48 protein-coding genes, 1 tRNA gene and 1 other RNA gene (1 of these 50 cut by a window edge) are annotated in these 56,350 nt (G+C 63.5%); 25 read left to right on the top strand and 25 right to left on the bottom strand.

Annotated features, from left to right (window positions below):
* Window positions 1–44 precede the first annotated feature (44 nt).
* Together I6A82_RS06745 and I6A82_RS06750 are read right to left on the bottom strand one after the other, a co-directional pair.
* Window positions 45–1,352 (bottom strand): acyl-CoA dehydrogenase family protein, encoded by a 1,308-nt coding sequence (locus I6A82_RS06745; protein WP_198094235.1) that lies wholly within the window; start codon window positions 1,350–1,352, stop codon window positions 45–47.
* 97 nt (window positions 1,353–1,449) lie between these two features.
* A complete protein-coding gene (locus I6A82_RS06750) occupies window positions 1,450–2,883 on the bottom strand; it encodes an MFS transporter (protein WP_232343333.1) in 1,434 nt (477 codons plus the stop codon).
* A gap of 196 nt (window positions 2,884–3,079) precedes the next feature.
* Here I6A82_RS06750 and I6A82_RS06755 point away from each other — a divergent pair, with 196 nt between their 5' ends.
* From I6A82_RS06755 to I6A82_RS06780, 6 genes are all read left to right on the top strand, one after another.
* A complete protein-coding gene (locus I6A82_RS06755; protein ID WP_198094236.1) occupies window positions 3,080–4,261 on the top strand; it encodes an acyl-CoA dehydrogenase family protein in 1,182 nt (393 codons plus the stop codon).
* A 168-nt stretch (window positions 4,262–4,429) separates the two neighbouring features.
* Window positions 4,430–5,566: an acyl-CoA dehydrogenase family protein gene (locus tag I6A82_RS06760; RefSeq protein WP_187335683.1), complete on the top strand. Its 1,137-nt coding sequence runs from the start codon at window positions 4,430–4,432 to the stop codon at window positions 5,564–5,566.
* 98 nt (window positions 5,567–5,664) lie between these two features.
* A complete protein-coding gene (locus tag I6A82_RS06765; RefSeq protein ID WP_198094237.1) occupies window positions 5,665–6,813 on the top strand; it encodes an acyl-CoA dehydrogenase family protein in 1,149 nt (382 codons plus the stop codon).
* A gap of 145 nt (window positions 6,814–6,958) precedes the next feature.
* Window positions 6,959–7,756, top strand: a complete 798-nt coding sequence (locus I6A82_RS06770) for an SDR family oxidoreductase (protein WP_198094238.1) — start codon at window positions 6,959–6,961, stop codon at window positions 7,754–7,756.
* A gap of 73 nt (window positions 7,757–7,829) precedes the next feature.
* The gene (locus tag I6A82_RS06775; RefSeq protein ID WP_187335686.1) at window positions 7,830–8,081 is read left to right on the top strand and encodes a hypothetical protein; all 252 of its coding nucleotides are present in this window, start codon (window positions 7,830–7,832) and stop codon (window positions 8,079–8,081) included.
* Window positions 8,078–8,281 carry a hypothetical protein gene (locus I6A82_RS06780; RefSeq protein WP_198094239.1) on the top strand — a complete coding sequence of 68 codons (204 nt, stop codon included), beginning with the start codon at window positions 8,078–8,080 and terminating at the stop codon, window positions 8,279–8,281. Before I6A82_RS06775 ends, I6A82_RS06780 begins: the two co-directional genes overlap by 4 nt.
* 324 nt (window positions 8,282–8,605) lie before the next feature.
* Here I6A82_RS06780 and I6A82_RS06785 read toward each other — a convergent pair whose 3' ends face one another.
* From I6A82_RS06785 to rpiB, 5 genes are all read right to left on the bottom strand, one after another.
* Window positions 8,606–9,052: an OsmC family protein gene (locus I6A82_RS06785; protein ID WP_198094240.1), complete on the bottom strand. Its 447-nt coding sequence runs from the start codon at window positions 9,050–9,052 to the stop codon at window positions 8,606–8,608.
* 256 nt (window positions 9,053–9,308) lie between these two features.
* Entirely contained in the window at window positions 9,309–9,947 is a 639-nt protein-coding gene (locus I6A82_RS06790) for a hypothetical protein (RefSeq protein ID WP_198094241.1), read from the bottom strand.
* A 70-nt stretch (window positions 9,948–10,017) separates the two neighbouring features.
* Entirely contained in the window at window positions 10,018–10,479 is a 462-nt protein-coding gene (gene nrdR / locus I6A82_RS06795) for a transcriptional regulator NrdR (protein WP_198094242.1), read from the bottom strand.
* A 42-nt stretch (window positions 10,480–10,521) separates the two neighbouring features.
* Window positions 10,522–11,829, bottom strand: coding sequence for a serine hydroxymethyltransferase (gene glyA, locus I6A82_RS06800; RefSeq protein WP_232343334.1), 1,308 nt, complete (start codon window positions 11,827–11,829; stop codon window positions 10,522–10,524).
* Window positions 11,826–12,278 (bottom strand): ribose 5-phosphate isomerase B, encoded by a 453-nt coding sequence (gene rpiB / locus I6A82_RS06805; protein ID WP_198094243.1) that lies wholly within the window; start codon window positions 12,276–12,278, stop codon window positions 11,826–11,828. Before rpiB ends, glyA begins: the two co-directional genes overlap by 4 nt.
* Window positions 12,279–12,381: 103 nt before the next feature.
* Here rpiB and I6A82_RS06810 point away from each other — a divergent pair, with 103 nt between their 5' ends.
* Window positions 12,382–12,603 carry a hypothetical protein gene (locus I6A82_RS06810; protein ID WP_198094244.1) on the top strand — a complete coding sequence of 74 codons (222 nt, stop codon included), beginning with the start codon at window positions 12,382–12,384 and terminating at the stop codon, window positions 12,601–12,603.
* A 99-nt stretch (window positions 12,604–12,702) separates the two neighbouring features.
* Here the strand turns inward: I6A82_RS06810 and I6A82_RS06815 are convergent, their stop codons facing one another.
* Window positions 12,703–13,359: an alpha/beta hydrolase gene (locus I6A82_RS06815; RefSeq protein ID WP_198094245.1), complete on the bottom strand. Its 657-nt coding sequence runs from the start codon at window positions 13,357–13,359 to the stop codon at window positions 12,703–12,705.
* 109 nt (window positions 13,360–13,468) lie between these two features.
* Between I6A82_RS06815 and I6A82_RS06820 the strand changes: the two genes are divergently transcribed.
* From I6A82_RS06820 to I6A82_RS06855, 8 genes are all read left to right on the top strand, one after another.
* Window positions 13,469–14,521, top strand: coding sequence for an aminotransferase class V-fold PLP-dependent enzyme (locus tag I6A82_RS06820; RefSeq protein WP_198095528.1), 1,053 nt, complete (start codon window positions 13,469–13,471; stop codon window positions 14,519–14,521).
* Between the two features lie 130 nt (window positions 14,522–14,651).
* Window positions 14,652–15,758, top strand: coding sequence for a cysteine desulfurase family protein (locus I6A82_RS06825; protein ID WP_198094246.1), 1,107 nt, complete (start codon window positions 14,652–14,654; stop codon window positions 15,756–15,758).
* A 7-nt stretch (window positions 15,759–15,765) separates the two neighbouring features.
* Window positions 15,766–16,101, top strand: coding sequence for a 2Fe-2S iron-sulfur cluster-binding protein (locus I6A82_RS06830; RefSeq protein WP_198094247.1), 336 nt, complete (start codon window positions 15,766–15,768; stop codon window positions 16,099–16,101).
* 144 nt (window positions 16,102–16,245) lie between these two features.
* Window positions 16,246–16,341: signal recognition particle sRNA small type (ffs, locus tag I6A82_RS06835), an RNA gene on the top strand.
* A gap of 97 nt (window positions 16,342–16,438) precedes the next feature.
* Window positions 16,439–18,181 (top strand): DNA polymerase III subunit gamma/tau, encoded by a 1,743-nt coding sequence (locus I6A82_RS06840; RefSeq protein WP_198094248.1) that lies wholly within the window; start codon window positions 16,439–16,441, stop codon window positions 18,179–18,181.
* Complete coding sequence (locus I6A82_RS06845; RefSeq protein ID WP_187335698.1) at window positions 18,178–18,513, top strand: YbaB/EbfC family nucleoid-associated protein; 336 nt, start codon at window positions 18,178–18,180, stop codon at window positions 18,511–18,513. The genes I6A82_RS06840 and I6A82_RS06845 overlap by 4 nt, the downstream gene beginning before the upstream one ends.
* An 81-nt stretch (window positions 18,514–18,594) precedes the next feature.
* A complete protein-coding gene (lon, locus tag I6A82_RS06850; protein ID WP_198094249.1) occupies window positions 18,595–20,991 on the top strand; it encodes an endopeptidase La in 2,397 nt (798 codons plus the stop codon).
* Between the two features lie 203 nt (window positions 20,992–21,194).
* A complete protein-coding gene (locus I6A82_RS06855; RefSeq protein WP_187335700.1) occupies window positions 21,195–21,467 on the top strand; it encodes an HU family DNA-binding protein in 273 nt (90 codons plus the stop codon).
* 229 nt (window positions 21,468–21,696) lie between these two features.
* Here I6A82_RS06855 and I6A82_RS06860 read toward each other — a convergent pair whose 3' ends face one another.
* The 4 genes from I6A82_RS06860 to I6A82_RS06875 all read right to left on the bottom strand — a co-directional run bounded on the left by I6A82_RS06860 (window position 21,697) and on the right by I6A82_RS06875 (window position 27,919).
* Window positions 21,697–23,868, bottom strand: a complete 2,172-nt coding sequence (locus I6A82_RS06860; RefSeq protein ID WP_198094250.1) for a S46 family peptidase — start codon at window positions 23,866–23,868, stop codon at window positions 21,697–21,699.
* Between the two features lie 189 nt (window positions 23,869–24,057).
* Window positions 24,058–24,975 carry an oxidoreductase gene (locus tag I6A82_RS06865; RefSeq protein ID WP_198094251.1) on the bottom strand — a complete coding sequence of 306 codons (918 nt, stop codon included), beginning with the start codon at window positions 24,973–24,975 and terminating at the stop codon, window positions 24,058–24,060.
* A 56-nt stretch (window positions 24,976–25,031) separates the two neighbouring features.
* Window positions 25,032–26,195, bottom strand: coding sequence for an alpha-hydroxy-acid oxidizing protein (locus tag I6A82_RS06870; protein ID WP_198094252.1), 1,164 nt, complete (start codon window positions 26,193–26,195; stop codon window positions 25,032–25,034).
* A gap of 56 nt (window positions 26,196–26,251) precedes the next feature.
* Window positions 26,252–27,919 carry a M28 family metallopeptidase gene (locus I6A82_RS06875; protein ID WP_198094253.1) on the bottom strand — a complete coding sequence of 556 codons (1,668 nt, stop codon included), beginning with the start codon at window positions 27,917–27,919 and terminating at the stop codon, window positions 26,252–26,254.
* Between the two features lie 189 nt (window positions 27,920–28,108).
* On the opposite strand from I6A82_RS06875, the gene I6A82_RS06880 reads away from it, so the two are divergent.
* Both I6A82_RS06880 and I6A82_RS06885 read left to right on the top strand, forming a co-directional pair.
* Window positions 28,109–28,834: an AcvB/VirJ family lysyl-phosphatidylglycerol hydrolase gene (locus tag I6A82_RS06880; protein WP_198094254.1), complete on the top strand. Its 726-nt coding sequence runs from the start codon at window positions 28,109–28,111 to the stop codon at window positions 28,832–28,834.
* Window positions 28,831–29,469 (top strand): DUF1345 domain-containing protein, encoded by a 639-nt coding sequence (locus I6A82_RS06885; RefSeq protein ID WP_198094255.1) that lies wholly within the window; start codon window positions 28,831–28,833, stop codon window positions 29,467–29,469. Before I6A82_RS06880 ends, I6A82_RS06885 begins: the two co-directional genes overlap by 4 nt.
* 3 nt (window positions 29,470–29,472) lie before the next feature.
* Here the strand turns inward: I6A82_RS06885 and mprF are convergent, their stop codons facing one another.
* The 3 genes from mprF to I6A82_RS06900 form a co-directional block, all read right to left on the bottom strand.
* Window positions 29,473–32,061, bottom strand: a complete 2,589-nt coding sequence (gene mprF / locus I6A82_RS06890; protein ID WP_198094256.1) for a bifunctional lysylphosphatidylglycerol flippase/synthetase MprF — start codon at window positions 32,059–32,061, stop codon at window positions 29,473–29,475.
* A gap of 90 nt (window positions 32,062–32,151) precedes the next feature.
* Window positions 32,152–32,931 carry a transglutaminase-like domain-containing protein gene (locus tag I6A82_RS06895; RefSeq protein ID WP_198094257.1) on the bottom strand — a complete coding sequence of 260 codons (780 nt, stop codon included), beginning with the start codon at window positions 32,929–32,931 and terminating at the stop codon, window positions 32,152–32,154.
* 46 nt (window positions 32,932–32,977) lie between these two features.
* Window positions 32,978–33,703, bottom strand: coding sequence for an alpha/beta fold hydrolase (locus I6A82_RS06900; RefSeq protein ID WP_198094258.1), 726 nt, complete (start codon window positions 33,701–33,703; stop codon window positions 32,978–32,980).
* A gap of 150 nt (window positions 33,704–33,853) precedes the next feature.
* Here I6A82_RS06900 and I6A82_RS06905 point away from each other — a divergent pair, with 150 nt between their 5' ends.
* Entirely contained in the window at window positions 33,854–37,399 is a 3,546-nt protein-coding gene (locus tag I6A82_RS06905) for a PAS domain S-box protein (protein WP_198094259.1), read from the top strand.
* Window positions 37,400–37,566: 167 nt separating this feature from the next.
* A complete protein-coding gene (locus I6A82_RS06910) occupies window positions 37,567–38,502 on the top strand; it encodes a GGDEF domain-containing protein (protein ID WP_198094260.1) in 936 nt (311 codons plus the stop codon).
* Window positions 38,503–38,521: 19 nt separating this feature from the next.
* On the opposite strand, the gene I6A82_RS06915 is transcribed toward I6A82_RS06910, so the two are convergent.
* Window positions 38,522–39,145: a retropepsin-like aspartic protease family protein gene (locus I6A82_RS06915; protein WP_198094261.1), complete on the bottom strand. Its 624-nt coding sequence runs from the start codon at window positions 39,143–39,145 to the stop codon at window positions 38,522–38,524.
* A 205-nt stretch (window positions 39,146–39,350) separates the two neighbouring features.
* Between I6A82_RS06915 and I6A82_RS06920 the strand changes: the two genes are divergently transcribed.
* From I6A82_RS06920 to I6A82_RS06935, 3 genes are all read left to right on the top strand, one after another.
* Entirely contained in the window at window positions 39,351–40,190 is an 840-nt protein-coding gene (locus I6A82_RS06920) for a fumarylacetoacetate hydrolase family protein (protein ID WP_198094262.1), read from the top strand.
* A 466-nt stretch (window positions 40,191–40,656) separates the two neighbouring features.
* Complete coding sequence (locus I6A82_RS06925) at window positions 40,657–42,984, top strand: transketolase (RefSeq protein ID WP_198094263.1); 2,328 nt, start codon at window positions 40,657–40,659, stop codon at window positions 42,982–42,984.
* 142 nt (window positions 42,985–43,126) lie between these two features.
* On the top strand, window positions 43,127–43,444 hold the full coding sequence (locus tag I6A82_RS06935) for a hypothetical protein (protein WP_198095657.1): 318 nt from the start codon (window positions 43,127–43,129) through the stop codon (window positions 43,442–43,444).
* A 2-nt stretch (window positions 43,445–43,446) separates the two neighbouring features.
* On the opposite strand, the gene I6A82_RS06940 is transcribed toward I6A82_RS06935, so the two are convergent.
* Window positions 43,447–43,523 (bottom strand) — tRNA-Arg (locus tag I6A82_RS06940).
* 59 nt (window positions 43,524–43,582) lie between these two features.
* Between I6A82_RS06940 and I6A82_RS06945 the strand changes: the two genes are divergently transcribed.
* Both I6A82_RS06945 and I6A82_RS06950 read left to right on the top strand, forming a co-directional pair.
* Complete coding sequence (locus I6A82_RS06945; RefSeq protein ID WP_198094265.1) at window positions 43,583–44,338, top strand: queuosine precursor transporter; 756 nt, start codon at window positions 43,583–43,585, stop codon at window positions 44,336–44,338.
* A 93-nt stretch (window positions 44,339–44,431) separates the two neighbouring features.
* Complete coding sequence (locus I6A82_RS06950) at window positions 44,432–44,872, top strand: hypothetical protein (RefSeq protein WP_198094266.1); 441 nt, start codon at window positions 44,432–44,434, stop codon at window positions 44,870–44,872.
* A 25-nt stretch (window positions 44,873–44,897) separates the two neighbouring features.
* Here the strand turns inward: I6A82_RS06950 and I6A82_RS06955 are convergent, their stop codons facing one another.
* From I6A82_RS06955 to purC, 5 genes are all read right to left on the bottom strand, one after another.
* Window positions 44,898–45,614 carry a Crp/Fnr family transcriptional regulator gene (locus tag I6A82_RS06955; protein WP_198094267.1) on the bottom strand — a complete coding sequence of 239 codons (717 nt, stop codon included), beginning with the start codon at window positions 45,612–45,614 and terminating at the stop codon, window positions 44,898–44,900.
* A complete protein-coding gene (gene purQ, locus I6A82_RS06960) occupies window positions 45,590–46,255 on the bottom strand; it encodes a phosphoribosylformylglycinamidine synthase subunit PurQ (RefSeq protein WP_198094268.1) in 666 nt (221 codons plus the stop codon). Before purQ ends, I6A82_RS06955 begins: the two co-directional genes overlap by 25 nt.
* Window positions 46,252–46,497 carry a phosphoribosylformylglycinamidine synthase subunit PurS gene (gene purS / locus I6A82_RS06965; RefSeq protein WP_198094269.1) on the bottom strand — a complete coding sequence of 82 codons (246 nt, stop codon included), beginning with the start codon at window positions 46,495–46,497 and terminating at the stop codon, window positions 46,252–46,254. Before purS ends, purQ begins: the two co-directional genes overlap by 4 nt.
* A 262-nt stretch (window positions 46,498–46,759) precedes the next feature.
* Window positions 46,760–49,696, bottom strand: coding sequence for a M16 family metallopeptidase (locus I6A82_RS06970; protein ID WP_198094270.1), 2,937 nt, complete (start codon window positions 49,694–49,696; stop codon window positions 46,760–46,762).
* Window positions 49,697–49,838: 142 nt separating this feature from the next.
* Window positions 49,839–50,618, bottom strand: a complete 780-nt coding sequence (gene purC / locus I6A82_RS06975; RefSeq protein ID WP_187335719.1) for a phosphoribosylaminoimidazolesuccinocarboxamide synthase — start codon at window positions 50,616–50,618, stop codon at window positions 49,839–49,841.
* 256 nt (window positions 50,619–50,874) lie between these two features.
* Here purC and I6A82_RS06980 point away from each other — a divergent pair, with 256 nt between their 5' ends.
* Entirely contained in the window at window positions 50,875–52,650 is a 1,776-nt protein-coding gene (locus I6A82_RS06980) for an autotransporter outer membrane beta-barrel domain-containing protein (RefSeq protein WP_198094271.1), read from the top strand.
* 19 nt (window positions 52,651–52,669) lie between these two features.
* Here the strand turns inward: I6A82_RS06980 and kynU are convergent, their stop codons facing one another.
* From kynU to otsA, 3 genes are all read right to left on the bottom strand, one after another.
* Entirely contained in the window at window positions 52,670–53,899 is a 1,230-nt protein-coding gene (kynU, locus tag I6A82_RS06985; RefSeq protein WP_198094272.1) for a kynureninase, read from the bottom strand.
* Entirely contained in the window at window positions 53,896–54,813 is a 918-nt protein-coding gene (locus I6A82_RS06990; protein WP_232343336.1) for an alpha/beta hydrolase family protein, read from the bottom strand. The genes kynU and I6A82_RS06990 overlap by 4 nt, the downstream gene beginning before the upstream one ends.
* A 161-nt stretch (window positions 54,814–54,974) precedes the next feature.
* Window positions 54,975–56,350, bottom strand: partial view of an alpha,alpha-trehalose-phosphate synthase (UDP-forming) gene (otsA, locus tag I6A82_RS06995; protein ID WP_198094273.1) — the 3' portion only. The gene runs 43 nt beyond the window's last position; 1,376 of the gene's 1,419 nt are visible here — the last part of the coding sequence; its start codon lies off the right edge, out of view; it ends in the stop codon at window positions 54,975–54,977.

Genomic DNA, 56,350 nt, shown 5'->3' on the forward strand with positions numbered 1-56,350 from the left:
AGCCTTCGGCTCCTCACAATGACGATGGTGCTAGTTCGCGCGGATCAGCTCGAATGGCCCATCAGGCCGGCGGCGGGCTGGGCGCGGGCAGCCTTGGCGGCCTGAACCGCTTCCTTGCCGCCATATTTGCCGAGCTCGATACGGGCGATCGCGCGGTTGTGGACCTCGTCCGGACCATCGGCGAGGCGCAGGGTGCGCTGGCCGGCATAGGCTTTGGCGAGACCGAAGTCGTCGGACACGCCTGCACCGCCGTGCGCCTGGATTGCGTCGTCGATGATGCGCAGCGCCATGTTCGGCCCCTGCACCTTGATCATCGCGATCTCGGCCTGAGCGGCCTTGTTGCCGGCCTTGTCCATCATGTCCGCGGCCTTCAGGCAGAGCAGGCGACTCATGTCGATATCGATCCGCGCGCGGGCCACGCGCTCTTCCCACACGCTATGTTCGGCGATCAGCTTGCCGAAAGCCGTGCGGTTCAGCAGGCGCTTGCACATCTTTTCCAGCGCTTCCTCGGCAACGCCGATGGTGCGCATGCAGTGGTGGATACGGCCCGGCCCAAGACGGCCTTGCGCGATTTCGAACCCGCGGCCTTCGCCCAGGATGATGTTGGAGGCGGGCACGCGCACATCCTTGAGCGCGATTTCCATATGGCCATGCGGCGCATCGTCATAACCGAAGACCGGCAGGAAGCGCTCGATCGTGACGCCGTCCGCATCGAGCGGCACCAGAATCTGCGACTGCTGCGAATGGCGGCTGGCGTCGGGATCGGTCTTGCCCATCAGGATCGCGATCTTGCAGCGCGGATCGCCCGCGCCAGAGCTCCACCATTTGCGGCCGTTGATGACATAATCGTCGCCGTCGCGTTCGATCCGGCATTCGATATTGGTGGCATCCGAACTGGCCGCGCCCGGTTCGGTCATCAGAAAGGCCGAGCGGATCTCGCCGCTCATCAGCGGGGTGAGCCAGCGATCCTTCTGCTCGCGCGTGCCGTAGCGGTGGAACACTTCCATATTGCCGGTGTCTGGCGCGGAGCAGTTGAATACCTCGGACGCAAAGCCGATGCGGCCCATCTCCTCGGCGCACAGCGCATATTCCAGATTGCTAAGGCCGGGGCCGTCGAATTCGAAGCTGTCGTCCACATGCTGCTGGCCCGAATTGGGCGGCATGAAGAGGTTCCAGAGGCCTTGGCCCTTGGCCTTTTCTTTCAGCTTCTCGATGGTCTGGATCACCTTCCACCGGTCGCCGTCCGCCATCTCCGCTTCCACATCAGGAATTGCGGGACGCACATTGTCCTCGATGAAGTTGCGGATGCGGTCGCGCCAGTGGCTCTGGCGTTCGGTCAGGTCAAAATCCATGGAAGATCATCCTCTCGTGATTCGGGGAATGTGTGATGTTTGCGGGCAAATTGGCAGATGGCGCGGTGCTTTTCCAGCATTGAGTATGGCGATGCGATCATTGTACCGCGTCCGCCACGGCGGCCAGCCCGTCCTCGTCCGGCTCTTCACGACCCGATAGCGGATAGCGCAAATAGGCAAGGGCCGAGAGCGCCCCCAGAACAGCGACCGACAGGCCGTAAACCAGAATCAGCCGCCCCAGCACATCGTCCGGCACGGTGCCGGGCGCTGCTTTTTCCGGAAAGCCGACGGCGCCCAGGATCATGCCGGACAGAAAGATGCCAAGGCCGGTCACCGATTTCTGCACGAAGAAGAAGCCGGCATAGAACAGCCCCTCGGTCTGCCTGCCGGTGCTGCGCGCGGCATGATCGGTGACGTCGGCCACCATCGATGCCGTCAGGATCAGCGAGGAGATGAAGGCCGCATTGCCGATACCAATTATGCTGAGGATGACCGGCAGCAGCAGCGGGGAATCATTCGCTGGTGCGATCCCGAAATAGCGCAGCCAATAGGCGCCGCTGCCGAAAATGACCGCCACGATGGCGCAGGCGGCGGCACCGCGTTGCTTGGATGTGCGCTTGGCGATCGGCGCGATCACGGCGAAGGCCACGCAGGCGCTGGCGAACAGCACCAGCGCGTAGAAAAGAAACTGGGGGGCGGAGAAATTCCAGATGAACTTGAGCAGATAATTGCTCAGCGCGAAGGTGATCCCCTGCGCGGCATATCCGAACAGAGCGGCGACCATCACCACCATGAACGGCTTGTAGCGCAGGGTCGCGAGAATATCGCGCACGCTTTCCGCGGTGTCGGGGCGACCGGGCACGGGGCGGGCGAGGCGCTTGTGCGTGCCGATCGCCGAGACGAGGACCGATACGAACATGATCAATGCGCCCACCAAGGCGTAGCGCGGATAACCGGCCGGGTTCAGCAATCCGTCAGGATATCCGGGAGTAGGGACCAGGATCACCCCATAAGCCAGCGCCAGCATCAGGAGACCACCGACCCACCCGAACAGGAAGCGGTACCGCACCACCAGCGTACGCTCGGTATAGTCGCTCGTCAGTTCCGGCGTCAGCGCTAGTGAAGGCACCTCGTTTGCCGAGAGCGAGGCGCGTACCAGAAGCCCGAAGGCGAACAGATAGCCGAGCGTCGCACCGGTGCTCGCTTCGGGCGGATTCCACAGCAAAAGCCAGGTTATCGCGATCGGCAAGGCGGAGCCGTAAAGCCATGGGTGGCGCCGGCCCCATTTGGTGCGCGTGCGGTCCGAAAGATTGCCGATCACCGGATCGATGAACGCATCCACGATCAGCGCCAGGCCAATTACCAGCCCCACCGCCTCCGCAGGCAATCCCACGATCTGATTGTAGAACAGCAGCAGGAAGACGGAGAAGCCGTTGTCCTTGATGCCGTAGGCGACCGCGCCGAATCCGTAGGCCAGCTTGGTGCCCATCGGCACCTTTGTCTTGGGCGCGATATGAACTGCCTGCGCCATGATACCCTCTCCCGTTCGCGGCTTTACGCCTCGTCGCCGCACCTTAGGGCCCGTCCGCCGCGCGTCAACGGCGTTCGGCCATACCCTTTTTTCGAAAAGACGAAACGAGTCCTTGCGCAGACGGCCCGAATTTGGTGCAATTGCGGCCAAGCCGCCCGCGGCGCATGGGATGCCGCATGCAGGAGAAAGAGAAACGATGAGCGATCTGGAAACATTCCGCGCCGAAACGCGCGCCTGGCTGGAAGAAAACTGCCCGCCGGAAATGCGCCAGCCGATGAAGGATGAAAAAGACGCCTGCTGGGGCGGGCGCAACTGGACCTTCAAGAACGAAGCGCAGAAGCAATGGCTGGAAGCGATGGCGGGCCGCGGCTGGACCGTGCCGGACTGGCCGAAGGAATATGGCGGCGGCGGGCTTTCCGCAGCTGAGACCAAGATCCTGCGGCAGGAAATGGCGCGGATCAATGCGCGCAACCCGCTGAACAGCTTTGGCATCTCCATGCTCGGGCCCGCCATGCTGCATTTCGGCACCGAAGAGCAGAAGCGCCATTATCTGCCCCCGATCGCGCGCGGCGAGATTCGCTGGTGTCAGGGCTATTCGGAGCCGGGCAGCGGATCGGATCTCGTGTCTCTCCAGACCTATGGTGAGGATAAGGGCGATCACTGGGTGGTGAACGGCCAGAAGATCTGGACCAGCTATGCCGATCAGGCGGACTGGATTTTCTGCCTGGTGCGCACCGACAAGGAGAACAAATACCAAGGCATCAGCTTCCTGCTGTTCGACATGGAATCGGACGGCGTCTCGACCAAGCCGATCAAGCTGATCAGCGGAAACAGCCCGTTCTGCGAGACCTTCTTCGACGATGTGAAGGTGCCCAAGGATCAGATCGTCGGCGAGGTGAACCGCGGCTGGGATGTCGCCAAATATCTGCTGGGCCATGAGCGCGAGATGATCTCCGGCACCGGCGGCGGAGACCGGGCCGGCTCGCTCGGCGCGGCGCTGGTGGACACCGTCGGCAAGGACGATGGCGGCCGGCTCGACGATCCGATGCTGCGCGCAGAACTGGCGCGCTTCGATGTCGACGCGCTGGCCTTCACCGCGATGTCCGAGCGCTTCGTCGATGAGATGAAGGCAGGCAAGGGCCATCCCGCGCAGCCGAACATGCTGAAATATGCGGGCACCGAACTGAACAAGCGCCGCCATGCACTGATCATGGAAGCGGGCGGATCGGACGCACTGGAATGGGAAAGCGAGCGTTCCAGCGAAGGCGTGCGCCCGCGGGCCTGGCTGCGCACCAAGGCCAACAGCATCGAAGGCGGCACGAGCGAGATCATGCTGAACGTGGTCGCCAAGCGCATTCTGGAGCTGCCGGGAGCATAGGCGCTTTCCCTTCGGCTCCACGTCATCGCGAGGAGCCGAAGGCGAGTAACCCGCTCCTGAGCGACTTCTGCAAGCAGTCAGCCGGGCAATTCAGAGCGAGCGCAGCACGGCAACTGCCCTGGATTGCTTCGCTTCGCTCGCAATGACGACATTTTATGAGGACACCCAATGCCACTTTATCTCAATGAAGATCAGGCGATGCTGCAGGACAGCGCGCGCCCGTTCATGGCCGAGCAGGCCCCCGTCGCCCATCTGCGCAAGTTCCGCGACATGGATTGCAAGGACGGTTTCAGCCACGATCTGTGGAAGCAGTTCGGTGAAATGGGTTTCACCGGCATTCTGGCGAGCGAAGACGATGGCGGGCTCGGCATGGGCCATGTCGAGGCAGGTGTCGTGCTGGAGGAGATCGGCCGCAATCTGACGCCGTCGCCCTTCCTCACCACATCGGTTGCGGGCGTGACCGCACTGAACGAGGCCGCCGCGTCGCTGCGCGAGAAATATCTGCCCGGCATCATCGGCGGCGAAACGGTGCTGGCGCTGGCGATCGATGAAAGCGCCAAGCATAGGCCCGAGCGGATCGCGATGAAGGCGGAGCGGTCCGGCAACGGCTTCAAGCTCTCGGGCAAGAAGCAGTTCGTGGTGCAGGGCGGCAGCGCCGATGCCCTGATCGTCGCTGCGCGCACCGGCGGATCGGCGGGCGAAACCGACGGGCTGACACTGTTCGCGGTCGACAAGAATGCGGCGAACATGAGCATGGAAAGTGCGCGCCTGCTCGACAGCGCGATGGCCGCGCATATCGAGTTCGACGGCGTCGAGGTGACCGCCGATGCGGTGGTCGGCGAGGTCGATCAGGGCTGGAGCGTGCTGAAGAAAGTGCTCGCCGCCACCCGCGTCGGTTCGGCGTCGGAGATGATCGGCGTTGGTTCGGGCGCGATGGACATGACAGTCGACTATCTGAAGGAGCGCAAGCAGTTCGGCCGCCTGATCGGCGAATTCCAGGCGCTCCAGCACCGTGCGGCGCATCTCTATAGCGAGATGGAAATCGCGCGTGCTGCGGTGCTCAAAGCGCAGCAATTGCTGGACGAAGGATCGGACGATGCCGAACTCTGGGTCTCCATCGCCAAGGCCAAAGCGGGCGCCACCAGCGACCTTGCGGTGCGCGAGGGCGTGCAGATGCATGGCGGCATGGGCATGACCGACGAATATGACATCGGCCTCTACATGAAACGCGACCGCGCGCTCGCCGAATTCCTGGGCGATGCGAACTACCACGCCAATCGCGTGGCGGAGATGAGCGGCTATTGAGACACCGCCGCGACCACTTCCGCAGCCCTGAGTTTTTCGAAGGGCATTACTCGATCAGGAGCCGTTCTTCGGCAGGCTCAGGACTTACGGATTAAGATATGGCATTGGACCAAGACACTTACGACCAGCTGATTGATACGATCACCCGCTTCGTGACCGAGCGACTGCGCCCGCTCGAGGGGCAGGTAGCCGAAACGGACGAGATTCCGGACGATCTGATCGAAGAGATGAAGGAGCTCGGCCTGTTCGGGCTTTCGATTCCCGAAGAGTTTAGCGGCCTGGGCCTCAACATGACCGAAGAGATCGGCATTGCCATCGCGATGGGGCACACCTCGCCCGCCATGCGTTCGACCTTCGGCACCAATATCGGCATCGGCAGCCAGGGCCTTGTCATGGCGGGTACGGACGAGCAGAAAGCGAAGTGGCTGCCGAAGATCGCGAGCGGTGAGATCATCACCAGTTTCGCGCTCACCGAGCCCAGCGCCGGATCGGACGCCGCTTCGGTCAAGACCAAGGCGGATTATGACGAGGCGAAGGGCGTCTATCGCCTGAACGGATCGAAGCGCTACATCACCAATGCCGACAAGGCGGATCTGTTCACGGTCATGGCCCGCACGGGCGGGGAGGGCGCGCGGGGCGTCACCGCTTTCCTGGTGCCCCGCGATCTGCCGGGTCTCAGCGTCGGGCAGCCCGAGCGCAAGATGGGCCAGCAGGGCGCGCATGTCTGCGACGTCAATTTCGACGATGTCGAAGTGCCCGCCGAAAATCGCCTCGGCGCGGAAGGTGAAGGCTTCAAGGTGGCGATGCGGGTGCTCGATCGCGGACGCCTCCATATCAGCGGCGTCTGCGTCGGCGCGGCCGAGCGGCTGATCGAAGACATGGTCGGCTATGCCGGCGAGCGCGAACAGTTCGGCAAGCCGCTCAGCGACTTCCAGATGATCCAGGCGCAGATTGCCGACAGCAAGGCCGAATGCATGGCGGCGCGCGCGCTGGTCGAGCAGACGGCGAAGAAGCGCGATGCGGGCGAGAACATCACGATGGACTGCGCGGCGACCAAATTGATCGCCAGCGAAATGGTGGGCCGCGTCGCGGACCGGGCGGTGCAGGTCTATGGCGGCGCGGGCTATATCGCCGATTACGGCGTGGAACGCTTCTACCGCGACGTGCGCCTGTTCCGCATCTACGAAGGCACCAGCGAAATCCAGCGCAGCATCATCGCACGCGAGGTGATGAAGGCGGGGGGCTAGGCCTGTCGCCGCATAAAAGTCATCGTCATTGCGAGGAGCGCAGCGACGAAGCAATCCAGAGCGGTTGCAGCGCTGCGATTGCTCTGGATCGCTGCGTCGCCCTTCGGGCTCCTCGCGAAGACATAAGCCAATAGGAGAGACCCAGATGGATACACCGAAACTATTTTCGCTCGAGGGCCGTACGGCGCTCGTCACCGGCGGATCGCGCGGCATCGGTCGCATGATCGTGGAAGGCCTGCTCGGCGCGGGCTGCGCAAAGGTTTATATCAGCGCGCGCAAGGCCGATCAGCTCGCCGAGGCGTCGGAAGCGCTGGGCGACAAGGTGGTCGCCATTCAGGGTGATGTCAGCACCGTCGACGGCTGCCGCGCCCTCGCCAAAGAGTTGTCGGAGCGTGAGGACAAGCTCGACATTCTGGTGAACAATGCCGGGGCCGCCTGGGGTGCGCCGTTCGAGGAGTTCCCGGAAGAAGGCTGGGACAAGGCGATGGACGTGAACGTGAAGGGCCCGTTCTACCTCACACAGGCGCTTTACGGGCTACTGAAAGCAGCAGGATCCGCGGACCAACCGGCCAAAGTGATCAACATCGGATCGATCGATGGGCGCAAGCTGAACCCGTGGGAAACCTACAGCTATCATGCTTCCAAGGCGGCGATCCTGCATCTGACCAAGCGCATGGCCGCGCGTCTGATCCGCGACAATATTGTGGTGACGGCGATCGCCCCCGGCGCCTTCCAATCGGACATGAACAAGGCCGCGCGCGATCATGGCGATGCGGTAGCCAAGAACATCCCGTCCAAGCGCATCGGATCGGCTGAGGATATGGCGGGCGCCGCGGTGTTCCTGGCGAGCCGGGCAGGCGATTATGTGGTCGGGTCCACCCTGACCGTGGACGGCGGCATCGTTGACGCGGGGCTTCCGGGTAACAGCATCGACGCGGGTTGAACGACAAAGCGGGGCGGGCACGGAACGGCTTCGCCCCGCCTTCCGTTGTCGGGTGGAAGAAAGGAATTCCATCATGGCAGACGAAGATCCGAACATGACCGAGGAGCTGGAAGGCTTCGACGAGACACAGCGCGCCGAAATCCTTGAGACCGAGGGGCGCAATCCCAAGCGCGGCGCGATCGTCGATGATCTCACGCCCGATCGGGGGCAGTCGATCACAGAGGGTGAAGCGCGCGAAGAGGAGCTTCACGCAATTGCCGACACGCCCGACCAGCGTATTGTGGATGCGCTCGACGACGAGAACGCTGGGGAGGGCCGGTCATGAGCGGCGGCGGTTACGGCAATCACGATAAGGACGGCAAGCCGTCTGCACCCGAAGGCCCGGTTCACGGCAACAAGCCCAACAAGCCACAGGGCAATGACGGAGCGAGCGACACACAGTCGCAAACCAGCCCGGATGCCTACCCCGACAGCGACGGTGGAAAGCCCGATTACGGGAGTCCGAAGCGTAAGAAGGACGATTGATTGCATCGGCAGCTTGCAGTTTTGGCAAGCAATGATCGCATGACTGCAATTGTATTTGTTGCGCGACGGCGTAATTAAGCTTCAACGCCGGCCACGGTGCTGGCGATCCTTCGTGCGGGGGCTTTCCTCTCCTCCTCCCCCCGTTCCCGCCGAAGTGATTAGGAGACGGTCCCTGAGCTTGCCGCTCGGGGGCCGTTTCTTTTTGAGGCCGCTGCCGATGGACTGCTGCCATCCAGGTGGGATGCGGAGCACTGCAGCGTCTGATCTCGACGCAAAAAAGGCGCGCCGTTACAGCGCGCCTTTGTTTTTCACGATCTGCTGGGTTCAGCCGACGGCGAATTCGCTGTTCAGCGTATGCTCCAGCGTGATTTCGCAATCGAGCAGCTTGGACAGCGGGCAATTTTCCTTTGCGCCTTTCGCGATTTTCGCGAATTCCTCTTCCTCGATATCGGCGATCTGAGCCGTCAGCGTCAGTTCGGACTTGGAGACCTTGAAGCCATCGCCATCTTTTTCCAACGTAACGACCGATTTGGTATCAAGCACGCCGTCCTCATAGCCCGCATCGTTGAGCGCGAAAGAAAGGGCCATGGTGAAGCAGCTGGCATGCGCACCGGCAATCAGCTCTTCGGGATTGGTGCCCGGAGCATCTTCGAAACGGGTGTTGAAACCATAGGGTTGATTTTCGAGCGCGCCGGACTGGGTGGACACGTGGCCCTTGCCGTCTTTGCCGAGACCTTCGTAACGGGCGGTACCCCAATTGGTGGTTGCCATGATGAATGTTCCTTTTTGCAAAATTGCGGAAATGTAGCAGTTCGCAAAAGGGCCAGTTCAGCCGTAGCTGAACCAGGCAATGAGCAGAGCCAAAGCCGAAGGTGGAGCGCTCAGCGTCAGAAAGCGGGTGGTCATCCGGCCTATCGTCATCGCGCCCATCCTGTCCTAGCGAAATGCAGGGTTCGGATGGCCAACCGATGATGGGGCGAAGCGGTTCCGCGCGTTTATCGAACCGTCGTCGATCGTGGCGGGCGCGCTACAGTCCGTCGGAGGGGCGGGCGCTTTCGCGATTCGGCGCAGCGGATGCGGTATTGCTCGACGGCGAATTCTTGCGCGCTGCGATATCCATGATGCGCCGCTCGGTCTCGGCAACGGGGTCTGGTTGCGTTCTCACCGGTTCAGGCTCCGACGGCGCCTCAGCATAGCGAGGCCGCTCGGTACGGATATAGCCGGGCAGCAGGTTCTTCGGGCCGTCGGCATTCTCGCCAGTTGTCGCAGGCTTGGGTTTTGGTTTCGCTTTCGCCCGTGCGGGTGGATCGATGAAGGCGTAATCATCCAGATTCGCACCGGCGGACTCGCCGTAATAATCGTCGATCGATTCAAACCGGATGCGATGATCCGGCCGGGCGGCTTCATAGGGTTCGATCTTGCGCGCGCCGCTCACCGTAGGGTTGGCGATACGCTTTTCGCCGGGTTGATAGGGGGCATAGCGCGTGTCGACCGCGTAATCTTCCTGCCGATAGACATCACGGCCCAGGGCATAGCGTTCGGTCGCCGTCCGATCATCTCGGTAGCTGCGCGAGGCGAATGGACCTCCCAGAAGCTCGGCACCGAGCAGCCCTGCCAACATGGCGAAGACCAGAAGGCCGCTGATAATGGCGATACGCTTGGCCATGACGCCCTAAGTCTATCCGTTATAGCTTAACGGATAAAGACCTGCGCGACCGAAGGGTTTCCAGCGCCGATCAAGCCTTGCCGATATCCTTCACAGTGCCGGCAAATTCCTCGAAATCGCGCGCTTCGGTGAAATCCTTGTAGACCGAGGCGAAGCGAATATAGGCCACACTGTCGAGCTGGCGCAGCCCGTCCATCACCATCTGGCCGATCTTCTGCGAGGCGACTTCGCTATCCCCGCTGGTTTCGAGCTGGCGCTGAATACCGGAGACGAGCTGATCGATCCGCTCCTGCGCCACGCTGCGTTTGCGGCAGGCGAGGGCGATCGATTTTTCCAGCTTGGACCTGTCGAAGCTTTCGCGCCGCCCTTCGCTCTTCACGATGGTGACTTCGCGCAGGTGAATGCGTTCGAACGTGGTGAAGCGCGCGCCGCAGCTCTCGCACTGCCGCCGCCGCCGGATCGCCGCCCCATCCTCGCTGGGGCGGCTGTCCTTCACTTGGCTGTTGTCATGGGCGCAGAACGGGCAGCGCATATTCGGAAAGCTTTCTTCTCAGCCCGAACGGTGTTTTGGAAATTACTGTTCGCCGTAGATCGGGAAGCGATCGCAAAGCGCCTCGACGCGGCGCTTCACGTCTGCTTCCACCGCGGGATCGCCTTCCTCGCCCTTGGCTTTCAGGCCATCGAGCACATCCGCGACCATTTCGCCGATCTCCTGGAACTCGGCCTTGCCGAAGCCGCGGGTCGTGCCGGCGGGCGAGCCCACGCGGATGCCGCTGGTCTTGGTCGGCGGCAGCGGATCGAAGGGGATGCCATTCTTGTTGCAGGTGATGGAGGCGCGCTCCAGCGCCTCGTCCGCATCCTTGCCGGTCACGCCGAGCGGGCGCAGGTCGATGAGCGCGAGATGCGTGTCGGTACCGCCCGAGACGATGTCAGCTCCCCGATCCTTCAGGCGCTGGGCGAGGGCCTGCGCATTCTCGATTACCGCGGCGGAATAGCTGCGGAATTCGGGCTGCAGCGCTTCGCCGAACGCCACCGCCTTGGCTGCGATCACATGCATCAGCGGGCCGCCCTGCAGGCCGGGGAACACCGCGCTGTTGAACTTTTTGCCCAGCGCCTCGTCGTTCGAAAGGATCATGCCGCCGCGGGGGCCACGCAGCGTCTTATGCGTGGTGGTGGTGACCACATGCGCGTGCGGCAGCGGGGAGGGGTGCAGGCCGGTGGCGACCAGCCCGGCAAAATGCGCCATATCCACTTGGAAATAAGCGCCCACTTCGTCCGCGATCTGACGGAAGCGCTTGAAATCTATATGGCGCGGATAGGCCGAGCCGCCCGCGATGATGAGCTTCGGCTTATGCTCCTTGGCCAGCCGCTCGACCTCATCATAATCGATCAGGTGATCGTCCTCGCGCACGCCATATTGCACGGCGTTGAACCATTTGCCCGACATGGCAGGCGCGGCGCCGTGGGTAAGGTGGCCGCCGGCATCCAGGCTCATGCCAAGGATGGTATCGCCCGGCTGCACGAGCGCGAGCAGCACTGCGCCGTTCGCCTGCGCGCCTGAATGGGGCTGCACGTTCACATAGGCGCAGTCGAACAGCATCTTTGCGCGGTCCATCGCCAGCTTTTCAACCGAATCGGACGGCGCACAGCCCTGGTAATAGCGCTTGCCGGGATAGCCTTCGGCATATTTGTTGGTGAAGACGGACCCTTGCGCTTCCAGCACCGCCTCGCTGACGATGTTTTCGGACGCGATCAGTTCGATCTGCTTCTTCTGACGGCGCAATTCGGCGGAAACCGCCTCGGCCACCGCATGATCGGCGCGCACGAGCGGGGTCGAGAAAAAGCCGGTGCGGCGGACGTCGCGTTCGATGACAGTGCTCATGATGCGGTCTCCAGATGCGGGGGATTGGTCAGCTTGTCGACGCGGCGCTGATGCCGATCGCCAAGGAAATCGGTGGTGAGAAAAGCTTCGAGACAAGCCTTGGCCTGTTCGATGCCGATCAGGCGCGCGCCCATGGCGATGACGTTCGCGTCATTGTGCGAGCGCGACAGTTCCGCCGAGAGCGGCTCGGAAACGAGCGCGCTGCGGCAGCCAGGGTTGCGGTTGACCGCGATCGAGATGCCGATACCCGATCCGCACAGGGCAACGCCGCGTTCCGCCGCGCCGGACGCCACCGCCTCGGCCAGCTTGTAGCCGTAATCGGGGTAGTCGACGCTGCTTGCGTCCATCGGCCCGAGATCGTCCACGTCATGCCCGGCTTCGCGCATCATATCGGCGAGCGCGGCCTTCATCTCGATGGCGGCATGGTCGGACGCGATGGCGATACGCATGGGCGGCTCCTGCTGTGGGGACTCGCCCGCTCCTCTAGCGATGGGGGCGGCCCGCGCCAACCCGGATGTGGCGTGCGCGTGCCAGACGCGCTAGAGCAAGGCCATGGGGAATATTGTTTTATCGCTTCTGATGATCGCCGGAATCGCGCTGCTGGCCGGTGCCTGGATGCTGCACAAGCGCGGCGGCGAGCGGCGCCGCATCATCTTGATGGTGATCGCCGCGCTCGTGATGTTCGGCAATGTGGCGATCTGGGCGATCCCCACCGGCAGCGGAGAATCGCTGGCGGGCGAGGCGGATACCGTGGATCGCAGTCCACAGCCCTGAGCTTGTCGAAGGGCGTCTATCCTGCAAACCCTGAGCTTGATCGAAAAACGTCCTTCGACAGGCTCAGGACTTACGGCATTAGTCGGACCGGTCAGTCCCTCACTTGATCGGCGAGTTCGGGTCCAGACGCATGTCGAGATAATTGTCGACCGACGCCATCAGCGCTTCCTGTTCGCCGTCATAAAGGAAGTTGGCGCGCGGAATTTCGTCGTGATGGATCGTGATGTGCTTTTGCGTGCGCAGCTTGTCGACCAGCTTCTGCACGCCGCTGGGGGTCACGATATCGTCTTCCTTGCCCTGAATGATGATGCCCGAGCTGGGGCAGGGGGCCAGGAAGCTGAAATCATACATATTGGCGGGCGGGCTGATCGAGATGAAACCGCGGATTTCCGGGCGGCGCATCAAGAGCTGCATGCCGATCCAGGCCCCGAAGCTGTGGCCCGCGATCCAGGTGGTCTGCGCTTCTTCATGGAAGCTCTGCACCCAGTCCAGCGCGGCGGCGGCGTCGGACAGTTCGCCGATGCCGTTGTCGAATTCGCCCTGGCTGCGCCCGACGCCGCGGAAGTTGAAGCGCAGGGTGAGGAACCCGCGCTGCTTGAACGTCTTGAACAGGTTCTGGGTGATACGCTCGTTCATCGTCCCGCCCGCTTTGGGGTGGGAATGAAGGATCATGGCGACGGGCGCGCGCGGGCGCGGGGCGGGGGAAAGACGACCCTCGAGCCGACCTTCAGGTCCGGGAATAATAACTTCGGGCATGGGAGAAACAGTCCGCTAACATGAGGGCGGCACGTCCGGACGGACGGCGCGGCAATTGACTGGCTATATAGAAAAAGCCACGCGAACTGCAATAATGATGGACATCGAGATGACCGAGGCGCCGCTTTATCTGGATCATGCCGCGACCACGCCGGTGCTGCCGGCGGTGCGCGCGGCGATGGCGGAGGCGATGGAGCAGTGGGCGAATCCCAGCTCGCCCCATGCGCCGGGCCGCGCTGCCGGGCGCATGCTGGAAGATGCGCGCGCACGCATCGCCGCCGCGCTCGGCTGGGACGGCGAAGTGATCCTGACCAGCGGGGCCAGCGAAGCGATCGGTATCGCGCTTGGTCGCGCGGCGCGTTCGGTACACGCAATCGGCGCGACCGAACATGACGCGGTGCTGCGCGCCGCCCCTCAGGCAGACATGCTGCCGGTGGGCGCAGACGGGATCGTCGATTTCGACCATTTAAGCGAATATCTGGCGCATCGGCCCAATGGCATCATTGCGTTGCAGCAGGCAAACAACGAAACCGGCGTCATCCAGCCGCTGGACGATGTGGCGCAGATCGCGCGCCTCAACGAATGCCGCCTGTTTGCGGATTGCTCGCAGAGCGCAGGAAAGATGCCGCTGCCTGACGCCGACTTGATCGCGGTGTCGGCGCACAAGCTGGGCGGACCGCCGGGCATCGGCGCGTTGCTGCTGCGCGATCTTTCGCTGCTCACGCCCAGCGGCGGGCAGGAAAAGGGCTATCGCGGTGGGACGCAAAATCTGCCCGCTGCGGTTGGGTTCGCGGTGGCGCTGGAGCAGGAGTTCGGCTGGTTGGAAGAGGCGGTCCGGCTGCGCGCGATGCTCGACAACGAAATTGCCGGGGCGGGCGGCGAGGTGGTTGCGGCGGATAGCCACCGGCTGCCGACCATCGCAAGCTATCGCATGCCCGGCAAATCCAGCCAGGCGCAGCTGGTGCGCTTCGACATGGCGGGCATCGCGGTTTCGGCAGGCAGCGCCTGTTCGTCCGGCACAATCAAGCCGAGCCATGTGCTTACGGCGATGGGCTGGGATGCGCAGGCCGCGGGCGAGGTGGTGCGCGTCAGCTTCGGCCCGCAGACGAGCGAGGCTGATGTCGAGCGCTTCGTGAGAGCGTGGAGGGTGATGACGGGATGACGCGAAACCCTTCCTCAAAAACCGTAAGTCCTGAGCTTGTCGAAGGACGTTTCTCGCAGGCAGGGCGGGGCGAATTCGAGAGGCGCCCTTCGACAGGCTCAGGGCTACGGACTGTGTCTGGGGTCCGATTATGACCCATCCGATTTATCTCGATTATCAGGCGACGACACCGATGGCGCCGGAAGCGGCGGAAGCCATGCGCCGCTGGATCGAAGCGGGCTTCTGGAACCCGCACAGCGCGCATCGCGGCGGACGGCAGGCGGCGGCGGCGGTGGAGGTCGCGCGCGGCCAGGTCGCGGCGCTGATGCCGGACGGCGGGCGCACCGTCTTCACCAGCGGGGCGACTGAGGCGATCAACATGGCGCTGATCGGCGCGATGCGCGCTGCGCCGCCTGGACGCCGCAAGCTGGTGACCATCGCGACCGAACATGCCGCGGTGCGCGACACCGCTTTCTGGCTGGAGCGCGAAGGATTCGACCTCGTCCTCTTGCCGGTGGACGCCGAAGGGATCGTGGACCGCAAGGCTGCGCGCGCCGCGATCGACGACAGCAGCGCGATCGTCGCCGTGATGGCGGTGAATAATGAGATCGGCGTGATCCAGCCACTCGATGAACTGGCGGCCCTGGCGCATGATGCGGGCGCGCTGTTCTTTTGCGATGCGGTGCAGGCGTATGGGCGCGTATCGTTGCCGGGTGGCGCGGACATGATCGCGGTCAGCGCGCACAAGGTGCATGGGCCGAAGGGTATCGGCGCACTTTGGCTGCGCGAGGGAGTGGAGATTCCGCCGCTTTTGCACGGCGGCGGTCAGGAGCAGGGGCTGCGCTCCGGTACGCTCTCACCAGCCTTATGCGCGGGCTTCGGCGCCGCGGCGCAACTGATGGCGGAGCGGGCTGACGAGGACGCGGACCATGTCCAAGCGCTCTGGAAAACGGCGCGAGAAGCCTTTTCGGGGTGGACGCTCAACGGGTCGGCGGCGCGACGCTATCACGGAAATCTCAACATCCGGCGCGAGGGGCTGGATGTCGCGCGGCTGATGTCGGATGTGCGCGGCGTGCTCTTTTCCGCCGGATCGGCCTGCGCCAGTGGTTCGGGCCGTCCGAGCCATGTGCTGGCGGCTTTGGGCCTTGCCGATCCGCAAATCAAAAGCTCCATCCGCCTCGGTTTCGGTCGGTACAGCACTGCAAAAGAACTGAAAGCCGCAGCGGACTTGATCAACCGCGCCGCCGAGGCGCAATAGGGGCCCCATGGTGAAAGTGACTTTTCTTTCGAGCGACGGCGAAACCCAGAATGACGTTGAGGGCGCTCCCGGTGACAATCTGCTACGACTGGCGCAAGCGAATGGCCAGCCGCTGGAAGGAACCTGCGAGGGGCAGATGGCCTGTTCGACCTGCCACGTCATCGTCGACGCGGACTGGTTCGATCGCCTGCCGCCCGCCAGCGATGAGGAAGAGGACATGCTCGATCTCGCCGCCGGAGCCCGCCGCACCAGTCGCCTCAGTTGCCAGATCGATCTGACGGAAGATCTGGACGGCCTCATCGTCCGCATCCCCGCCGAAAGCCGCAATATGCAGGGCGTCTGACGGAGCTTCTGATGCCGCCACGCGGTAGGCCCCGCCCCCGATGGAGCGCCGGACGTCGACGAACTTCACATTCTAAGAGTTGCCCGAAATAACTGCCGTTATCGCGAAGCTTGATATCATGGCTATGTTTCGCCATATGCCCGCACGGGAGTCGGGCGGACGTGGCATTCGCCAACCCGGTCAGGTCCTGACGGAAGCAGCCGTAACGATATTCGCTGCGGGTCGTCCGGCTCCTACTTTCCACATTTTTCTGATCGATGGCTGCGGCATTCTGCTGCGAGCGCAATAGCGCACTCGCCATTCGACAGCGCTGGCGCACCTCCCTACATTGGCCCCGATGCCTGATTCCGAAGACCTCGACCTGACGCCGCGCGAACCCGACATGCCGGAGGATGCCCTCGGGCTGGGTCTGGCCGAGCCGGACTTGCCGGCCCCCGCGGCGCCCGCACCGGTGGAGGCGGACCCCGCCTATCGCGTCCTCGCGCGCAAATATCGTCCGCAAAGCTTCGATGCGCTCATCGGTCAGGACGCGATGGTCCAGACGTTGGCGAACGCGATCAAACGCGACCGACTGGCCCACGCCTTCCTGATGACCGGCGTGCGCGGGGTGGGCAAGACCTCCACCGCGCGGTTGATCGCCAAGGCGCTGAATTGCATCGGCCCGGATGGGGAGGGCGGCCCGACGATCCACCCCTGCGGGGTCTGCGAGCCGTGCCGCGCCATCGCCGAGGGGCGCCATATCGACGTGATCGAGATGGACGCCGCCAGCCATACCGGCGTCGACGACGTGCGCGAGATCATCGAGGCGGTGCGCTACGCCGCGGTTTCCGCGCGCTACAAGATCTACATCATCGACGAAGTTCACATGCTGTCCAAGAACGCGTTCAACGCGCTTCTGAAGACGCTTGAGGAGCCGCCGGCGCATGTGAAATTCCTGTTCGCGACCACCGAGGTGCAGAAGGTGCCGGTGACGGTGCTTTCGCGTTGTCAGCGTTTCGATCTGAAGCGCATTCCAGCGGATCTTCTGGCGCGTCATTTTGCGCGAATCGCGACCATGGAAGGCGCGCAGGCTGAGCCGGAGGCGATCACGCTGGTCGCCCACGCCGCCGAAGGATCGGTTCGCGACGGCCTCTCCATTCTCGATCAGGCCATCGCCCATGCCGACATGGAAGGTGACGGCACGGTTACCGCGGCACAGGTGCGCGATATGCTGGGCCTCAGCGATCGCGGCGCAATCCGGCGGCTGCTCGGGCTGCTTCTGGGCGGTGACGTTCCCGCCATGCTGGCTGCCGTGAAGGAACAGCACAGTCTGGGCGTCGAGCCGCTGGCGATCCTGTCCGGACTGCTTTCGGAGATTCACAGCGTCACGCTGACCAAGGCGGGCGGCGCGCCCGATCCGGCTCTGTCGGATGAGGCGCGCGCGGCGCTGTCCGGTTGGGCGGAAAAACTCTCTTTTCCCGTTCTGCACCGCCTGTGGCAGCTTTTGCTGAAAGGCCATGACGAGGTGCGCGGCGCTGCTATGCCCATGCAAGCGTGCGAAATGGCGCTGCTGCGCATCATGCACGCCGCGACGCTGCCCGATCCGGGCGATCTCGCGCGGATGATCGCGCAGGGCGGCGAGGATCAGCCCACCGCTGTCAGTGCATCTGCACCCGAAGGGCCGCCGGCAGATGCTCCGGCTGCGGCGGCATCTGTTATTCCGAGCGATTTTGCCGCTCTGATCGACCTCGTCGAGACCGAGCGTCCGCTGGTTGCTGCGATCATGAGCGACGCGATGCGTCTCGTTCGCTACGCGCCCCCGGAACTGATCTATCAGCCCGCGGGCCGCCTGCCCTCGGGTTTCGAGAACGACGTTCGCGATGTGCTCTACAAATTGACCGGTGAACGCTGGACGGTTGAAGAAGGGGAGGGCGAGGCCCAACTCACCGCGCGCGAGGTCGAAGAGAAACGGGCCGAGGAGGAGCGTGCAGCCCTGCTGGCGTCCCCCTTGGTCAAAGCCGCGCTGGAAGCCTTTCCGGACGCGAGAATTTTGGATGATGGAGCGGACAGTGATCCGCAGCAACGGAGCGCAAGCGCATGAAAGACATGGAATCGATGATCAAGGCCGCTCAGGAGGCGGCGCAGAACATCCAGAAGCAGATGGAAGAATCGCAGGGCAAGCTCGAAAATATCGAGGTTGAGGGCGTTGCCGGCGGGGGCCTCGTCAAGGTCCGCGCGACCGCCAAGGGATCGATCCGCGGGGTGTCCATTGACGACAGCCTGATGCAGCCGGGCGAAAAGCAGATGCTCGAAGATCTGGTCGCCGCTGCCATCAACGATGCGCGCGACAAGGCGGATGCCGCTGCGCAAAAGGAAATGGGCGACATGACCGCGGGTCTGCCGCTTCCCCCGGGCTTCAAGCTGCCGTTCTGAGCCGCGGTTGAAGGGCAGGGCGCTGCCCACCATATATCAGGGGTAACGCCGCGTGGGAGTTCGCGGCGTGTTGGAGTATTTATGAGCCAGTCTTTGCCGTTGTTGCCGCTGCGCGACATCGTTGTTTTTCCCGGAATGATCGTGCCGCTGTTCGTCGGCCGCGACAAATCCGTCGTCGCGCTGGAAAAGGCGATGGAGAAGGACAAGGAAATCGTCCTCATCGCCCAGCTTGATCCTTCGGAAAACGATCCGGGCAGAGAAGATCTGTACGAAATGGGCGTCACGGCCACCATCATGCAGCTTCTGAAGCTGCCAGACGGCACCGTGCGTGTGCTCGTCGAGGGCAAGCAGCGCGTGACGCTGGAATCGATGGAAGAGCGCGACGGATATTGCGCAGTCGAGGTCGGCTTTCCCGAAGAGCCTGCCGTGGAAGGCAAGGAAATCGATGCGCTGATGCGCTCGGTGCTCGACCAGTTCGAAAATTATTCCAAGCTCAACCGCAAGCTTCCCGCGGAGACCGCGGTGCAGCTGAGCGAGATTGAGGATGCCTCGGCGCTGGCCGATGCGATTGCGGCAAATATCAACATCAAGGTTGCCGACAAGCAGTCTCTGCTAGTCGAGGCTGATCCGGCCAAGCGGCTGGAGATGGCGTTTGCCTTCATGGAGGGTGAACTCGGCGTGCTGCAGGTCGAGAAAAAGATCCGTGGACGCGTGAAGCGCCAGATGGAGAAGACGCAGCGCGAATATTATCTGAACGAGCAGCTGAAGGCGATCCAGCGGGAGCTGGGTTCGGAGGATGGCGAGGAAGGCGATGAGATTGCCGAACTCACCTCCAAGATCGAAAAGCTGAAGCTCTCCAAGGAAGCCAAGGCCAAGGCGCAGTCCGAGCTTAAAAAGCTGAAGGGCATGCAGCCGATGAGCGCCGAGGCCACGGTCGTGCGCAACTATCTCGACACGCTGCTCGGCCTGCCTTGGGGCAAGAAATCGCGTCTTAAGAAGGACATCGCGCAGGCGCAGGAAGTTCTCGATGACGATCACTATGCGCTGGAAAAGGTGAAGGACCGGATCGTCGAATATCTCGCGGTTCAGGCGCGCACTAACAAGCTGAAGGGGCCGATCCTGTGTCTCGTCGGTCCTCCGGGCGTCGGCAAAACGTCGCTCGGGCGCTCCATCGCAAAGGCCTGCGGGCGCGAATTCGTGCGCCAATCGCTAGGCGGCGTACGCGACGAGGCTGAAATTCGCGGCCATCGGCGTACCTATATCGGCAGCCTGCCGGGCAAGGTCGTCTCCAACCTCAAAAAGGCGGGCACGATGAACCCGCTGTTCCTGCTGGATGAGATTGACAAGCTGGGCCAGGACTTCCGCGGCGATCCCGCTTCGGCGCTGCTTGAAGTGCTCGATCCAGAACAGAACGGAAAGTTCAACGATCACTATCTGGAGATCGACGTCGATCTTTCGGACGTGATGTTCGTGACCACCGCGAACAGCATGAACCTGCCGCAGCCGCTGCTAGACCGGATGGAGATCATCCGCCTCGAGGGCTATACCGAGGACGAAAAGGTCGAGATCGCCAAGCGGCACCTGATCGACAAGCAGCGCGAGGCGCACGGCCTGACCGAGGCCGAGTTCACGCTGACCGAAGAGGCCTTGCGCGACCTTATCCGCTATTACACCCGCGAAGCTGGTGTGCGTACGCTGGAGCGGGAGATTGCCAGACTGCAACGCAAGGCGCTGCGCGGAATTCTCGAGAAGAAATATGAGAGCATCACGGTAACGCCGGACAATCTCTCCGACTTTGCGGGTGTGCGGAAATATCGCCACGGCATCGGTGAGAAGGAAAATCAGATCGGTGCGGTGACCGGTTTGGCCTGGACCGAAGTGGGCGGCCAATTGCTTTCGATCGAGGCGATCACCGCGGCCGGCAAGGGGCAGATCAAATCGACGGGCAAGCTTGGCGATGTGATGAACGAATCCATCGCAGCCGCGCTCAGCTTCGTGAAGGCGCGCGCGCCTAGCTACGGCATCAAGCCTAGCATTTTCGCGCGCAAGGACGTGCATATCCATCTGCCCGAAGGTGCGGTGCCGAAAGACGGCCCGTCGGCCGGTGTCGGTATGGTGACCGCGATGATTTCCACACTGACCGGCATTCCGGTGCGGCGCGAGGTTGCGATGACGGGCGAGGTGACGCTGCGCGGGCGGGTGCTGCCGATCGGCGGGCTGAAGGAGAAGCTTCTCGCTGCGCTTCGCGGCGGCATCACCAAGGTGCTGATCCCGGAGGAGAATGAGAAGGACCTCGCCGACATCCCCGACAACATCAAGGAAGGACTGGAAATCGTGCCCGTCTCTCATGTCGACGAGGTGCTGGCGCATGCTTTGACCGAGAAGCTGGAGCCGATCGACTGGACCGAGGCGGACGAGCTTGCCGCACTGTCGCCTTCTATCGTTCAAGGCGAGCAGGGGCTGCCGCTGACCCATTAGCGGCCGGTCGGTATTCCAGCTTACTTATGTTGTATGAGGCGCCTTAGTGCCGTGACTTTTGTTGCGGCACTGCACCAAAAAGCCCGGAAAAGCGGGATTTTCCTTTGACACTTCCGCGTCGCTGCTCCTAACTCCGGCCCACGGCCAAGCCGAGATTCCAGTAGGTAGGAATCAGAGAGTAGTTAGAAGAGGGGCTTCAGATAATGAACAAGCAAGATCTTGTGAACCAGGTGGCAGACAGCAGCGGTCTTAGCAAATCCGATGCGAGCAAGGCGGTTGAATCGGTGTTCGACACCATTACCTCCACGCTGAAGAGCGGCGGTGACGTCCGCCTCGTCGGGTTCGGCACCTTTTCGGTTTCGCAGCGCAAGGCCTCGACCGGCCGCAATCCGCGTACGGGTGAGCCCATGACCATTCCGGCGTCCACGCAGCCTAAGTTCAAGGCTGGCAAGGCGCTGAAAGACGCGGTCAACTGAACTAAGGCGAGGGCTTTCACGCCCTGGCGATATTTAGATCAGCCTGGATATGCGGGCTGGTGAGAAAGGGTGGCCGAGTGGCCGCCCTTTTTTTGTCTTCGTTCGATGAAATGACGCCGAGCGTCGTCGTTTCCCGAGGTGGCAAAATGAAAATGGCGGCGATCGCAAGTGAGCAACCGCCGCCGTTTCAAATCTTACCTACAGGCCCGGCATTTAACCGGGACTGGCCTTAGTTCACGACATCCATTTCCTCGACCAGGTTCGTGGCACCGTCGACCAAGGACATCACCCAGAGCATGTAGCGGGAATCGACATGGATCGTTCGCGTGGTGCGGGGATCGAAATCCCAGTCCGAGTTGACGCTTTCGAACGTGCCATCGAACAGCAGGCCGACCAGTTCGCCGCGCGCGTTCATCGTGGCAGAGCCCGAATTGCCGCCCGTGGAATCGAGATCAGAGAGGAAGTTCACGGGAACCGAATCGATGCTTTCCAGCTCATATGGGCCGTATTTCTCGGCGCGGATCAGTTCCAACTCGCGCTCAGGCGCATTGAACGGTTCTTCGCCGGTATTCTTCGCCACGATGCCTTCCAGCGTCGTGAACGGCGTATAGACCAGCCCGTCCTTGGGCGAGCCGCCCAGCACCGTGCCGTAGGTAACGCGCAGGGTGCTGTTGGCGTCCGGATAGGTGATCTTCCCGTTCTCACGCTGCCAGGCGATGATCGCGTCCATATAAGCGGGGCGCAGCGCCAGGCCGCGGCCCGCGCGGTCCTTGGACTCCGCTTCCTGCTCGCGGTCATGCGGGTAAAGTGCGACGGCAAGCTGCAGGAATGGATCCTTGCTCGCCTCGATCTGCGCAGCGTTGGCATCCATCAGCGCCAGACGCTGCTCGGTCTGGTCCAGCGTGCTGTTGGCGTAATAGGCGTCGAGCTTCCGGCTCAATTGCGCGTCGGTCATGTTCGGGGTGAGGCCCAGGGCCTTGTCGAACGCCGCGACGTGCTGCGCCTGCGGCTGCTGGATATAGTCCTTCAGGAACATCATCCATTCGGCCTTGTCGACCGCGGGGTCATAGCGCCGGTCAAGCGCCTGCAGACCTTGCTTGAAGAAGGTCATGTCGCGTTCCTGATAGCCGGATTCGCGCTCCGCGTTCGGTTTCTCCTTTTCCTTGGCAAGCCGGTAGAGCCGCTCTGCCGTGCCAAGAAGCTGGGAATTGGTCGCAAAATTGTACCAGAAGTCCTGACGCGCGGCGGCTGCAGATTCGGCCGTCAACGCATCGAGTGCCGTAAGATCCGCGGCATAATGCGCACGCGACGGATCGGCGGCGATCCAGGCGTTCAGCGCGTCCTCCCGCTCACGGCGGCGCTGGACGAGGCCTACGCTGCGCGCGCCGGCAATCTGGCCGCGCAGGTTCTTCTCGTAATTGTTGAGACCGGCGAGCCGCGCTTCATATTTCACGCGGGCGTCCGAACCGTCGGGTGCTGCGTTCTCGATCGTGTCGATCCAGTTGTTCAGCAGCGTGACATAGGTCGGATACTGCCAGTCGAAGGTGTTCTCTACCTCGGCGAGGCGCGCATAGCGGCTGGTTGAGCCCGGATAGCCCGCAGCCATCACGAAATCACCTTCCTTGAGGCCGCCGGCGCTCACCTTCAGATGATGCTCGGGCTTATAGGGCACATTCGTTTCGGCATAGTCGGCGGCCGAACCGTCGGGCGCGACATAGGCACGGTAAAAACCGAAATCGCCGGTGTGGCGCGGCCACTGCCAGTTATCGACATCGCCGCCATATTTGCCGATCGCATCGCCCGGCGCGTAGACGAGGCGCACGTCGCGAATTTCGAGGCGCTTGATGAGCTTGTACTGGTCGCCGCCGTAAAAGCTGGCGACCTGGCAGCGATAGCCGGGTGTCTGCTCGCATTCGGCGACCAGATCCTTCATGCGCTGGTCGACCAGCGCATAGCGCTCTCCGCCAGAAAGATTTTCCGTGCCCTTGGTCACAGGCTCAGTGACGTCCGTCAGCTCGGTGGTGACATAGATGCGGCTGCCGGGCGCGGCGGGCACTTCCTCGCCCATCGTTTTGGCGAGGAAGCCGTCTTCCAGATAATTCTGCTCCGCGGTGGAGTTATACTGCACCGATCCGCGCACACAGTGGTGGTTGGAGACCACAAGACCTTGCGGAGAAACGAAGCTGGCCGAGCAACCGCCGAGCGATACGATCGCGCCCATCGGGAAACCGGTGAGGTCGGCCAGCTCGTCCGCGTCCAGCTTGAGGCCGGTTTCCTTCAGATCATCTGCGATTTCGGGCAGCTGATCGGGCGTGAACATGCCCTCCTTGGCGGCGGCCGGCATGGCCGCAAGGCTGCTGCCGAGCAACAACGCTGCCGCGAACATCTTGGTTGGTTTCATAAGAGCTCCCTCTCCCTATCGGGTGGCGAATGAATTGGATCGCCAAGGGGATAGCTGGAACGCCGCAGGGCGCAAGGCCGCAACGGCGCGGAGCGCCGCGGTCGCATTATCCAATCATTTCGTAGCACCCGTCCGGCACCCGCATTGCGCAAGAATGATATATTATTTCATGTCTTGCGCGGCCCCTCACTACGCCGCGGCGAGTCCCGGATCCACCCCGGTCATTTCAATCGAAACATCCCAGAGCTGCCGCGCCGTTTCATTGTCGCAGGCCCGTTTGGTCGGTATCGCTTTGCCCGCCTTGCCGCGCATCTCGAGAGGGCCGGTGGGGCCATAATAGTCGCCTCCGCTCACATGGCGCTCGGTTGCCGCCATTAGCGTGGGCCAGGCACCCTGTTCGGCGCTGTTGAAGACGCCGCCGACGACCGTGCCGAAAGCTTTCTGAAGAAAATTGGGCATGTGGCGCGTCAGTTCGGTATCGGCGACACCCGGATGAGCGGCAACCGAGATGGTGCGCCGCCCTGCCGCCGCCAGCCGCCGGTCGAGCTCCAGCGCGAACATCAGATCGGCAAGCTTGGACTGGCCGTAGCGTTTCCAGGAATCGTACCGCTGCTCCGCGTTCAGATCGTCGAAATTGATCCGCCCGCGCCGGTGGGCGATGCTGGAGGTGGTCACAACGCGGCCGCCATGGCGTTGTTCGAGCTTGTCCAGCAGCAGACCGGTCAGCGCGAAGGGCGCGAGGTAATTCACCCCGAATTGCGATTCAAAGCCATCCTCCGTCCGCGAAAGCGGCGTGTTCATGATGCCGGCATTGTTGATCAGAAGATCGAGCCGCGGTTCTTCTTTCACCTTGTCCGCTGCCGCACGCACGCTGGCGAGGCTGGCCTGATCGAGCGGGACATAAACCAGATCGGCCAGCGGATGGGCCGCCTTGATCTTTCGCATCGCCTGCCGCGCGCGCTCCTCTGACCGGCAGCCCATCAGCACGCGGGCATGTTTGGTGGCCAGCACGCGTGCGACGTGGAAGCCGATGCCGGAGTTGGCACCCGTCACGAATGCGGTCTTCCCGCTCTGGTCGGGCACTTGGGTTTCTGTAAATCCGCTCATGCGTCTGGCTCCGGGTCTGTTCCTTGCCCGGACAGCGCGCAGCGGCGGATAAGGTTTCAGCCGGTCCGCTGCGCTCCGGCAGCGCGCACCGCCTCGATCGTGGGATAACCGTTCACCGCCATCAGCAGATCCGCCTCGGCCAGGATACAGCGCAGGACATGTTCCGCGCCCTCTGCACCGCCCAGCGCCAGCCCGTAATAATAGGGACGCCCCACGCCCACGGCCGTCGCGCCCAAGGCAAGGGCCTTTACCACATCGGTGCCGGATCGGATGCCGCTGTCAAATAGCACGGGCGTATCGCCGCTCGCCGCGACCACATCGGGCAGCATGTCGATTGCCGCGATGCCGCCATTGGCCTGCCGCCCGCCATGGTTGGAGCAGTAAATGCCGTCCGCGCCCTCGTCGATCGCGCGGCGCGCGTCGTCGCCGTGGCAGATGCCCTTGAGGACGATCGGCAGCTTGGTCAGCGAGCGCAGCCACCTCATATCGTCCCAGGTCAGCACCTTGCCGAAGGTGGCGGCCCAGGTGGTGATCGCGGTGCGCGGATCTTCCTCGGGCGGCTTGGCGAGGCGCGAGCGGAAGACCGGATCGGTGAAATAGTTCTGCAGGACATGGCCGCGCAGCTGCGGGAAGTTGGACGCGTTCAGATCGCGCGGGCGCCATCCGGTCACCCAGGTATCGAGCGTCACCTGGATCGCGCTATATCCTGCCTTCTCGGCGCGGCTGACGAGGCTGGCGGCCAGCTCCTCATCCTTGGGCGTGTAGAGCTGGAAGAAGGACGGCGTGTCGCCGCAGGCCTTTGCGATGTCCTCCAGCGGATCGTTGGCGAGGGTAGAGCTGCTGAACGGCACGCCGGTTGCCGCGGACGCGCGTGCGGCGGCAAGATCGCCATGCTCGTCCTGCGTGGCGATGCCGTTGACGCCGATCGGTGCCATGAAGAGCGGGGAGGGGAGCGTCTTGCCGAACAGTTCGATCGACAGATCGCGCTGGCGGCAATCCTTCATCATGCGCGGCACCATGCCCCAATGGTCGAACGCGCTGCGGTTGCGCTCCTGCGTCAGCTCGTCCCCGCAGCCGCCCTGCACATAGTTTAGGACATGCGGGGGCATGGCCTGTTCGGCGCGGGCTTTCAGCGTGGCGTAATCGACCGGATATTTCGGCACCACGCCGCCAAGCCCGGCGAAATAGATTGCGTTTTGCAGGTCACCATAATGGGGCATCCGGACTCTCCTCTAACAACCGCGTCGCTTCGCTTCGCTCGCAATGATGGTGATTCCTACTTCCGCGCGTTCGCGCTGGCCTCACGGATTTTCTTGAATTCTGATCCGTCCTTCCAGCCGGGCCAGCGGTCCGACTGGGCAAGATCTTCGCCGATCGCGTACATCACTTCGATATCCTGCACCGCACCGGCGAGGTTCCAAGCGTCCGACACCGCGTCGCAGGCCTGATGGTAGCAGCGACCGGTATAGTCATCGACCCAGGCTTGCCCGGCTTCCTTGCCGCCCTTCACCAGATCGCTCGCGCCCGAAATGCCCATGATGAGCAGCACCGGCACGCCGCGCTTGGCGAGCGAGAAGTGGTCCGCGCGGTAGAACAGGCCGCGTTCGGGGAGGCTTTCGGGCGTCACCGTGCGCCCCTGTTCGGCCGCGAATTTCGCCAGATCGTCCTCCAGCGTGCCCTGACCCTTGCCGACCAGGATGACGTCCTTCGCCTTGCCCGCCGTCTGCAGGATATCGAGCGTCAGGTTCGCGACCGTCTTTTCGATCGGATAGATCGGATCATTGGCGTAGGTTTCGGAGCCGAGAAGGCCGCGCTCTTCCGCGCTCCACGCGGCGAACACCACGCTGCGCTCGGGCGGGGTGTCCGCCTTCATCAGCCGCGCGATTTCCATCATCCCGGCGATGCCCAGAGCATCGTCATTGGCGCCCGCGCGGTAGATGCGGCCCTGTTCGTCGGGCGCGCCCTTGCCATAGGCATCCCAGTGCGCGCCGTACATGATGACCTCATCGGGCCGCTCCGTGCCCGGAATCTTGGCCAGCACATTCTGGCTCTGCACGGTTTCCTGTTTGACGGGGAAGCGGGCCGTCAGCGTGGCGTCCATCGGCACCGGCTCGAAAGCGGCGGTGCGCGCCTGCTTGCGCAACTTGGCAAGATCGAGCCCGGCCTCGGAAAACAGCTTCTGCGCCGCCTCGCCGGAAATCCAGCCCTGAAGCGCCAGGCTGGTCACATCATCGGGCTTGCGCACGATGTCGTAATTCTCGCCGCCGGGGCTCTCGACGACGTTCCAGCCATAGCCCGCCGCCTCGGTTTCGTGCACGATCAGCGCGCCGACCGCGCCGCGCCGGGCCGCTTCCTCGAACTTGTAGGTCCAGCGCCCATAATAGGTCATCGTGCGGCCCTTGAACTTGCCGGCCACCGGCTCGCCAGCCTGCGCGGCGAAATCCGGATCGTTGACCAGGAAGACGGCAACCTTTCCCTTCAGGTCCTGACCTTTGAAATCATCCCACTGCCGCTCGGGCGCATCGACGCCGTAGCCGACGAAGACCATCGGCGCGCCGTCGATAGCGGCCATGTCTTTCGGCTGAAGCGTGGAGACGTAGATGTCTTTCGGAAAGGTCCAATCGGTCGTCTTGCCCTTCACGTCGACCGACAGAGCTTCCGGCGTGCCGAGCTGCGTGTGAAGCAGTGGCACCGGCTGGGTCCAGCTCCCGTCCACGCCGCCCGGCTCCAGACCCAGCGCCTGAAAGCGGCCGATCAGATAGCCGATCGTCTTGTCCTCGCCCGGCGTACCCGGCGCGCGGCCTTCGAACTGATCGGACGCCAGCGTGCCTGCAATCTCGGTCAGGTTCGCAGCGCTGACTTCGTTCGGATCGGCGGTCTGCGCCAGCGCCGGGGCGGTGGCGGCGCTTGCCAGAAGGGCGATGGTGCAGGCGATGGCTCTCATAAGGGCGCTCCGATGAGGGATAGCAGAAGGGGCCACCTTAAGGCGCGGCGCGGGCGTTTGGCCACCGTCAATCGGCAGCTTTTGCCGGGGAGCAACGCGACGGACCGTGCGTTTGCGGAAATAACCTACAGAAGGCCATCGATCGATGCTTCTCTCTTCTCTCCCTGCGCTCATCCGGCACGGTGTGCCATGCTGAAGAAAATCGCTATCGGCTTTGTCGCTTTGATCGGCCTGCTGCTGATCGGCGGCAGTGCTTACGTCACCTATCTCGGCTATTTCTCGGATGATCCTTTCACGGTGATGCGCCCTCCCGAAGGGGCGCAGAAACCGGATTATGCGATCGCCTTCCTGTCAGGGGATATGGGCTTCAACGCCGGAATGGGGCCGCAAATTGCCAGAGGCTTCGTCAATGACGGCGTGCCGGTGCTGGGCTTCAATTCGCTCAGCTGGTTCCGCCATCGCCGCACGCCGGAAGACGTGAATGCGATCGTGCAGGATATCACCAGGCGCACGATGCGCGATTTCGGTGTGGAGAAAGTCGTCCTGATCGGGCAGTCTTTCGGGGCCGATGCGCTGCATCTGGGCCTTCCCGCCATGCCGCGAGCGCTGCGCAAGCATGTAGCGTTCGTCGGCCTCGTGGTGCCCACGGACACGGTGTTCCTGAAGGCATCGCCCGCGGAAATCTTCAACTGGTCGCCGCCCGATCTGCCCGCCGCGCCCAGCGCGCGGGAACTGACCTGGGTGCCCGGCGTCTGCATCCATGGCGAGACCGAGGATCATTCGCTCTGCAGCGTCATGACGCAGCCCAACATCGCGCATGTCGCTCTACCAGGCGGGCATTATCTCGATAAGGATTCCGAAGCCGTTTACCGCGCGCTGAGCAATGCGATCGCGCAGCGGGCGCGGGGACTGTGAGCGAAGGTCCGCGCGGCCTCGGCGGCCATGGCGCGTTCAAATTGTTTCTCATCGCCTGGGCTGGGTTCGGAGCGGGCGCAGGACTGCTGCTCGATCCGGTGGAGGCGGGCCTCGTGTCCTTCTGTGCTGCCACGCTGCTTTTTTACGGATATCTCATGAAGCAGGTGCGCGGCTCCGCTGTCGAGGACATTCGCCGCCGCGCCGAACAGAATGATGCCGGGGCACGGCTGTTTTTGGTGATTATGGCGCTCGTCATGCTGGTCGTGCTCGGCGCGATCACAGCGGAAATTACCGGCTCCAAGGGCGGGCTCGCGCGCACCCTGATCGGCGCGATCGCGCTGGTCGATGCCTGGATCTTCGCGAACATGGCGATGACGCTACATTATGCGAACCTCTATTATGGATCGCAGAACGGAGAGGACCGCGGCGGGCTGGAATTTCCGCATGAGAAGCAGCCGGGCTATTGGGAATTTGCTTATTACGCGTTCACCATCGGCATGACGTTTCAAACCAGCGACGTCGATACCACCACCGGCGCGATGCGGCGTCTGACGCTGTTCCACGCGCTGGGCGCATTTCTGTTCAACGTCGGTGCGATTGCGCTCGCCGTGAACATTCTGGCAGGCAGCGGATAGCGCTCAGGCCTTGCCGGAAACGAGCAGCGTCGTGTCGATCAGTGCCTGAGCCATCCCGATCCCGCGCGGCGCGGCCATGTAGCGCGATCGCCAGATCGGCCGGAATTTCTCCTTATAGGCGCGCAGACCTTCATAGCCGTAGAGCACCTCGCCATGCCGATAGAGCAGTCCGGCCGCGCGTGCCCAGAGGGGGGCGAGGCGGCGGTTCTCGATACCGGACAGGGGCGCCATGCCAAGGTTGAACCAGCGATACCCTTGTGTCTGTCCCCAAAGGAACATTTCGGTGAACAGATAGTCCATCGTGCCGCTGCGCGCCTCCGGCGCATGGCGCATAAGGTCGATCGATAGCTCTTCGCGCCCCGGCAGCGTCCAGAGATTGGCGAAGGCGGTAATCTGCCCTTGCGGATCGCGAACGATCGCGACGGGCCCGCCCAGAATATAGTCCCGGTCCATCCGGCCCAGGCTGAAGCGCTTCTCCTTCTGCTTCTTGTCGGCGAGCCAGGCATCCGAAAGCGCAGTCAGCGCGTCATATTCCGCCTCCAGCCGCTCGCCCTCCAGCACCTCGAAGCGCAGACCCTCGCGCTCCATCCGGCCATGCGTGTTGCGCAGGCTCTTGCGCGCGCCGCCCTGCAAGGTGAACGCGCCCAGATCGATGCGCGCTTCCTCGCCCAGTTTCATGAGGCCTAACCCCAGATCGATGGCGTGCGGCAGTGCCTCGGCGGATAGTTGATAGAAGACGGCGCGGCCCTGTTCGCGGTCCGCGGTTTCGCGCAGACGCCACATCAGCGAGCTCCAGCGTTCCGCCGGGCCGACGGGATCGCCCATCGCGATCCAGCTGCGTCCTTGCACCTGATACATCAGAAAGGCGGTGCCATCGTCGCTGATGAGGAAGCGCTTGTCTCCGGTTCGGGCGAGATGCGCTTCCGCATTGCCGGTCACCGCAAGCGCCCCGGTCCAGACGTCCTCGGGCAATTGGTCGACCGACTGTCGAATATGATGCGGTGCGGCAAGCCGCCAGATCGCAATGCCCACCGCCACCAATGCGGCGAGGACCAGCGCGCGTACGAAACGCGGCACATCTCCGCCGCGGCCCAGTTCCCACCAGTAATCCCCATTATAAGCCGCATTCTTATAGGCGAACATGCCGAGCCATGCGCTGAGCAGGACCACCACGATCACGGCCGCCAGCCAGCGGCGCGACAGTGGTTCGGCCGAAAACGCGGTGCGGCGGTAAAAGGCCGGGCCGGTCCAGCGCAGGAGGCCGAACACGATCAGCAGCGTTGCAGCTTCCTCATAATCGATGCCGCGCATCAGCGCGAAGAGCGCACCGGCAAGCAGCAACAGGCTGGCCGCGTGCCGCGCCGCATCGAGCCGCCGGTAAAGACCATAGCCGACGAAAAGGAGCAGCGTACCGATCAGGCTGGCAACCAGGTGCGAGAAGTTCACCACCAGCATCGGCAGCACTTCGCGCACCGTGCGCAGACGATCAGGCAGGGTAGGCAGCGATCCGCTCAGCAGGAGGATGGCCCCGGCAGCGAATACCAGCGATCCCATCGCGAACGGCGCGATCGAGGTGGCGACGAAGCGCGATCCGCGCGCCACCTGCCCCAGATGGCGGTGGAGCCGCGCGCCCTCGCTTGCCGCGAGAGTGCCGAGCGCGAGCAGGAACGGCAGGACGTAATAGATCAGGCGATAGGCGATAAGGCCGGACAGCAGGCCGGATTTGTCGATCTGCGGCAGCGCGACCAGGATGACCGTTTCGAACACGCCCAGGCCGCCGGGCGCATGGGTCAACGCCGCGACGATCAGCGCGATGACATAGGCCGTCAGAAGCGTCGGATAGCTCTCCCAGCCAAGGCCCGGCACCAGCACGAACAGCACCGCCGCAGAACAGCCGATGTCGATGGCGGCGGTAGCAAGCTGGGCCATACCGATGCCGGGGCTGGGCAACGGCAAGGATAGCGGACCGAGTTTTACCTGCCGCAGGCCCCGGAACGACAGGATTACGGCGATGGCGAGCCCGCCAAGGATCGCGGCGGCAATGGCGATTTGCGTCCAGTCCGGCACATTGAAGCCGCCCAGCGAAAGCGCACCGGGCCGGACCAGCAGGACCATCGCGAAAACGGAAAAAATGCCCGTCCAGAAGGTGAGCGCGGCAATCGCGATTACGCGGGCGACGTCTTCGGGCGATATGCCGGCCGCACCATAAATGCGCATGCGGACAGATCCGCCGGTCAGCAGCGAGAGGCCGAGCATATTGCCCACGGCATAGCTCATCGCGCCGCCCTTGGCCGCGAGGGGATAGGGCTGCGGACGGCCGATCGTACGCAGTGCCAGAAAATCGTAGAGCGTCAGGCAGGTGAAGCTGCCTGCGGTGAACAGCAAGGCCAGGAGGATGTGGACAGGCGGAATGGATCGCAGCTGCCGCCGCAAGTCGGAAACGTGGATTTCCTTCGACAGCGCGTGCACCGCCAGGAGGCCGAGTGCGGTCACGACGATCATGACCAGCAGGCTGAGCGGCGTCTTGTATCGCGTCAGGAACGCCCGGGCGCGGGTTATCGCACTGCCGGCGGTGTCGGTCACCTCGTCCATGCGAACACCCTACCGCCTTTGCCCAGTTCCGATTCTCCGCCGCTCTTAGCGCGACGAGGGCAACAGGCGAAGCCTGTCCGCGTCAGGAAGTCAGGCGGGCTCGACCTCGACGGTCTGCGCGTTCATGTGCGCCGAGCCGTAGGCGGTGAGGAAGGAGACGTCGGCGGCGTCGCGGCCCACGCCGATCTTGGCCATGCCGCCCTCTTCGGCCATGCGCGTGGCATCGACAAGGTGCCAGCTGCCGCCGAGGAAAACCTCCGCCACCGCGTGAAAATCCTGTGGCTCGACGCCGAGCGCATAGACTGCGGCCACGCGCGCGGGGATCGCCGCGGCGCGCGCGAGGGTGACCATCACATGCGCATAATCGCGGCACACACCCTCGCGCTTCACGAAGCTTTCCAGCGCGGTGGTGTCCGGTCCGCTGGAGCCGGGGACGTAGGAGAAGCGGTCCGCAATCCAGTCCAGCATTGCCGCCACCTTGGCGCCGCCTTGCAGATCGCCGAACTCGGCCTCGACGAAGCTTTGAAACTGGTCCGACGGGCAGAAGCGGGAGGGCCAGAGATACTCGATCGTCTCGCCCGGCAATTGGTGCGGAGGTACGGCGGGCAGGGTGGAGACATCGGCCAGCACACGGTCGATCCGCACGACGGCGTTGTAATCGATCACGACATTGCCCGATGTGCGCAGCCATAGCCGCTCGCCGATATCGTTATGGGCGGGAACGCGGGCGAAATGTTCCAGCTTGGGCGGCAGCGCGATATGCGCCTGCTCGACAAACTGTTCCGGGATCATCGCCGCCTCCAGTTGCAGCAGAAGATCGGTGGAAGCTTCGAAATTATAATCGAGCTGCGAATGGATGCGAATTCTCATGGAGGTCTGAACGGTCGCTGGGCCGCTTTGGCTCCTTATTGTCAGATCAGACCTTCGCCATCGTCTCCAGCGCGTCGGCAAGCGCTTCCGGAGTGGAATAGAAGGGCGAATGGTCGCTCTCCAGCGTCACCACGGGATCGCACGGTAAAGCGGCCTGCATCGCGCGCTGCAGGTCGAGCGGCACGGCATGGTCATCGCTGCATTCGACATAGCCGCGCGGTACGCTGCCATAGCGCTCCTGGCTGAGCGCGGCGGGCGTGGCGAAGCTCGACTGCGGTTCGGGCACCAGCCGGTCGACCGAGGCGGCGGCATCCTGCGCGCCGCAGGCATTGTAGAACAACGGTACGGCAAGTCCGCGCTTCACGGTTACGAAGCCTTCCATGGCGGCGGGTTCCAGCACGTCCGGTGTCACCCCGCGATCGATCGTGCCGGCGGTCCGGCCGATGGACGCGCCGTCCGGCAACAGGAAGGCGGCGAGATAGACCAGCCGGGCGATCTTGTCCGGCGCGCGCTCGGCTACCTCGCTGATGATGAGGCCGGAGCGGCTGTGGCCGACCAGAATTACGGGCTCGTCCTGCTTCTCGATCAACTCGGCGATGTCATCCGCCCATGCGGCGATCGTCATCGCATCGGCCACTTGCGGCTGTCCGCGCGCCATGCCGGCGAGATCCGGGGTCAGTACGGTGTGGCCGCGCGCCTCGAGCAGTGGGGCCAGCGTCTCCCAGCACCAAGCGGAATGCCATGCTCCAGCGAGAAGGACGAAGCGCGCCATGTCAGCGGCCCCCCGGCGACTGGCGGGTGCGGATAGGGTGGGCTGGGATGAAACTTTCCATAGCTATGCGGCCTAGACCAAGCGGGCCGCCGCCGCCACTCCAGACAACGTTACCGATTGATTAACCATTTTTTGACAGGGGTGGCGACCATGAACCGCTCTGTCCCGTCTCTGCGCGGCGGCCATGGCCGCTTCACCTTCATTCTGTCGCTGGCGGCGCTGGTGCTGATTTATGCCGTTGTCGGCTATCAGGGCATCCAGCTGACCTATCTGGATGGCCGCATCGCCGCCGTGTGGCTGCCCAATGCGATCCTGCTGGCGCTGATGCTGCGGGTGAGTCAGGCGCAGGCCGCTCTTTATCTGCTGGCCGGTTTCCTCACCAACATTGCGATCAATCTGGCCGTGGGCGACTTGCCGATTACCGCGCTGGCGCTGGCATTGGGCAATGTGGCGGAGGTGATCGTCGCCGGGGCGCTGATGCAGCGCCTGTGCGGCAGCAGGCCCGATATCGGGGTCGCCAGCAATCTCAATACCATGTTGCTGGTGGCTGCCGCGGTCCCGGCTCTTTCCTGCGTGTTGCCGGGCGTAGCGATGGCAGGAGCCGGCGCGGAATTTTCGGTTTCCAGCGCGTTCAAATGGTATAGCGCCCACGCGCTGGCGATGGCGACGCTGGCGCCCACGGTTATGATCTTCATCGATAGCTGGCGCGCGCGTCGCCGTCCGCTTCCCGGTGAAGTTCGAAAGTGGATCTGGCTTGTCCTGGGCACATTGCTGTCCACTGCCGCGATCTTCGGCCAGTCGCGCTATCCCTTCCTGTTTCTGGCAGCGCCGATTGTGCTGGTGGCTGCGTTTCGAACAGGCATGCTGGGCACGGCAGTCTCGATCCTTATCGTTTCGATCGTGGCGACAGCGGCAACGCTGCTCGGCAGCGGACCGGTCACGCTGGTGAAGGACGATCTGGCCTATGAATTCGCTACCCTCCAACTTTTCCTGGCAACCTGCTTCGTAATCGGACTGCCGGTGGCGAGTGTCCTGCGCGGACGGGCGGCGATCGCGCAACAGCTCACCGAAAGCCGGGATCTGCTAGATCAGGTGCTGGAGAATATAGGTGAGGTGGTGTTCAAGACCGACACCGAAGGCCGCTGGGTTTTTCTCAACAGCGCTTGGGAAGAAATGACCGGATATTCGGTCAAGGAAAGCCTCGGCTGGAAAACCTCAGCCCTGCTGGTCGAAGAGGATAAGGAGGCGGCCAGGCCCATCTACAGGAAAATTTATACCGGAGAGATCGAACACATCACCCTTCCGCAGCGTTTTTGCGACCGGAGTGGGGAGGTGCACCATATCGAGCTGGTCGTGCGCCGCCAGGCTGACGCCCATGGCGGTTTTGCGGGAACGATCGGCAGTATTCGCGATGTCACCACGCGGGTGCTTCAGGAGCGTGCCCTTCAGCAAAGCGAGAGCCGCTTCGAGGAACTCGCCAAGATTGCGCCTGTCGGTATCTTCCGCACCGACGCGGACGGTCAGTGCAACTATGTGAACGAGGCCTGGAAAGAGATTACCGGTCTGGAAGACGGCCAGTGGGAGGGCGAGGGCTGGGCGAACGCCATTCATCCGGATGATGTCGAACGGGTCTTCGCCGACTGGGGTACCGCGGTGGCCGAGGAACGGGACTATGAAGGCGACTTCCGTTGGGTACATTCAGACGGCAGCGTCGCTTGGACCACGGCGCTAGGGCGCCCTGACCGTGCCGCCGATGGCGAGGTGGAAGGCTTTATCGGCGTGTGCATCGACTTCACGGAGCGCAGGCAGGCTGAAGGCGAACTCAAACAGCGCGAGCAGGAGCTGAAAACGCTCGCCGACAACGCGACGGACGCCGTGATGCGCCTCACGCTCGGCGGCATCTGCACTTATGCTTCCCCGTCCAGCGGTGATCTGCTGGGCCTGCCGAGGCACTATTTGATCGGCCAGAATATGTTGACGGGCTTTCATCCGGACGATCATGACGCGGTAATATCCGCGTTTCATGACCTTGCTGCCGGTAATAAGGATGATCTGATCCTGGCCTATCGGGCGCGCAGCCTTCGCGACGAGGACCGATGGATATGGGTGGAGGCAAATTGCGGTCTCGTTCGCGATTCCGAAACGAACGCGCCCAGCGAAATCGTGGTTTCGATCCGCGATATCAGCCACACCAAGTCTCTGGAAGCGGACCTTCGCGAAGCCCGCGCGCGGGCTGAGCAGGCGGCGCGCGCAAAAAGCGAATTCCTTGCCAATATGAGCCATGAAATCCGTACCCCGATGAACGGGGTGATCGGATTTACCGAGCTGGTGCTCGCCGGAGAGCTGAACGACCAGCAGCGCAGCAATATCGAACTGATCGCCGAATCGGGACGCGCGATGATGCGGTTGCTCAACGATATTCTGGACATGGCGAAGATCGAGGCCGGCCAGATGACGGTTGTCGAAGAACCGCTGAAGATCCGGCACAAGCTCAAATCGGTCACCGGGTTGATGCAAGGCATTGCTACCTCGAAGGGCGTGAACATCGTGGCGGAAATCGATCCCGACGTGCCGGAATGGGTGTTGGGCGATAAGCTGCGGCTCCGGCAGATTATCTTCAATCTCGTCGGCAATGCCGTAAAATTTACCGACGAGGGAGAGGTGCGTATCCACGCTTCCGTCTGTCAGGGTCTAGGCGGAAAGCTGTTGCAAATATCGGTGCAGGACAGCGGCATCGGCATCGAATCCGACCGGCTGGAACAGATATTCGATCAGTTTGCGCAGGCCGATTCCGGTATCGCGCGGAAGTTCGGTGGAACGGGGCTGGGCCTCGCCATCAGCAACCAGCTTGCACGCATGATGGGCGGGCGGATTGCCGTCCGGAGCAAGATCGGGGAAGGCTCCACCTTCATGCTGGAAATTCCGTTGCTCATCGCCGAAGCGCCGCAGGAAATTGACACCGGTGCGGCTGCGGATTCGCCCAGCGACCTGGTCCCGTACCAAATCGGCCGCGTGCTCGTGGCCGAGGATCACGACATCAACCAGGAACTGGTACGCCAGATGGCGCAGGGCCTGGGCATCGACATCGTCATTGCCGAAGACGGGCAGGAAGCGGTAGAGAAGGTGGAGGCGGCCGCGGCGGCCGGTGAACCCTTCGCGATGATCATGATGGACATGCAGATGCCGCGTTTGGACGGCATTTCGGCCACGAAGCTACTGCGTAAAAAGGGTTTTGACGCGCAGCAGCTGCCGATCGTCGCGCTCACCGCCAACGCTTTTGCGGAAGATATCGAAAACTGCCGGCGTGCGGGCATGCAGGGGCACCTCGCCAAACCGCTGCATCCGCGCGATTTTCTTGCCTCGGTGCGTCGCTGGGGTGCGGGAGCGGTGCCCTCCGCAGTTCCATCAAAGCCGGCCAAGTCGCCGCGACCATCGCTCAAGGATCGCTATGCCGAACGCAAGGCGCAGGCGCTCGAGATGTTCTCCAAGGCGCTGCGCGAAAACCGGTTCGAAGACGCCGGGATCGAAGATCTTGCCGGCGAACTTCACAAGATTGCAGGCACGGCCGGATTTTTCGGCGAGGACGATCTGGGCATCCGCGCGCGCGAAATCGAGCTTGCACTGAAAGAAGGGGCGGCCGAGGGGCGCGCTGCGCTCATGGAGGAAGCCGTCACTTTGTTGCGGCAAGCTGCGTGACACTCCGGATCTTCGGCCGTTGTGAAAGTGCAATGATTTTCTAATCTATTCATGTTAGCAGGATTGCGAAAACGAGGGGAAACAAGATTTTGGCCGGGTTGGCATTCTTTCAACCGAAGCGAAATCGTGTTGCTGAGGAAAAACCTCGGCCCGGCGGCGGCTTTGCGGTGCTGAAGTTCCTCACCGACCATGGACTGAGCGACTCCCCGGAAAATTACGCGACGATCCACGAATATTTTGCCGCCCCCGACAAGCTGCTGGCCAAGGCCGTCGATGCGTTGTTGATGAGCGGGGTGCAATTGACCGACGCTGGCATTCTTGAGCTTCGCGCGTCGCTCGAACCGGCGGATGGGAATAATGCCGATGCGGGCCAGCATGAGCGCCTAGAGCTGCGGCAACAGGCGCGTCACTTGGCCGAACTGACGGCGCGCGCGGCCAGTGCCAACGAACAGTTTGGCAAAGGCCTCACCTCCGATCTGGGCGGTCTGTACCAAGCGCCTGAACCGCTGATCAGCCAGGTACGCGACATGATCGACCGTACGGAGGCGACCGAGAGACAGCTCGCCTCCGCGCTCGCCCAGATTCAGGAGCTACGTCAGGAAGTCGAGGCGGAGCGCGGCAATGCCGGGCGCGATGCGCTCACGGGACTGCTGAATCGCCGCGGCATCGAGGCTCAGCTCGCAGCCGCTGGAGCGGGCGATACGATCGTGATGATCGATCTCGATCACTTCAAGCAACTGAATGATGGCCACGGCCATGCGGTCGGCGACAGGATCCTGAAAGTCGTTGCGTCATCGCTCAGCGATTGCCTGGAATCTCATGAAATCGCGCGTTGGGGCGGCGAGGAATTTCTCGCACTGCTTTCTGGCACAGGTTCCAAAGCTGCCAAAGCGCTGATCGAGGAGGCGGCGGAGGCCCTGAGGGAGCGCCACTTCCGATCGCGCGACAGCGGTAAACGGATTGGAAAGGTAACTTTTTCCGCAGGTCTTGCCGTTATCGGTAAGGGCGGCGTGGAAGACGCGATCGCGCGCGCCGACGCGGCGCTCTATGAAGCGAAGGATGCGGGCCGCGACCAGATTGTGGTGGCCAAGGCCAGCAAATAAAGCCGTTCGGCTGCGTCGCTCAGCTCGCGATTGTATCGACAGGTGCCGGCGGCTCCATGATCAGCGTCCGTCCTTCCACGCGCCAGCTTTTGAGCTGCGACAAAAAGTTCATGCCCAGAATATCGACGCCGAGCGAGGGCGAGACCACCACCTTCAGATCGCGCGCCTCGATGCCGCCCAGCTCCAGTTGCCGGATGGTGCCGGTTTCGGCCTGAACGGTTCCGTTGGCGGTGCGGATCATCGTCGGCAGCAGATTTCCGCCGCGCTCCACCCCGGCCGCTGCGGCGGTTTCGCCGCTAAGCGCCGTAACCGTTGCGCCGCTGTCGATCAGCATCCGCCGCTCGACGCCGTCGATCACGGCGTCGGCCCAGAAATGCCCATCCGACGCCATCTGAATGCGCACCTCGTCTCCGGTCACTTCCTGCCGGTCCAGCCCCAGTGTCTGAGTCACGCGCGATAGCGCAGGATCATAGGGTGCCTGCTGCAACACAATGAAAACAGCCAAGGCCAGCAGCCCTAGCGAAAAAAGCGCGCGAAACGCCCGTCCGACGAACGGAAGGCGAAACAGCAGCATGAGCACCAGCGCGATGCCCAGCGCATAGAGCGCCAATTGTTGCCATTGAGGATCCGCCGCGATGTTCATCGCCGCAAGATAGGAACGCCGCCCGCCTGCTGCCAGCTATCGGCGACCTTGTTGCTGCAGATCCTTTGCGCATCGCAGACGCTTTTGCGCTGACTCCTGCCGTGATGTCGCCACGTTCCTTTGGCTTCCCCCTTGCCGGGCGGTGATCCTATGTACGGCGCTCAGGAGCCATTCTTCATTTCTCGATCGAGCAAGGACAGGTAGCATGAAAATCGTCAGCTTTTTTCACAACCATTGCGTATCCTACGGCATCATCGCCGGGGACGGTATCATTTCGGCGAGAGATAGGCTGGGGGGCCTACCGCTTACGGATGTGCTTGAAAATCCGGGGCCGCTCCAAAATCTCGAAACGGGCGAGCCTGACATGGCGCTGTCGGAGGTGACACTTCTTCCGCCGGTCCCTGAATCCGGGCGGATCCTATGCGTAGGTCTCAATTACAAACGGCACATTGAAGAGACCGGTCGTGAGGCGCCCGCTTATCCGATCCTGTTTTCTCGTCATCCGTCTTCGCTTGTCGGCCATGGCGAGCCGATCGTGCGTCCGCGGGTGTCCAGCGCTTTCGATTTCGAGGGGGAGCTCGCGGTCATCATCGGCAAATCGGGCCGCCATGTTCCGGAGGAGCGGGCGCTGGAACATGTCGCGGGATATGCATGCTTCAACGATGGCTCCATTCGCGATTTCCAGCGACACACATCGCAATTTCTGCCGGGAAAAAATTTCGATCGATCCGGCGGCTTCGGTCCTTGGCTGGTAACAGCCGACGAGGTGGGCGATATACGCAATCTTCTTCTCACCACTCGCCTGAATGGGGAGGTGGTTCAGCACGCGCCGGTCAATGACTTGCTGTTCGGTGTGGAGGCGCTGATCGCTTATGTCTCGCAGATATGGGAAATACGGCCGGGCGACGTCATCGCGACGGGAACGCCCGGCGGTGTGGGCGCGGCGCGCGACCCTAAACTTTGGATGAAAACGGGGGACCGTATCGAAGTCGAGATCGGCAGGCTCGGAATCTTGTCCAATCCGATCATCGGTGAGAAAGAGTAGGAGTTAGCATCGTGAACATCCGCTCAGTACGCTTAACCGCGATCGATCTCCTGAGCGCCGATCTGCAGCGCATGGTCGATTGGTATCGCACGGTGCTAGTCGCCCAGGTCGTCAATCGGAGCGCTGTCGCTGCAACGGCTTCCGGCTCTTTCTGGTTTCTTCGTCGCCGCCGCGTCGCCCCAAGTTTCGCGCGAAAATAAAGCGTGGACTTTCTCAAGAGCAGCGAGGCTGGAAGGCTGCAATATCGGCGTCGCTCAATGCTTCATTAGCCCGGTCCAATGCCCTATGCCTTCCGCTTTGCATGGTCTTCGGCAATGCCGCGATTAGGCACGCCGCGCACGAGTTGTGGCGTCCGTAATCTTTAAGGCCATCCGACCCTAGTATTAATGCTGGCATGCCAGCACGACGTTCATTTCCGGAAGCAATGACCCTAATACCGCCGCAGCCCACCCACTCAGGATAAGTGATGAAGACACAATTGAGGCCGAAAACGCAGCCGGATCATATTGCTTTGCTGGAAACGCTCGATCACCGTCTGCGCTGGCTTTCTGCGTGGACGATCCACAACGCCAATCATGTCCGCGAAAGCCGGGACCAGCTGAAGGTGGGCGGGCATCAGGCCAGTTGCGCCTCGATCAGCAGCATCATGGCTGCGCTCTATTTCCATGCGCTCGGCCCCAACGACAAGGTCGCGGTTAAGCCGCATGCCGGGCCGGTGCTCCACGCGATCCATTATCTGCTAGGCAGTCAGACGCGCGAGCAGCTGGAGGCGTTTCGCGGGTTCGGCGGGGCGCAGAGCTATCCCAGCCGGACGAAGGACCGGATCCCGGTCGATTTCTCCACCGGCTCGGTCGGCCTCGGCGTGGCGGTGACCGCCTTTGCCAGCCTGGTTCAGGATTATCTGGTGGCCCACGGCGCGCTCGACAGCGCGAAGACGGGACGTATGGTCGCGCTGATGGGCGATGCCGAGCTCGACGAAGGCAATATCTACGAATGCCTGATCGAGGGCTACAAGCACGACGTGCGCAATTGCTGGTGGATCGTCGATTACAACCGCCAGTCGCTCGACCATACCACCGCCGACCGCATGTTCCGCCGGTTCGACGACATCTTCCGCACCTGCGGCTGGCGCGTCGTTACGCTGAAATATGGCAAGCTGATGGAAGAGGCGTTTCAGGAGCCGGGCGGCGAGGCCTTGCGCGGGTGGATCGATAGCCAGTCCAACGCCGATTATGCGGCGCTGACCTATCAGGGCGGGGAGCAATGGCGCGCGCGGCTTACCCGCGACATCGGCTTCGAGCCGGGCGTTGCAGATCTGCTTGAGCGGCGCGACGACGATGCGCTGGCGCGTCTGATGACGAACCTCGGCGGTCATTGCATGGAAAGCCTGACCGAAGCCTTCGACGATGCGGACGACGACACCCCCACGCTGTTCATCGCCTACACCATCAAGGGCTATGGGCTGCCGTTTGCTGGCCACAAGGACAATCATGCAGGGCTGATGAACCCCGGCCAGATCGAGGCGCTGCGGGACCGGATGGGCATCGCAGAGGGCCGGGAGTGGGATCCCTATGCCGGGGTGGGTGACAATATAGAGGGTGCGCTGCGCGCTCTGGTGGAAAGCTGCAACATCTCGCGCGAGAAAGCGCAAGTCAGCCCCGCCCGCTTCGACGTGCCCGCGTTGCCCGTGCCGGAAGGGGATGAGCAGTCCACCCAGACCGCGTTCGGCAAGATCCTGCTGGATCTCGCCAAGGGCGGCTCACCGCTGGCGGACCGGATCATCACCACATCGCCCGATGTCACCGTGTCGACCAATCTCGGCGCATGGGTCAATCAGCGCGGCCTGTTCCGGCGGCAGCAGATGGACGATGTGTTCCGCAAGGCGCGCATTCCGTCTGCGCAGAAATGGGAGGGCGATACCGCGGGCCAGCATCTGGAACTGGGCATTGCGGAGAACAATCTGTTCCTCGCACTCGCCGCCATGGGGCTGTCGGGCGCGCTGTTCGGCGAGAGGCTGCTGCCGATCGGGACGATCTACGATCCGTTCATCGCGCGCGGCCTCGATGCCCTGAATTACGGTTGTTATCAGGATGCGCGGTTCATTCTGGTGGCCACCCCGGCAGGCGTGACGCTGGGCCCGGAGGGCGGCGCGCACCAGTCGATCAATCCGCCGCTGATCGCGATGGGCCAGCCGGGCCTGCGGCATTATGAACCGGCCTTCGTCGACGAACTGTCGGTGCTGATGGAAGAAGCGCTCCGCCTGATCCAGGCGCCGGAGGGGGAATCGGTCTATTTCCGGCTCACCACGCGCGCCGTGAAGCAGATCGCGCGCACGGACGACCGCTGGCGCGAGGGCGCGATCAAGGGCGCCTACTGGCTGCGCGAGCCGGGCGAGGGCGCGGAAGCGGCTATCGTCACCATGGGCGCGCTGGTGTCCGAGGCTTTGGAAGGCTGGGAAGCGATGATCGACGATCTGCCGGGCCTTGGCCTCCTGGTCGTAACCTCGCCCGATCTGCTGCACCGCGACTGGAGCGCGTGCATGGCAAAGCAAGGCGCTGGCGCATCGCATGTCGAAAACCTGCTCGGGCAGCTGACGCCGGGGGCCAGTCTCGTCACTTTGCTGGATGGCTCGCCCGGCGCTTTATCCTGGCTCGGCGGGGTCGACGGTCGCCGCGTCTCTCCCCTGGGTGTCGATCGGTTCGGCCAGACCGGCGATCTCGTCGATCTATACCGGGACTATCGCCTCGACTCTGATGCCTTGGTGGATGCGATGGCAAAGCTGTTCATGCACTGAGCTCTCGATTCTTCGACGGCGCACACGCTTTCTGTTTTTCTGATTCTGCGCGGTAAAGCGCAGCCGGATCGGCGCGACGCCCTCAATCGCGAAATCGCCGCTGGTTACCGCTGCGCCGCCCTCCAGCGGGAGTTCCGAGACGATGATCTTTCCGGTCTTGGTGTTGTGGATGCGTATGCTAGCGGTATCACCGCTGACCGGCGCGAAGCCGGAGATCGGTCGCTCGCTCAAGCGTCCGCTGGTCAAGATCCTCGGTTCGGGCGAGGCGTGCAAGACGCTGAGTGGCGCGCATGTCGACCTGACCTATTCCGCAGGGCGGGCATCGGGCGCGGCGGCTAAAACACTTATTTCACGAGGCTCGCTACCGCGCGTTGGCTGTGAGACGGGCGGGGGCGATTATCAGCCGGCCGTGCTGACAGCCTGTGCTCGCCAGCGCGGCGAAGATTCGTTTGACTACTAATGTGGCGCGCCCTGCAGGATTCGAACCTGCGGCCTCAAGATTAGAAGTCTCGTGCTCTATCCAACTGAGCTAAGGGCGCGTTGCGGCCACGAACTATCCGCTTTGCGCGCGGTTTGAAAGAGCGGTAAACGCGCAGGCATGAACGGGCAGGGCAACAAAAGCGGGGCGGAGGCCGCGCCGCGGCGCATGTCGGCGGGCGAGCTGGGCGCGCGGCCTTTGCGTTATTTCGATTTCGTGATGGCCGCCTTCGTCACCATCCTGCTGCTCTCCAACGTCATCGGCGCGGCGAAGCCCACCTATGTCACGCTGTTCGGAGAGCAATGGGTGTATGGCGCGGGCATCCTGTTCTTCCCCATTGGCTATGTGATCGGCGACGTGCTGACCGAGGTGTACGGCTATGCCCGCGCGCGCCGGGTGATCTGGGCAGGCTTTGCTGCGGTGCTGTTCATGGCGTTCATGAGCTGGGTCGTCGTGGCCCTGCCGCCCGCGGACGGATGGGACGGGCAGGCGGCCTATGAGCAGGTGTTCGGGCAGGTGCCGCGCATCGTGTTCGCCTCCATCGCGGCATTCTGGGCGGGCGAGTTCGTGAACAGTTTCGTCATGGCCAAGATGAAGCTGCTGACGGGCGGGCGCTGGCTGTGGACGCGCACCATCGGCTCCACCGTTGCGGGGCAGGGGATGGACAGCCTGATCTTCTATCCGCTCGCCTTTCTGGGCGTGTGGGAGACGGCGCAAGTGGTGACGGTGATGATCACCAACTGGCTGTTGAAGGTGAGCTGGGAAGCGGCGCTGACGCCCGTCACCTACGCCGTGGTCGGATTTCTGAAGCGGCGCGAGGGGCTGGACCTCTACGACGAGGGAACGAATTTCACGCCGTTCCGCGCGCGTCTGTAGCCCGCCAATCTTTTTCGCACCATTTGACGCCTGTCAAAGCGTCTCGCGCTGCGGCGCGGCACAACGTCTCCATCACCCGGAAGGAGACCGACCATGAGCGTCCACAAACCCATTTCCGTCCTCGCCGACGAAGGCGCGAAGGTTGCGCGGGCCGTGCCCGTGAAAGCAGTGCCGCAGCGCGCCGAGCGTGCCTGGGAATTGCCGCCCGCTTTGCATTGGGCGTTCGCGGGCAGCTTCGGCGTCTATCTGCTGATCATGGGTTCGGCGGCGGCCGATCCGAAGCTGATGGTGCCCTTCGCCGTGTTTTTCGTCACGATCGGCATGTTCTTCGCCGTGCCCGCGGTAATCGGCCGCACGATGCCCCGGCAGGAAGGGCGCTTCCAGAGCTGGGCGCAGTTCAAGCGCGAGACGCTGGCAACCTATAGCGGTGATCTGTCGGGCAAGGCCGTGATCGTCCAGATGATGACGCTGCCCGCGGTGATCCTTGGCTGGGCGCTGTTCATCAAATGCTACTGGGCGTTTCTCGGCCAGTAAGGGGCGTGGGGGGCCGCTGATCAATTCAACCCAGCAGGGCCGCCGGATCGAGTATCTTGATCCGGCGGTTTCCGTCGCGCGCGATCAGCCCGTCTGCTTCCAGTGCGCCGAACTGGCGGCTCAGCGTCTCGATCGTGGTGCCGAGCAGCGCGGCGAGATCGGCGCGGTCCAGCTCCAGATCGATCACTGGCTGCTCTGTGACGCCCGGTGTGCACTGGCCGCGCAGCGACAGCGCCAGGAATCCGCGCAGCCGGTCCTTCATCGATCGGCGGCCGATCAGTTCCACCAGCGCGCGGCTTTCCTCCAGCGCGTCCATCGTGCGCGCCAGGATCTGCCGCATCAGCTGCGGACGATCTGCCAGCACCCGCTCGAAATCACCGCGCGGGAAGAGGCACAGCTTGGCCTCGGTCAGCGCGGTGGCGGTGGTGTCGGTCTGGGTGGAGAAAAGGCGCCCGAGAAAGCCGGAGGGGTGGATGATCCCGAACAGGCGTTCGGTACCGTCCTCGTCCAGTCGGGAAAGCTTCAGGCTGCCGGATATCAGCGTGGCGCAGGCGACCGCGTCCTCCCCAGCATCGAACAGGCGTTCGCCCGCGACCAAGGTACGGTGACGGCCGATGCCGGACAAAGCGAGCTTTTCCTGCGGGCTAAGCACCGCACACACCGCGCTATCGCCCACCGGGCAATCGGCGCAGGCGAGCCGCCCGGCCGGATCGGGGTTCAGGCCAGCGTGCGGACCAGACATGCGAACAGGGCGCGGCCATCGGTGCCGCCATGGACGGGGTCGATCGCGCGTTCCGGGTGCGGCATCATGCCCAGCACATTGCCGCCTTCGTTCAGGATTCCGGCGATGGAGCGGGACGATCCGTTGACATTGTCGGTGTAGCGGAACGCCACGCGGCCTTCGCCTTCCAGCCGATCGAGCGTCTCATCATCGGCGAAATAATTGCCGTCATGATGGGCGACGGGGATGGTGATCGTCGTGCCCGCATCATAGCCGCGGGTGAACACGCTGTCCGCATTTTCGACCTTGAGCAGCGCATCGCGGCAGACGAAATCAATGCCGCTATTGCGCATCAGTGCGCCCGGCAGCAGGCCCGCTTCGGTGAGGATCTGGAAACCGTTGCACACGCCCAGCACCGGCACGCCGCGTCCTGCCGCCGCGACCACCGCCTGCATGACGGGCGAGCGCGCGGCCATCGCGCCGGAACGCAGATAGTCGCCATAGGAAAAGCCGCCGGGGACCGCGATCAGGTCCAGACCGTCCGGCAGGTCGCTTTCCGCGTGCCAGACATGGGAGACATCGGCGCCGCACACGTCGCGGATCGCCACGAGCATGTCCCGGTCGCAATTGGAGCCGGGAAACTGGACGACGGCGGCCTTCACGCGCGCGCGTCCTCGACATGCTCGATCCGGTAATTCTCGATCACCGTATTGGCGAGCAGCTTGCGGCACATCGCGTCGATATCCTCATCGCTGGTGCCGTCCGCCAGATCGAGCTCGATCATCCGGCCGGCGCGGACATCTTCCACGCCGTCGAAGCCGAGGCCGGCAAGCGCGTGGTGGATGGCCTTGCCCTGCGGATCCAGCACGCCGGGCTTCAGGGTGACGAACACGCGTGCTTTCATGGGAGGCAGGCCTTTTGCGGATGAGGGGACTCGGCGCCTCCCTACAGAGGGCGGGGGATGCGTGGCAAGGGGGCGCGTTTGCTCCATGCCGATCACGCTTGCGCGTGCGCTAGTGGCAATGATGTCTGCCGACAGATGGCCGGAAGCAAGCCACCAAGAACGTACGTCATTGCGAGCCGAAGGCGAAGCAATCCAAAGCAGGCGCAGCACCATATCTGCCCTGGATTGCCGCGTCGCTTCGCTCCTCGCAATGACGAGCTTTCTATTGCGTGCCCGCCGCCGCGCCGTCCGCGCCCAGCTTGGAACTGACGATGCGGATCGGCAGCATTTTATTCGGCGTCAGATAGGTTTGCGCAAACTGCTGGATTTCCGCGGGCGTCACCGCCTTCACCAGATCGAGCTGCTCGCGCACCCGCTCCAGACGATCCGCACGGCTCTGCGCTTCGGAGGCAACGCCCAGCCAGAAGCCGTTTTCGCGGCGCGACTTTTCGATGCTTTCGATCACCGGCGCACGGGCGCGCAGCAGCAGATCGTCGTCGATCGGCTCGGCGCGCAGTTTTGCCAGCACTTCGCCGATCGCGGTCTGCGCCTCGTCCAGCCGGTCCGGCGAGAGCGTGGCGGCCACGCTGAACGTGCCGAAGTCCTTGTACACGTCCGACATGCTGGAGCTGACCTGCGCCCCGTAGGTGGCACCCAGCTCCTCGCGCAGCTTGTCGCGCATTAGGATATCGATGGCGCGGGCGGCGACGCTGCCCACGATCTCGCGTTTGTAATCGCTGTCGTCGCTGGTCTTCCAGAAATCGAGCAGCATGGCCTGATCGGCCGGCCCCTCATGCGTCAGCGTGCGCGGAGAAAGATCCTGCGCGAAGCTGGCCTGCCGCGCGGCGCTGTAATCGGGGGCCTTCAGCTCACGCTTGGGCAGCGCGCCGAAGCTCTGCGCGACCGCGGCGATCGCCTTATCCTCATCGACATCGCCGACGATGGCGATCTCGATCGGTGCGGAGCTGGCGAGCGGCTCGATCACCTGCTTTGCTTCGGCGAGATTGCGCTGAAGCAGCACGTCCTGATCCGGAATGCCGAAGCGCGCATCATTGTTCGCGACGATCTTCGGCACCACCAGCCCGGCAATCCCCTGCGGCTGAGAGCGGACCTGCCCCATGAACACAGGCACGATATTGGTCCACTGCGTATCACCCTCGGGCCGGTATCCGGCATCCAGCAGGAAGGCGGCGGACAGTTTCATCTGCAGATCGAGATCGGCGGGCGTGGTCGATCCGCTGGAAACAAGCGCATCGTCGGCGACCTGAAGACCCATGCCGACATTTTTACCCGCGAGGATTTCCTGAAGATCCGGCTGGCTGTGGGCCTCCAGACCGGCGGCGGGCCAGACAGAGGAGACAAAGGTGCCGAGCCCGGCCTCGTCTGCCGGAAAGGCGAGCTGGCCGCCCGCCACGCGCACGCTGTAGCGCACCCGGTTCTGTTCGAAATCGGTCTTTTTAAAGTTCAGGAGCACATTGTTGGCAAAGCGCACTTGGCGGATGCCAAGATCCTCGATCAGCGTGTCGGACACCACCTTTCCGGGCGTGCCCCAATCGTCATAGGCGAAGGCAGCCGCCGCCTTGTCGTCGGGCGGGGTCAGCTCGGCCTGCTGCGCGGCTTTGAACACATCGATCACCGCCTGCTTTTCGCTTAGCGGCTGCTTGCTGGTGATGCGAACGAGATCGGCGCTGCCGTCCCACAGCGCGTTGAAGCGGGCATTCACCGCCTCCAGCGTCAGCTGCGGCCTCACCTGCTCGAAAAGTTGCAGGCGATAAGCGGGTGTGGTGACGAAGCTGTCGTCATCCAGCGTCGAGAGAATGGCGTTGGCAAGCGCCGGGCTGCGGCGCGTATCGGCCTGCTCGGCGGCGGTCTTGAAGTTCGTTTCCATATTGGCGAGCTGCACGTCGAGCTCCGCCTGGGTGAAGCCATATTGCTGCGCGCGGCGCACCTCTTCCTCGGCAGTGGTGAGCGCGCTTGCCCATTCGCCGTCCTTCGCAGTGAGCGCGACCGAGGTGCCAAGCGCCGCGTCACGAAGATCGTTGGTGCTCATGCCGCCGCCCACGATGACGCTGTCGGGCTGCGAAGCAATGCGCTCGATCCGGCGGTTGAACGCGCCGATGGCGAGCGCGTCGATAAGAGATTTGGTGCGCTCGGCCTGCGTGTCCGCCGGGCTTTCCCAAGGGCGGAAATTGCTGATCGAGGCGGAATAGGGAACGTCCGGGTCGGTGAACACTTCGACTTCGGTGGCACGGTTCAGATCGACCGATCCGAAGTTCAGCGGCGCGCCCGCGGCGCCTTCACCCTGCCAGTCGCCGAACCGCTCGCGGATTTCCGCTTCCATCGTCTGCACGTCGAAATCGCCGACGACGACCAGCGTGGTGTTTTCGGGGCGATAATAGCGTTGCCAGAGCGCCTTCAGCCGAGACGCGGGCGCGTTCTCCAGCACATCGGTGGTGCCGATCGGAAGACGGCTGGCATAGGGCGCATCGGGTGCGATGAAAGCCAGCTGGTCCTTAACATTGCGCAGTCCCACGCTGTCGCGCGCGCGCATTTCGCCCATGATGACGCCGCGCTCACGGTCCACCGCGCCGGGATCGAAGGTGAGATTGCCCGCCACTTCGCGCATCAGCATCATGGCGATATCGACGGTTTTCTCGTCGGTCTTGGGCAGATCGAGCTTGTAGACGGTCTGTTCGAACCCGGTCGACGCGTTGGTGTCCGCACCGAAGGCCAGGCCGTTGCGCTCCAGAATGGAGACCATCTCGCCCTCGGGCACGTTCTTCGATCCGTTGAACGCCATATGCTCGATGAAGTGGGCAAGGCCCTGCTCTTCGTCGGTCTCGGCGATCGAGCCGAAGTCGATCGCCATGCGGATCGAGGCGCTGTCCTTGGGCGTGTCGTTCTGCTGAATGGCGTATTTCATGCCGTTGGGCAGCACGCCGAAGGTGATCGACGGATCGGGCGTCACATCGGTCAGCGGCACGCCCCAACCGGTCGCGCCGTCCTGGCCTACGAATACCTTGTCCTCGGCACCCGGCTGCTGCTGCGTGGTGGGGGCGGCGGGCTCTGCGGTCTGGGCAGCGATCGGCTGCGCGGCCAGCAGGGCGAGCGGCAGCAGCGCACCGGAACGAAGAAGGCGCGATTTTACGGTGGATGTCATGGTGATACTAAGCCTTTTGCCGAAACAAGGTCATTCGGCGCCGGGCTATAGTATCATTTCGTCCGCCTCAAGCTGAACGGCGGCGGGGGATCGACGAACGGCAGGGGGCGTTCGATCAAAATTGATGAAGAGCTAAGCCGGTTCAGTGGCGCGTCTTGTTTCGGTGCTTTTCCATGTCGAGCACGGTGTTGCCGTTTTCTTCGGGCAGCAGGCCGAGGCGGCGGGCGACTTCCTGATAGGCTTCCACTTCGCCGCCGAGGTCCCGGCGGAAGCGGTCCTTGTCCAGCTTTTCGCCGCTTTCCATGTCCCACAGGCGGCAGCCGTCCGGGCTGATTTCGTCGGCCAGAATGATGCGGCTGAAATCGCCGTCCCACAGCCGCCCGAACTCCAGCTTGAAGTCGACGAGCTTGATGCCGATGCCTGCGAACATGCCGCTCATGAAATCGTTGATGCGGATGGCGAGGCCGGAGATATCGCGCATTTCCTCATCGCTCGCCCAGTTGAAGCAGGCGATATGTTCTTCCGCGACCAGCGGATCGCCCAGCGCATCGTCCTTGTAGCAATATTCCAGCAGCGTATGCGGCAGCGGCGTACCTTCCTCGATGCCGAGGCGCTTGGACAGCGAACCGGCGGCGACATTGCGCACGATCACCTCGATCGGCACGATTTCCACCTGACGCACCAGCTGCTCGCGCATGTTGAGGCGACGGATGAAGTGCGTGGGGATGCCGATATTGCCCAGCTGCGTCATCACATGCTCGGACACGCGGTTGTTGATCACGCCCTTGCCGTTGATCGTGCCCTTTTTCTGGGCGTTGAAGGCGGTCGCGTCATCCTTGAAATACTGGATGATCGTGCCGGGCTCGGGGCCCTCGTACAGGATCTTGGCCTTGCCTTCGTAAATCTTGCGGCGGCGGGACATGGGCGGCTCCGACGGTGAAACAGATGCGCCCCGAATCCGCGTCGGACCGGGGCGATGGATCGGGTCATAGCGCCGATCCCGATGGCAGGCAATTGACCTTGGGGCCGCCCGTCCCGCCCGCACGCCTATTGCGCCGCGCGCTGCGGCGCATGGCGGCTTGACCGGGGCGAAAATTCGGCAATAGCGGTCGGCAAGGGCAATTATAGGAAAGCGCGGACCATCGCCGCGACTTTCGCGTACCCGCGGGAGGATGATCATGAACAACAGGAAGCGCCTGCTCCAGGCGGCCACCGCAATTGCGGCCATGACGGCTGCCGCCCCGTCTTTTGCACAGACCGCGAGCGGCACGCGCGATACGTCCGCCAGCCGCGTCATCGTGTTTGGCGACAGCCTGTCGGACGGTGGCTTCTTCGCCGCTCTCGGCGCGGCCGCGCCCGGCGGCGGCAGCTTCACCACCAATCCCGATCCGGTGGCGCCGGAGGTGTTCTCCAGCCAGCTCGGCCTGACGCTCGATCCGGTCTACGGCAAGAACGGCACCAATTACGCCGTGGGCGGCGCGCGCGTGACCGCGCCCAACGGTTTCGCACCGTCGATTACGACGCAGATTGATCGCTATCTGGCCTCCGGAAGCTTTCGGCCGGGCGACGTCGTCTACATTCAGGGCGGCGGCAACGACTATTTCGCGTTTCTGGCGGGCGGCGGGGCCAACCCGGCCATCCTGACCAGCGCCGCGGATGCGCTGGCGGCGCAGGTCGCGCGGCTGGAGCAGGCGGGTGCGCCCACCATCATCACCATGTCGGTGCAATCGGGCGGCGCCGCGCCGCTGCAGGCCTATAATGCGCGCTACAAGGCGCAGCTCGCCGCGCAGGGCAGCAATGTCCTCTATTTCGATACCGACAAGCTGTTCAACGAACTGGTCGTCGATGCGGCCTCCTTCGGCATCACCAATGTGACGGGGCAGGCCTGTACCACCGCCAGCTCGCTCAACTGCACGCGCAATACGCTGGTCAGTCCGAATGCGAACAACACCTATATTCTGGCCGACTCCGTCCATCCCGCGGGCATCTCGCAGCGGGTGCAGGGGCAGGCAATCGCCAGCCTCTACAAGGCGCCCGAACAGATCGGCATCCTCGCGCTGTCCCAGCAGGCCACCCTGCGCCGTCACCGCGCCGCGTTCGAGAATGAACAGCGCAACGGCCTCGGCCAGGACGGCATCGCGCTGTTCGGCGGCATCGGTTACGGTTATTTCGATCGCGACAGCTCGCGCACCCGCATCGGCGGCAGCGAGCAGTCGGTCACCGGCACGCTGGGCGTGGACATCGGCATGGGCGAGCGGCTCGGCCTCGGCATCGTCGGCGGCTATTCGGACGGCGATGGCCAGTTCGACGCCGGACAGGGCAGCTTCGACAGCGAAACCTGGATGATCAGCGGCTATGGCCGCGCGGCCATTGGTCCGGCGAAGCTGATCGCGGATGTCACTTACGGTCAGGGCAACCTCGATACGGTGCGCAGCGTGCGCCTCGGTTCAGCCTTGCGCCAGCATTCCGGCTCTACCGACAGCGATCTGTTCTCCGCCAGCGGCGCGCTGCGTATCGATCTGGTGAACGGGCCGCTGCTGAACTTCGGGCCGGAAGCGGGCGTGGCTTACGAAAAGATCGATATCGACGGGTTCAGCGAGGGCGATACGCTCAGCACGCAGGCCAGTTTCGGTTCGCAGGAGCTGGAAAGCCTGACCGGTCGCTTCGGTCTCGTCGCATCGGGCAGCATGATTGGCGGCACGGGCTTCTTCGTGCGCGGCTCCTATGTGCACGAATTCGATGACGATCCGCGCAGCTTCTCGATCACCCCGGCAGGCGCACCGGTCAGCTGGTCCGGCGATCTGGGCCGTCTGCCGCGCGATTATGCCTCGGTCGGCATGGGCGTGAACGGACGGATCGGCCCGGTCGGCGTGCGTGCGCAGGCTGGCGGCGAATTCGGCCGGGGCGATCTGGATGCGGTGAACGCGTCCGCCGGGCTCTATCTGCCCTTCTGACGCCGCCCTTCGGCAAAACTCAGGTGACGCGGCCCCGCTCGGCAAAGCGTGGGTCGCGCCAGCTCTCTTCCGCCAAGATCTTGGCCATCGCCGCCACCGCGCGTACGATATCCTCATGGCGCAGATAGAGCGGCGTGAGGCCGAAGCGGATGATGTCGGGCGCGCGGAAATCGCCGATGATGCCGCGTGCGATCAGCGCCTGGGTCAGCTCATAGGCATGGTCGAAGCGGAAGCTGATATGGCTGCCGCGCCGGTCCGGATCGGTCGGTGAAACGCAGGTCAGCTGCTCGCAATAACGCTCCGCCAGCCGCGCAAACAGATCGAATAGCTGCACAGACTTCGCCCAGACCGCGTCCATCTCTACGCCGTCGAAACTGGCGATGCCGCCCTCCAGCGCGTCCATCGCCAGCATCGGCGGCGTGCCTGCCTGAAAGCGCGTGATGCCGGGCGCGGGCTCGTAATCGTCCTCGAATGCGAAGGGGCGCGCATGGCCGAACCAGCCGCGCAACGGACTGACGAGCCGGTCCTGAAGGCTTTCCGCGACATAAAGAAAGGCCGGGGCGCCCGGCCCGCCGTTCAGATATTTATAGCCGCAACCCACCGCCAGCTCCGCGCCGCAGCCGTTCAGGTCCAGCGGCACCGCGCCGACCGAATGGCTGAGATCCCACAGCACCCGCGCTCCGGCGTCGCGCGCCCGCGCCGTCAGCGCGGCCATATCGAAGCGCTCGGCGGTCTTGTAGTGAACATGGGTGAGCAGCGCGATGTTGGTGTCCGCACCGATCGCGCCTTCGATCGCGCTGCGCTCCACCACCTCGAGGCGCTGGTTCGGCAGCAGCTCGACCGCGCCGCTCGCGATGTGCAGATCGGTGTGGAAATTGCCCGCCTCGGACAGGATTTGCGGACGATCGGGCGAAAGCTGCGCCGCGGCGACCAGCAGCTTGAAGATATTGACCGAGACCGAGTCCGCGATCAGCACCTCATGCGGTTTCGCGCCGATCAGCCGCGCGATCTTGCCGCCGATCCGCTCCGGCGCGCCGATCCAGTCGGCATCGTTCCAGCTGCGGATAAGGCCGTCGCCCCATTGCCGCTCCAGCATGTCCTTCTGCCGCGCGACGGTGGCGCGGGGCAGGGGGCCGAGCGAATTACCGTCCAGATAGATGACGCCTTCGGGCAGGTGAAAGCGATCGCGCAAAAGCGCGAGCGGATCGGCGGCGTCGAGCGCGTGGGCCTGATCGAGATCGATGGTCATTTGCGGCCCAGTGCCTTTTCGATTTCGTCGACCGCCACCGCCCATGCCGCGGTGTCGGGCGATACCAGCTCCACATGGCCGCTATCGGGCACGAAGCGTACGCGCACGTTGTCTCCCTTGGCGCGCATGGCGGCTTCATATTGCGTGGCGTAATCGGTGGGGATGATGCGGTCGTTCAGGCCGTTCACCAGCACCTGCCGCGCGCCCAGCGGGCCGAGTTCGGGGACCGAGGTTTCCGCATAGTTGCCGCCGCCCGAAATGCTGTCGATCACTTCGGTGCCGCAGCCCGAACCCGGCGGCGTGGCGGCGAGCTTCAGGTCCGGCAGGCCGCCCTGGCTGATGACGGTGTCTGGCACCAGCGGATCGGCGACGCGCAGCGGGGAGTCCTTCGGCAGCTTGTCCTGCCCCGCCAGCCACAGCGCGAGATGTCCGCCCGCCGAATGGCCGATGGCGACCAGCGGATCGATATCGAGCTTCAGCCGCGCCGCATTGTCGCGCAGCGCCTTGGCCGCGTTCGCTACGTCCAGATAGGTGCCGGGATAGCCGCCGCCCTCGCGGTCCACGCCGCGATAGTCGATATTCCATACCGCGATACCGCGCTGCCGGAGATCGTCCGCGATCCAGGCCATCAGCGTGCGGTCCGCAATGTCGGTCTGCCAGCAGCCGCCATGGATCATCAGCACGGTGGGGAAGGGGCCGTCGCCCGCGGGCCGCCACAGGTCCGAAACCTGCAGGGGATCGCTGCCATAGCTTATGGTCTCGTCCGGCACCGGGCGGGTGCGCTCCGTCAGATCGTCCCAGTTCATCAGCTTCGGTGCGGCGGCCTCAGCGGGCGCGGCGGCTTCGGCGGGAGGCTCGGACGGGGTGCAGGCGGTCATGGCGATGCTCGCGGCGGCGATGAGAAGGGTGCGCATCGGGGGGTTGTAGACGCGAGGCACCGTCATTGCGAGGATCGAAGCGACGCGGCAATCCAGAGCGATTACAGATCCATTTGATCGATCCAAAGCGCCGCCGGGCCCTGGATTGCTTCGCTTCGCTCGCAATGACGTAGTTTGAACGGAACAGTGGGCGGTTCTTATTCCCCCGGCACGTCCAGGAGCAGCTTGTCCTCGGCGTTCTTCACGTCATGCGCCTGCATCAGCTTGTTCACATAGGTTTCGCGCCACCAGACCACGTCGGTCTCACCGATTTCGTGCATCATGATCTTCCAGCGACGCTGGCGTTCCTCCAGCGGCATGGTGAGCGCCTGTTCGATGGCGTCGGCCATTTCCTCATCGGCATAGGGATTGATCAGGATCGCTTCGGTAAGCTGCTGCGCCGCGCCCGCGAAGCGCGAGAGGATGAGGACGCCGGGGTCCTTCGGGTCCTGCGCGGCGACATATTCCTTGGCGACCAGGTTCATGCCGTCGCGCAAGGGCGTCACCAGCCCCACCTTCGCCGCGCGGTAGATGCCGGCCAGCTTGTCGCGCGGATAGCCCTTGTTGACGTAGCGGATCGGCGTCCAGTCGACATGCGCGAAACGGCCGTTGATCCGGCCCGATTCCGCCTCCAGCGAAGCACGGATTTCCTGATAGCTCTTCACTTCGCTGCGCGAGGGCGGGGCGATCTGCACCATCACCACCTGTGTCTGCATCTCCGGATGCTCGGTCAGATAGCGCTCGAACCCCTTGAAGCGTTCTTCCAAGCCCTTGGAATAGTCCAGCCGATCGACGCCGATGATCAGCGCGCGGCTGTCCTGCACGCTGGCGCGCATCGTCGCCTGCGCTTCCTTGGCGACGTCCGAGTTCACCGCATCCAGAAATTCGTCATAATCGATGCCGATGGGGCAGGCGAAGGCCTTGATCGTGCGCGTGCCGACGGTGATGTCGTCTCCGTCGATCGTGCCGCCCATCTCCTTCTCGCAATAATGGCGGAAGCTTTCGAGCCACTCGGCGGTCTGGAAGCCGATTACGTCATAGGCGAACAGCGATTGCACCAGCCGCTGATGATGCGGCAGCGCGACGAGCAGCCGCGTGGGCGGCCAGGGCGTATGGAGGAAGAAGCCCATGCGGTTCTTCACCCCTTGCCGGCGCAGATCCCAGGCCAGCGGGATCAGGTGATAGTCATGCACCCAGACGGCATCGTCGGGCTCCACCAGCGGCTGCATCGTCTCGGCAAAGCGCTTGTTGACGCGTTCGTAGCCCGAACCGAAGCTGCGGACATATTCGGCCAGGTCCATGCGATAATGGAACAGAGGCCACAAAGTCCGGTTGGCATAGCCGTTATAATATTCGTCGATGTCCTGTTCTTCCAGGTCCACCGTCGCGGTGCGCACGCCGTCATATTCGTCCATCCGGATATGGCCGGTGAACCGGTCCGTGCTTTCGCCGGACCAGCCGAACCAGATGCCCTTATGCTCGCGCAGCGCGGCTGACAGCGCGACGGCAAGGCCGCCCTGCGCGCCATCGGGGC

Source organism: Novosphingopyxis sp. YJ-S2-01, assembly GCF_016093175.1.
Lineage (GTDB): Bacteria > Pseudomonadota > Alphaproteobacteria > Sphingomonadales > Sphingomonadaceae > Novosphingopyxis > Novosphingopyxis iocasae.

What these genes read in the sequence shown, in the direction of transcription:
- I6A82_RS06745 (WP_198094235.1), bottom strand. Translation starts at nt 1,352, where the DNA reads ATGGATTTTGACCTGACCGAACGCCAGAGCCACTGGCGCGACCGCATC.
- I6A82_RS06750 (WP_232343333.1), bottom strand. Translation starts at nt 2,883, where the DNA reads ATGGCGCAGGCAGTTCATATCGCGCCCAAGACAAAGGTGCCGATGGGC.
- I6A82_RS06755 (WP_198094236.1), top strand. Translation starts at nt 3,080, where the DNA reads ATGAGCGATCTGGAAACATTCCGCGCCGAAACGCGCGCCTGGCTGGAA.
- I6A82_RS06760 (WP_187335683.1), top strand. Translation starts at nt 4,430, where the DNA reads ATGCCACTTTATCTCAATGAAGATCAGGCGATGCTGCAGGACAGCGCG.
- I6A82_RS06765 (WP_198094237.1), top strand. Translation starts at nt 5,665, where the DNA reads ATGGCATTGGACCAAGACACTTACGACCAGCTGATTGATACGATCACC.
- I6A82_RS06770 (WP_198094238.1), top strand. Translation starts at nt 6,959, where the DNA reads ATGGATACACCGAAACTATTTTCGCTCGAGGGCCGTACGGCGCTCGTC.
- I6A82_RS06775 (WP_187335686.1), top strand. Translation starts at nt 7,830, where the DNA reads ATGGCAGACGAAGATCCGAACATGACCGAGGAGCTGGAAGGCTTCGAC.
- I6A82_RS06780 (WP_198094239.1), top strand. Translation starts at nt 8,078, where the DNA reads ATGAGCGGCGGCGGTTACGGCAATCACGATAAGGACGGCAAGCCGTCT.
- I6A82_RS06785 (WP_198094240.1), bottom strand. Translation starts at nt 9,052, where the DNA reads ATGGCAACCACCAATTGGGGTACCGCCCGTTACGAAGGTCTCGGCAAA.
- I6A82_RS06790 (WP_198094241.1), bottom strand. Translation starts at nt 9,947, where the DNA reads ATGGCCAAGCGTATCGCCATTATCAGCGGCCTTCTGGTCTTCGCCATG.
- nrdR (WP_198094242.1), bottom strand. Translation starts at nt 10,479, where the DNA reads ATGCGCTGCCCGTTCTGCGCCCATGACAACAGCCAAGTGAAGGACAGC.
- glyA (WP_232343334.1), bottom strand. Translation starts at nt 11,829, where the DNA reads ATGAGCACTGTCATCGAACGCGACGTCCGCCGCACCGGCTTTTTCTCG.
- rpiB (WP_198094243.1), bottom strand. Translation starts at nt 12,278, where the DNA reads ATGCGTATCGCCATCGCGTCCGACCATGCCGCCATCGAGATGAAGGCC.
- I6A82_RS06810 (WP_198094244.1), top strand. Translation starts at nt 12,382, where the DNA reads ATGGGGAATATTGTTTTATCGCTTCTGATGATCGCCGGAATCGCGCTG.
- I6A82_RS06815 (WP_198094245.1), bottom strand. Translation starts at nt 13,359, where the DNA reads ATGCCCGAAGTTATTATTCCCGGACCTGAAGGTCGGCTCGAGGGTCGT.
- I6A82_RS06820 (WP_198095528.1), top strand. Translation starts at nt 13,469, where the DNA reads ATGACCGAGGCGCCGCTTTATCTGGATCATGCCGCGACCACGCCGGTG.
- I6A82_RS06825 (WP_198094246.1), top strand. Translation starts at nt 14,652, where the DNA reads ATGACCCATCCGATTTATCTCGATTATCAGGCGACGACACCGATGGCG.
- I6A82_RS06830 (WP_198094247.1), top strand. Translation starts at nt 15,766, where the DNA reads ATGGTGAAAGTGACTTTTCTTTCGAGCGACGGCGAAACCCAGAATGAC.
- I6A82_RS06840 (WP_198094248.1), top strand. Translation starts at nt 16,439, where the DNA reads ATGCCTGATTCCGAAGACCTCGACCTGACGCCGCGCGAACCCGACATG.
- I6A82_RS06845 (WP_187335698.1), top strand. Translation starts at nt 18,178, where the DNA reads ATGAAAGACATGGAATCGATGATCAAGGCCGCTCAGGAGGCGGCGCAG.
- lon (WP_198094249.1), top strand. Translation starts at nt 18,595, where the DNA reads ATGAGCCAGTCTTTGCCGTTGTTGCCGCTGCGCGACATCGTTGTTTTT.
- I6A82_RS06855 (WP_187335700.1), top strand. Translation starts at nt 21,195, where the DNA reads ATGAACAAGCAAGATCTTGTGAACCAGGTGGCAGACAGCAGCGGTCTT.
- I6A82_RS06860 (WP_198094250.1), bottom strand. Translation starts at nt 23,868, where the DNA reads ATGAAACCAACCAAGATGTTCGCGGCAGCGTTGTTGCTCGGCAGCAGC.
- I6A82_RS06865 (WP_198094251.1), bottom strand. Translation starts at nt 24,975, where the DNA reads ATGAGCGGATTTACAGAAACCCAAGTGCCCGACCAGAGCGGGAAGACC.
- I6A82_RS06870 (WP_198094252.1), bottom strand. Translation starts at nt 26,195, where the DNA reads ATGCCCCATTATGGTGACCTGCAAAACGCAATCTATTTCGCCGGGCTT.
- I6A82_RS06875 (WP_198094253.1), bottom strand. Translation starts at nt 27,919, where the DNA reads ATGAGAGCCATCGCCTGCACCATCGCCCTTCTGGCAAGCGCCGCCACC.
- I6A82_RS06880 (WP_198094254.1), top strand. Translation starts at nt 28,109, where the DNA reads ATGCTGAAGAAAATCGCTATCGGCTTTGTCGCTTTGATCGGCCTGCTG.
- mprF (WP_198094256.1), bottom strand. Translation starts at nt 32,061, where the DNA reads ATGGACGAGGTGACCGACACCGCCGGCAGTGCGATAACCCGCGCCCGG.
- I6A82_RS06895 (WP_198094257.1), bottom strand. Translation starts at nt 32,931, where the DNA reads ATGAGAATTCGCATCCATTCGCAGCTCGATTATAATTTCGAAGCTTCC.
- I6A82_RS06900 (WP_198094258.1), bottom strand. Translation starts at nt 33,703, where the DNA reads ATGGCGCGCTTCGTCCTTCTCGCTGGAGCATGGCATTCCGCTTGGTGC.
- I6A82_RS06905 (WP_198094259.1), top strand. Translation starts at nt 33,854, where the DNA reads ATGAACCGCTCTGTCCCGTCTCTGCGCGGCGGCCATGGCCGCTTCACC.
- I6A82_RS06915 (WP_198094261.1), bottom strand. Translation starts at nt 39,145, where the DNA reads ATGAACATCGCGGCGGATCCTCAATGGCAACAATTGGCGCTCTATGCG.
- I6A82_RS06920 (WP_198094262.1), top strand. Translation starts at nt 39,351, where the DNA reads ATGAAAATCGTCAGCTTTTTTCACAACCATTGCGTATCCTACGGCATC.
- I6A82_RS06925 (WP_198094263.1), top strand. Translation starts at nt 40,657, where the DNA reads ATGAAGACACAATTGAGGCCGAAAACGCAGCCGGATCATATTGCTTTG.
- I6A82_RS06935 (WP_198095657.1), top strand. Translation starts at nt 43,127, where the DNA reads ATGATCTTTCCGGTCTTGGTGTTGTGGATGCGTATGCTAGCGGTATCA.
- I6A82_RS06945 (WP_198094265.1), top strand. Translation starts at nt 43,583, where the DNA reads ATGAACGGGCAGGGCAACAAAAGCGGGGCGGAGGCCGCGCCGCGGCGC.
- I6A82_RS06950 (WP_198094266.1), top strand. Translation starts at nt 44,432, where the DNA reads ATGAGCGTCCACAAACCCATTTCCGTCCTCGCCGACGAAGGCGCGAAG.
- I6A82_RS06955 (WP_198094267.1), bottom strand. Translation starts at nt 45,614, where the DNA reads ATGTCTGGTCCGCACGCTGGCCTGAACCCCGATCCGGCCGGGCGGCTC.
- purS (WP_198094269.1), bottom strand. Translation starts at nt 46,497, where the DNA reads ATGAAAGCACGCGTGTTCGTCACCCTGAAGCCCGGCGTGCTGGATCCG.
- I6A82_RS06970 (WP_198094270.1), bottom strand. Translation starts at nt 49,696, where the DNA reads ATGACATCCACCGTAAAATCGCGCCTTCTTCGTTCCGGTGCGCTGCTG.
- purC (WP_187335719.1), bottom strand. Translation starts at nt 50,618, where the DNA reads ATGTCCCGCCGCCGCAAGATTTACGAAGGCAAGGCCAAGATCCTGTAC.
- I6A82_RS06980 (WP_198094271.1), top strand. Translation starts at nt 50,875, where the DNA reads ATGAACAACAGGAAGCGCCTGCTCCAGGCGGCCACCGCAATTGCGGCC.
- kynU (WP_198094272.1), bottom strand. Translation starts at nt 53,899, where the DNA reads ATGACCATCGATCTCGATCAGGCCCACGCGCTCGACGCCGCCGATCCG.
- I6A82_RS06990 (WP_232343336.1), bottom strand. Translation starts at nt 54,813, where the DNA reads ATGCGCACCCTTCTCATCGCCGCCGCGAGCATCGCCATGACCGCCTGC.